A 57,671-nucleotide genomic window follows, 5' to 3' on the forward strand; every position below is an offset into this window, starting at 1 on the left:
TTTTCAAGCAGAAGACGGCATACGAGATCTAGTACGGTCTCGTGGGCTCGGAGATGTGTATAAGAGACAGACTCCAAGTAGTGAAAACGACCTGAGAACAGGTGGTAAATTCAAACATCGAATGGAAGCCAAAGACGGGAGTTTCGGTTTTGACTTTGAAGGCACTTATGACCAGGTGGAGCTGCATCGGGAAATTACATACACAATGAGTGACGGAAGAAAGGCTACGACTTTGTTTACAGAGCAAAACGGGGAAACCAAAATAGCGACCATATTTGATCCTGAAACAGAAAATGACCCTGAATTTCAGAAACAAGGATGGCAAGCGATCCTGGACAACTTTGTAAAATATGTTGAATCAAACCAATAAAATTTAATAAGATGAAAAAGTTTAAAATTATTTTTTGGGTGGCAACCGCCATCCTTATCCTTTGGGAAGGTGTCATGCCGCTTAGCACCGTGATCTTTGCGCCCGAGTATGTAAATGCGGGCACAAAACCTCTGGGCTATCCCGATTATTTCGCCTACACCCTTATTATTTGTAAAGTACTTGGAGTGTTGGCTATTTCTTATTCTAAAACTCCGGAGAAGCTAAAGGAATGGGCCTATGCAGGACTAACCTTTAATTTAATCTTTGCATTCATCAGTCACGCCTGTGTTGACCAAAATATGGGGTTTATGTTAATGCCACTTGTGGTTTTGGGCATTCTGGCAGTTTCCTATGTCTACAACCATAAAATTCAGAATTACAGCCAAAGCAGGCTATCCGTTAATTGATGAGTGTAGGCGTATGGATGAGCTTACTAATAAGGTAACCAGTGCGATTTTTATCACATTTTCCGGGAATTGTATAAAAGCACTCAGATTTTACCAATCCTGCTTTGGTGGTACCTTGCAATTTGAAACTTTTGGGAAAGAATTATTACAGGTTTACACAGAAACACCTGTCGTAAGTGGATCCCTGGTTTCCGACAGAATAATTATTCATGGCTCGGACCTGGTACACGAAGAAGGAAGAAAAATTGGGAATTATATGTCTATTTTTCTATACTGCAAAACCAGCAATGATAGGAAAGTGCTTATAGAAAAACTGGAAGCTAACAAAAAGAGTCCTTTTAATAGGAATGATGATGACCAAAAACTAATTGAGATAACGGATATGTTTGATGTAAGATGGTTATTAGGGGTTTAGCCGCAATGGATAGAATTATACAAAAAGAAAAAAGCATTCAGCGGTAGTTGGATGCTTTTTTGCTTTTGTCCCTTAATACTCTCCCAATAGCTATCGGGAGCGAAATCACAGTTCGAAGATCGAATTTCCCTGAAAATACGGTATCTCACATTTTTTTGGTAGTATTGGAGTACTAAAATGGCTATGCAGCAGATACTATTTGACTTTTTAACGAAATATGTTCCTCTGACAGAAGCGGAGAAGAACGCAATCGTTTCCCTGGATATCTTTCGTTCGGTAAAGAAAGGCACTGTTTTACTCCGGGAAGGACAAATTACGAAAGAAAGCTATTTTGTTCTGAAAGGATGTATCCGGAAATATTATGTCCTCGAGGGAGAAGAAAAAACAACTGCTTTTTACACCGAAATGGAAGGTTTGACGCCTCATTGCGTTGCAAGCCAAATGCCTTCTGAATATTATGTAAGCTGTACGGAAGACTGCATACTCATCGTTTCGAATGCGGATATGGAAAGTGAAGTCAACGGTAAGTTTCCAAAGTTCGACACCCTTTGCAAAATACTATCCGAAGAACGTTTGGGGAAACAACAAATCGATTTCGATGCGTTTAAAACCTCTTCTCCCGAACAGCGTTATTTGAATTTATTGCAGTCCCGGTCCGATCTTATTCAGCGTGTGCCGCAGCACCAATTGGCGAGCTATTTAGGAATCAAACCTCAATCATTAAGCCGTCTAAGAGCAAGAATTATCGAAAAAAGTAAGGAATAAGCTTCTTTCTTAACTTAAGTGAACGAGTTGCAGCGTTTCACCCGCCTACTTTTGTGGTATCCATTTGATAATTTATGAATACACAAAAAACAACACAGAAACCACTTGAAGAATTTAAAGTCAGTGTCAGACTGAAGCTTGCTGCATTATGGGTCAGTTTCATGTTTCTCTACATCTACGTCGATTATTTCCACTTATTCATGCCCGGAACTTTGGAAGACATGCTAGCCGGTAAAGTGTTTACGTTTAAGGTTAGTCAAACATTTCTTTTGATCGTGCTCGCTGCAGCTGCCATACCTGTATTAATGATTTTTCTTTCGCTTGCATTGCCGGCTAAAATAAATCGGCTTACAAACATCATCGTTGCGTTAATCCACATTCCTTATATGCTGTTTAACCTGGCGGGAGAAGCCTGGATTCACATGGTGCTTGGGGCTGTTTTAGAAGTTATTCTTCTTGGTCTGATTATCCGTTACGCCTGGAAATGGCCCCGGATGGATGAATGAAAAACGGCTTGAAGTTTTCGGAAACGATAGTTTTGGGAGGGTGTCTTTCTCCGGAAAAATTTTAATTCTTTGATCTTTTTCCTTAATATTGAAGTATCCGCGTAACAAAACCTAAGTCAGGCCAATTGGATTGCTGTCAGCGGTTTTATAAAACAAAGCAAAGATGAAAAAACTTTTAGTCATTTTTCTGATCTTTTCAACGGCTCAGTGCCTGAAAGCGCAGCAATATCAGCCTTTTGATCTTAATTCGGGAATATGGTACTGCTTTTATTCTACAAAAGGCGGGATGTTTGGAGGTGGAACTCCTGTAAATTACTATGCCTCAGATTCCGTTAAGTTTTACTGTGACGGAGATACGATCATTAATGCGGTTGCATTTAAAAAATTAATGTATGCAGGAAATACATCCTCTCAAGTTGTACCGTTAACTCCGATTTCAGGATACTATGGCGCTATCCGGAATGATGTGCCCAATAAGAAAGTATATTTCGTGTCTAAAGGGTATGATTCCAGTTACCAGGGAACGGGAGATTTACTTTATGATTTTGATTTGAATATTGGTGACAGTATTGCAACACATTTTATTTCCACGGATAAGGAACCCGTTTCCCAAATAGATTCGGTTCTGTATTGCGGCGCATACCACAAAAGATACAGCAGTCCGTCGGGATATTTTATTATTGAAGGAATTGGTTCGCAGCATGGATTGATCCCGGTAAAATTCGCGACCAATTTCGGCTATACGATGTGTTACGAGGAAACAGGAAATCAGTCCTGTACAAATTGCAATATAGCGTTATCGTTGGAAGACAACACTTTAAATCGTCTGGCTATTTTCCCGAATCCTACTACCGGAAGCATACAGATCCAATCGGATTTAGACATTCTATACCTGGAATTATATGATGCGGATGGAAGCCTGGTGGAACGGATCAATGATTCCAAAACGGGAATAGATTTGAAAAGGAGTGGGGTTTATCTGTTGAAAATACACACCGATTCAGGAGAGTTTGTAAGAAGACTGATCAGGGAATAATCAAGTACTGAATTTGCAAAAGATTGAGTTACCGGATTCCGGAGTCATTTAACAGATACTAAAATCAATAACTGTTCGTTAAGTATCAAAACACGCTTAAAATACTAACACATGTCACTGATTTCTAATCGTTTTTTTCTTTCGGGAACTTTCTTTATCCTGCTGTTTGTACCTGTTTCCTTCGGGCAAGCTTTCCAATGGGCTAAGCAAAACGGGGAATCCGGATGGGATAGGGTAAGTGCAGTCCAAACGAATACCATGAACGAGGTTTACCTCTTAGGTAGTTTTGAAGGAACTGTTGATCTTGATCCCGGAACCGGAGTTTTTCAAATGACTTCCGTGGGGGCTAGAGATGCCTTTATCTCTAAACTTGATTCCAACGGAAATTTTATCTGGGCCAAACAGTTCGGTGACAGTGCTTTTGTAGATGAAATAAGTAAGCTGGGAATAGATTCTCAGGGAAACTTGTATATCACCGGATCATTCCTGGGATCCATGGATTTTGATCCGGGACCGGGAAGTTTTTCTGTGACATCCCATGCAATGGACCGGGATATCTTTATTCTGAAACTGGACGATAGTGGTAGTTTTGTCTGGGCCAAACAAATTGGAGGACCATTCAATCACTTTTTTCCTACACCGGCCCACGCTTCAGCAATAGCGGTGGATGAGGTAGGAAATCAATACTTAACCGGTTATTTTGACGGGACCATCGACTTTGATCCGGATCCGAATGTGGAGTTCGAAATGATATCTCAGACAAATTCCTCTGACATCTTCGTATGCAAATTAAGTACGAACGGAGCCTTGGTATGGGCCAAACAATTCCATGGAAATCAGCCTCATTTCGGAGGAGTAGGGTATGATATAGCTGTCAATACACTCGGAGAAGTTTATTCTACGGGCACCATAGGCGGATCAATTGATTTCGATCCTGGTATGGCTAATTTTTCCCTGGAACCGTCAGTTTCCGGTCAGACGGAGGCTTACCTCAGTAAACTGGATGCACAGGGAAACTTTTTATGGGCCGAAATAATGGGCCCGGGTGAAGGAAATGCTTTAGCTGTCGACGATCAGGGAAATGTATATTCAAGTGGATCGGCGCCTCCGGGATATACACCACTGATCCATAAACTGGATGCATCCGGGCAATTGTTGTGGGAAAAAGAATTGGGAGGCACGGACGGCGTATCTATTGCAGTAGATAGCAACGATAATGTATATACGATCGGTTCGTGTTTCGGAACAAATGATTATGATCCGGGACCAGGTGTTTTTCAGCTTTCAGCTGGAAATTCAGATGCATATATTCGTAAACTCGATTCTTCAGGCAACTTTTTATGGGCAGGATTGCTAAGCGGGACTGACCAGGTTTGGGCTTGTGATGTGACAATTGATTCGGATAACGCCATTTTGGCCGCTGGTTATTTCAGTCAAACGGCTGATTTTGATCCTTCACTTTTAATTTTCAACCTTACGGGACCAGCTTCCGGTTACAACTTATTTGTAACCAAATTAAGCCAGGATTCGGAACTTGGAATAGCTGATAATGAACTTCGCGATGAAATAATCCTTTATCCGAATCCCACCGGAGGAAATATTACCCTGGTTTACGAAGGAAGTGATGATAACCTGTATTTCCATTTGAAGAATATCAACGGACAATTGTTGGGCTCACAGCAGCTTTATCCGGGAAGCAAAACGGAAATAGAGTTAAATCTGGCAAGCGGAATGTACCTGCTGGAAATAACCGATAAAGAACAAGTTCGTTCGGTGCACCGGATAGTGAAAAAGTAATCGTACTGAAAGGTTTCGTAAAGAAAAGCTGCGTTTTGGTGAAAACCCGGTAACTCTAAAACTTGAATACAAAAAAACGCCTGGCTAACCAGGCGTTTTTTTTAGGAGTTATTTTCTTTTATAATCTTCGTCTTCATCATCGTAATCCTCATCATCGTAATCTTCGTCGTCATACTCGTCTTCATCGTCGTAGTCTTCATCCGAATCATCGTCACTGTTTACCAGGTATTTACGGTAGTCTTCTTCAATTTCTTCTTCTTCGTTTCTGCCGAATAAATCCAATTCTTCGTCTGAAAGATCATCGTCATCCAAAAATTGATTGTCTTTACCACTTTTGCGGTAAGCTTCCATTTTTGGTTTCTTCGGAGCATCTTTACTAACACTTCCGCCTAAGCCTTTTGCATCTTTCTCCTTTTTGCGCTCAACTTTCGCCGGAATAATGTCATCCGGACTGGTAAAAGCAGGTTTACTTGTACGCTCTTCCGGTTTTTTGTAATCCGACTTGTATTCATTCGTATTACTGCGGTCTTCTCTTGGACGATCACTTTTGAAAGAAGGTCTGTCCCCGGAACGGTTGTCACCACCAGACGGTTTTCCTCCCGAAGCACGGTCATCCGCTTTCTTAACAGCGATATTTCGTCCGTTAATGACATAATTATCTAATGCCTGGATTGCCTGATCTGCTTCTGATTCATCCGCCATTTCAACAAAAGCAAAACCTCTTGGCTTGCCTGTTTCGCGGTCTTTTGCAATGGTAATACGGTTTACTCTTCCGTATTCTTCAAAAAGGGACTTCAACTGATCTTCTGTTGCGTTGAAATCAAGTTTTGCCACAAAAATACTTGTCATCGGTATTTAAATATTCTCTTTTGCGCCCCAAATGAGGCTTTTGTTTCGAACGAAGATATATAAATTTTCAAACCCACAAAACTTTGAACGATAATTCTGTGTCACCAATTATTCATTGGTTTCTGTCAAAGATTTTAAAGACTAATTATTGCTTGTTCTTTAACAGGTCGCGGATTTCCATTAATAGCTTTTCTTCATTGGAAGGTTCTGGTGCCGGAGCAGGTGTTTCTTCCTCTTTTTTCTTGCGGAAATTGGCAGCTTTATTCATCAATTTAATTATTAAGAATAAACAAAATGCAATTACAAGGAAATTGATAACTTTTGCCAGGAATGCACCATACAGAATACCTCCTTCTACTACTTCTTTTCCGTCTTTTACTACTGTAGTTCCGAAAGCTTTTAACTCCGCAATATTGTCTACATGTGCAGCTTTTAATGCCGGATTTAATAGAGCTGGAGTAATAATATCGGTAACCAGCGAGTTAATAATTGCTCCGAAAGCGGCTCCCAGGATGACGGCTACTGCCAGGTCAACCACATTTCCGCGCATGATAAATGCCTTGAATTCCTTTAACATAGTTCTTAGTTTGAAGTCTAATATACAAAACAGAGTGAGAAACAGAAACAGAATGAGGAAAAGATTTTCAGCGGAAAAGGAAGAATATGAACAGAAGAATTAGAATCTTTCTTCATGCTCATTCTTGGCTTTCATTCTGATTAAGATTGAAAAGGGATGCGCTGCTGTATCGACCGCGAAAGTGTAATCTCGTCTGCGTACTGGATCTCAGAACCAACTGCAATACCTCGTGAAAGGGCTGTTATCTGTACATTGGTGGCGTGCAGTTTTTTGTACAGGAAGAAATTCGTCGTGTCTCCTTCCATGGTCGGACTTAAAGCCAAAATGATTTCGTCCGCTTGTCCGGCAGTACACTTATCAACCAAGGGCTGAATAAACAGGTCATTCGGTCCGATTCCATCCATGGGAGAAATAATTCCGCCCAATACGTGATAAATCCCCTGGTAGGTCCCTGTGCTTTCAATAGCCATCACATCGCGGATATCTTCCACTACACAAATCAGGCGGTGATTGCGTTTTTCATTCGAACAAATGGAGCAAACCGGAGTATCTGAAATGTTACCGCAGGAAGAACAACTTTGTACATGGGATTTTAATTGCTGCAGAATATCTCCGAAACGCTCGAGTTCTTCCGGATCGCGTTTCAATAAATTCAATACCAGGCGCAAAGCAGTACGCTTACCAATTCCGGGTAAAGAGCTAAATTGCTCTACTGCTTCTTCAACATATTTCGATGGAATATTCATCGCTTCAAAAGTACGGATTTTAGCTTGTTTTCATGTTTACAGCCGATGAATATCGGTCAAATTAAGAACTCATTCGAACGAAGTACTTGTGTTTTCTGGCTTGAAGCAGTATTTTCGCGGGGTGGATAAGATAGCATTTGATTTTTTAGGATTACACCTTTTGGAACCGATGGCCCTGATATTGAATTGGATTATAGCAGGATTCTGCCTATTTGCGTTCAATAAACTGGGGAAGTATAAGAACGAAGCAAATTTTTACTGGCGCCTTTTTTACCTTACATTCGGACTTTCTACCTTTTTTGGCGGGTTGGGACACTTGTTCTTTAACTACTGGGGATTTTTCGGAAAGTACCCAAGCTGGATTTTCGGATGTTTGGCTAATGGTTTTGCTGCGGTCGGAATGTTGCGTTTTAAAGGAATTTCCACTCCGAAAGATTATGCTTTTGCTTTGATCTGGATAAAGAGTATTGCCCTGTGTGTGGTTTCTATTTTGACCCAAAAATTCATTTTCACAGCAATTGATGCCATTATTACTTACATCAGTTATACCGGTGTGTATGCTTATATTTTACAAAGAAGGCACCCGGAAGCCCAGTTTTTGAAAAAATTCATCATTGGTGTCTGTATCCTGACTCCTTCGGCATTTATCTTTATTTTGAAGATCAATGTGCACGAATGGCTGAATAAAGATGATCTGAGCCATATCCTGATGTTGGTAACGATTTATTATTTTTACCTTGGTATAAAAGAATGGGGGCAAAGTCAGTCTCCGGAATTAAAACATGTCTAAGAACGAAGTAAATATTAAGAACAAGCGCGCACGCTTTGAGTATCAGTTGGATGAATTCTTTACTGCAGGAATGGTGTTGTCCGGTACGGAGATCAAAAGTATCCGAAACGGAAAGGCAAGTATCCTGGAGGCGTATTGTATTGTAGATAACGGACAGGTCTTTATTCGTAATATGCACGTTTCTCCGTATGAGAATGCTTCATTCTACAACCATTCTGTTCGCTCCGACCGTAAATTACTTCTGAACAAAAAAGAGATCAAAAAGCTGGAAAAATGGGTGAAGACAAAGGGAAATACCATCGTTCCTCTGAAACTATTCCTTTCGGAAAAAGGCTGGCTGAAATTGGAATTAGCCACCGGTGTGGGTAAAAAACTCCACGATAAGCGTCACGATCTGAAAGAAAAAGACGATAAACGCGAAATGGACCGCCTGAAGAAAAATCGTTCTTAAGATAACAAGGTTTTATTTCACCGCAAAGATTCTGAGAACGCAAAGATTAGATGTTTCCATTTGTACATTCGCCTCTTTGCTTTAAAAGAATGGAAGATCTTACAAGAATCCCAAAGTCAATAAGTGCCAGATCCTGCCCTGTGTAAGCAAAATATAGGTTGCAATCGTACCTACACCCCAAAAGGAAAGGTGGTAGAGGAATACAAACGAAAGTGTTTTTCGGCGTATTAAATAGGGGTAAAGCGGAACAAGGAACAAAATGATCAGCCCGAAACGGATACTCCTGATATGGAAATCAAACGGTGTGCGGTAACGTGTAAAATCATCCGAAGTGATCATTTTTACAGGAGTGTGCAGGAACCAGGTTGTTTCAATGATAACCTCCGGATAGGCATATTTCCAGGCGTAAATGTTGTTCTGCACGTAGTATTTCCCCCTGTTTTGTAACTCGATACCGGTAATATTTCCTTTGATAATTCCATTGTTCAGTGATTTGGAAGAGCCCAGCAATACATCGTGCTCATAATGCATGGGCAGGAAAAACTCGGTCGACAATGCCAGCGAAAGTACCAGGGATATCCGCATGATATATTTGTAAATACTCCAGCGCATGCCGCTTGTAAGAGAGACGAAATAACGGTTATTGTCACGTGCCTGCTGCATTTTTTGTTGTTCATAGCGCATTTTGGCCATGCGCATACGTTCCAGGCGTTCTTCTTCAGATTCGTTTGCTGCTCTCCGGGAAGTTCTCTTTTCTTCTGCGACAGATTCTTTGTAATCCGGGTTCAGGAGAATTTCAACTGCTTTCCCTAATTTAATGAAGACCTCGTGTGCCAATGGGTCCGGGTTCACGTCCGGGTGTAAACGAAGTGCAAGCTTTTTATATTGTTTCCTGATCTGCGCATCCGTTGAATCGGCAGGAAGATTTAATAAACGAAAGCATTCCGCACGCGTCATTTGAGGAGCGAGTTTAGGGTTTCTTTTCGGCGGACCTTCCCGTTTTCGGTCTTGAGAATGGAGGAAATAACCTGTTCTTTGGGAGCTGCATATTTACCAAACTTCTCCCGTATAATTTCACGGATTTTCCTGAATTTTTCTTCGGTAAGTGCTTCTTCCAGGATTAAAACACATGCTTCTCCCAATGTTTCATGCGGCATTCCTCCAATCATGAACGGAACATGGATATATTCGGCTATCACCTGCTCAATGATTTCCGGGTGGATTTTAATTCCGCCGCTATTAATAACAAAGTCTGCTCTTCCGAGCCATCTGAAATGCTTCGGGTCAATCAGTTCAACCTGGTCGTTTGTCTGCATGCGGTCAATTCCCAATTTGGAATCGGTAATAACTAATGAGTCATTAGAAATAGTAAGTTCCACACCATCCAATGTTTCATAAACCGGGTTGTTCATTGTTCTCAAAGCAATGTGGGAAACAGTTTCGGTCATTCCGAATCCGATGTAAACCGCAGGCTTTAATTCGGCAAGTACCTGTTCAAGCTCACTTGAAAGGCCCATTCCGCCCAATAGAATGGTATCAAATCGATTCAATTTTTCAGGAGTTTCCTCCAAAATGACTTTCACCTGGTAAGGAACCAGGGAAATAAAAGAAAAACGGGATTTCGGATCGATTTCTTCCAGTGGATTAGCCCGTGGTTCAACTACCTGAATGGGGTAATTTCCTACAAGGGCACGAATAAGCATCATTTTCCCTCCGATTGTATGCGGAGATAAAGGCATCAGCACAAGTGAACTTTCATTCAGTCCGAAAAAGGCATTGCTGCGCCTGGCTGAAGCTTCCAATTGTTCTCTTTTAAGTGAGATGGATTTCGGCGCTCCGGTGGAACCACTCGTTTTCACTTTATATTCCGGAGATTTCTCTTTCCATAAGGCAATGATCTTTTGGATCTCTTGATAAGTCTCTGCAGAACAATCTGTATAGGTTACTTCAAAAGCCATTTTTGAATTCAAAATTATAAATGCAAAATGCAAAAATTAAATCCTGGTATGTTTCTGTTCAATCAAAAATACTTCTTTTGAATAGTTGGAACAATACTTGTTGTGAAAGTTCAAAAGTTTAAATGTTCAACAATTGAAAAAAATCATGATTTTAAACTGATTTTGCATTTGAACCATTTGAACAGTTTATTTGCTAAATTTAGACAAAGATAATGACTCAAAAAAACACCCATATGAAATTTATTGCTTTGTTCCTGCTGGGACTCTCATTCTTCGTTTTTTCCTTTAACTCCACGGAGAAATCTGTTGCAAGTCCTGAATGGTCGATACAGGCTGGCTCAGGGATCAAGTTTTCAAAACTTACTTTTCAGAAAGCGATCAAACAAGCCAAGGCTACCGGGAAATTGATATTTATCGATGTACATACCAGCTGGTGCGGACCGTGTAAAGAAATGGCCAAAACTACTTTTACGGATTCAGAAGTAGGGAATGTATTCAATCAGCGCTTTATCAATTTAAAGATCGATGCGGAAGAAGATGCGGACGGACCAATGATTTCCAAAGCATACACGGTTACTGCTTATCCGACTTTACTGTTTATCAATGGCGAAGGGAAGATGGTGAAGAAATTGGTTGGGAAACAGAGCAAAGAGAAGCTGTTGGCAGCTGTTTCAACGATTAAATAATTACGAATTACGAATTACGAATTGAACTTCCCAAAAATAGGTTGAACTTAAATTCCTTTATGAAAATTTTGAGTCCTCCCATGGTTATGATTTTCCTGTTTTCTGCTTGTAGCTATTCAACGGATAAACAAGAAGTTGAACCTGAAGTTGAACAGGAGCAGGTTGATGAAAATCCAGTCTTAGAGATTGATACAAACGACATTGAAAATCAAATTGCTCTTCATGAATATTTGATCAGAGAACATTACGGGCAATGGGGTATGGATGAAGAAAAACTCCAAAAACTGAAAGATTCTATTAATTATGATTCTATTCTCAGGAATAGGAAATATCCGGTTTACAAGTAAAGACTATTTCTTTTGAACGATTGTTGAACTCTTTGAACCTTTTGAACTGTTTTTAACCTTGAGTCTCAAACAATACCCTTTATTCGACGTTGCATAAAGTGTTTTCTTTTCCAGCAGAAGTGCACAAAAATTTCCTTTCATTAAAAAATACCAGGTTTCCCCCCCGTCTTTGGAATAATCAATTCCTGTTGTTCCACAGGAAAATAAGATCTTTTTGTTTCCGGTAACACAAGAGCGATACCCGTTGGGAAATACTTCCGAAGCTTTCCATGTTTTTCCTCCATCAGCAGTATAACATGCATTTTGAGTTGCTTCCGTACTTTTCCGGTAATCACCGCCAACTACCACACCATGCAGCAGATCCCAAAAGAATAGGGAGAAAGGACCTGCTCCTTCACCGGTTTTCATAGGAAGTTTAACGGACAATGTTCGTTTTGACCAAAGATCAACGTAATGGAATCTGGCAGAAGTATCGCCGCCCGAAACAAAAAAGTATGTTTCCGGACTCAGAAATTGCGCGCAGGTTCCGCTGGCTGCATAACACCCTTCGTTGGGTTCACTTGCAATCTTTTGTCCGACCTCATTGAAAATAAGTGATTCAGGACCTTTCTTGCGTAAAAAGAAATTTCCGTCTACCGGGTCTCCTAATATAACCAACTCATTTTCCCAAATCGATATATCGTCCAGGAAAATTCCGTTTTCCCGGAAAACCGGAGCAAAAGATTCTAAATTCCCTTTGTAAACAATTCCATTGTCGCCGGAAAGAATAGCGTATATAGTATCCTCATGAATAGCGATGTCTCTGAATTCGCCGCCTTTCACCGGTGTAACAAGCGTTCTTCTGCTCTTGTTTTTTTCATTGAAAGCAATGACTCCGGTTTTTGACGTTCCGAAAAGCAGCCAATCTTTTTTATAACGGACCACAATGCGTGAATAAGAAGTATCTGCCGCAAAACGAAGCGTGTCCGCAGCTCCGACTTTTTGAGAGATTCCGTTATGGCTTAGGAGAATGAGTCCTAAAAAGAGAATTGAATTTTTCACGCTGTTCTTCTTTTAGTTTCGGAATGTTGTCGGGAACCGTTCGTTTCCATCGTTTATGCGACCACAACCATGGTCCGGGTTCTTCCAAAATACGCTTTTCAAGTAATTTTGCGTGCCTTTCGGTAATTTCCCCCCAGGGCAGCGTTCTCGGTTCATCCGTCAGGAGTTGCAATTCCACTTCGTAATATCCGCGTTTGATCTTTTTGGGCAGGTAAAAAACAACCGCTTGATCATACGTATTTGCCAATTGTTCTGCCCCGAAAAGAATCCCGGTTGTTTGATGCAGGAAAGTCATCCAGTAGCATTTTGTAGAATCTGCCGGACTTTGATCACTCAATACCAGGGTTGCCGTCGGAACTCCTTTCTGAAGGTACGAATTAAATGTTTCTTTGACAATTTTTGCATGAATGACTTTCATTCCGAAACGCGAACGAAGTGTATTGATCTTCTTATCCCAATATCCGCTGGTTAAAGGCATGCCGATCCCGATTGCCTGGTGCGGGAAGAACAGATCCTGACCGGTAATCATCCATTCCCAATTCATGTAGTGAGCAGAAACCAACAGAACACTTTGATTTTGCTCGTAAAGCTGCTCCATGAGTTCGGGGTTTTTAATCCGGAAGCGCTTACTTAGTTCTTTTTCCGAGATTCCCAGGTTTTTAACTCCTTCCAGCAGCATATCCGCAAAATAACGATAGAATGAACGTTTGATCTTGCAGTGTTCTTTCTTTGTTAAGTTCGGAAAAGAACGGGCAATGTTTCCCTCTATAACCTTTTTTCGGTAAGGGAAAACAGTGATTAGCAAAAGGAAGAACAAATCGGAAAAGCGATAAGTAATCCAAAGCGGAAGTTTGGAAAGAGGAAGTACGAACAAATAGTAGGCGACTTTACTCATTTCTTGAATTTATTAGGCCAAAGTGTTTGTAACTGCTTGTGGATTTCCTGCTCACGTGCACTGCTTCCGGCGTGGAAGAATGTACGGTCTTTCAGTGAGTCGGGAAGGTATTGCTGTGAAACAAAGTTTCCCGGGAAATTATGCGCATATTGGTATTCGGCACCATAACCGAGGTCTTTCATCAATTTCGTCGGAGCATTTCTCAAATGAAGCGGTACAGGAGCGTTGGGATCTTGTTTTACAGCCGCAATGGCTTCATCAATAGCCAGGTAGGCAGCATTTCCTTTCGGTGAAGTTGCCAGGTAAATAGCACACTGGGAAAGAATGATCCGTGCTTCCGGCCATCCGATTACCTGGATTGCCTGGAAGGTGTTGTTTGCCATGATCAATGCGGTTGGATTCGCCAACCCGATGTCTTCCGAAGCAGAAATAAGCAGTCTTCGTGCAATGAATTTCGGATCTTCACCGCCTTCAATCATGCGTGCAAGCCAATAAACGGCAGCATCCGGATCACTTCCGCGAATGGATTTGATGAAGGCCGAAATAATATCGTAATGTTGTTCACCGTCTTTGTCATAGCGGACGCGCTGCTGTGCCAGCTGGTTTACCAGTTCATCAGTAATAACGGCTGTTTCATTGGGGGAAAAGGTGTTTAAGACCATTTCCAGCAGATTCAGCATTTTTCGTGCATCACCACCCGCAACTGCGATCAATGATTTGTATTCGCGGAGTTCTATTTTTCGTTTGGACAGGATAATATCCTGCTTGATTGCCCGGTTGATCAGTTCCAGTAAATCTTCCAGTGTATGGCCTTCCAGGGTATAAACCTGGCAGCGGGAAAGCAATGCCGAAATAACCTCGAAGGAAGGATTTTCAGTTGTAGCACCGATGAGCGTAATGGTTCCTTTTTCAACTGCTCCGAGCAGGGAATCCTGCTGTGATTTGGAAAAACGGTGAATCTCGTCGATGAATAAAACTGCACCGTTTGATTGGAACATTCCCTGGCTTTCCGCTTTTTGGATAATTTCACGCACATCTTTTACGCCTGAAGAAATAGCCGAAAGTGTATAGAAAGGCCTGTTCAACTGCTTTGCGAGTAAATTAGCCAAAGTTGTTTTTCCAACTCCCGGTGGTCCCCAAAAAATAATGGAAGGAAGGATTTTGGATTGAATGGCTTTCTTCAGGGCTCCGTTTTCCTCCAATAAATGCCTCTGTCCGATATATTCGGACAAATCATTGGGACGCATACGTTCTGCTAAGGGAGCACTCATCTTTAAATGTTCAAATGTTCAAGAGTTCAAAAGTTTAAAGGCTTAAATAGTTCAAATAGTTCCAACGGTTTCCACGAAGTGGATACAATCCTTTGAACCTTAAACTTTTTTGAACGTTTTGAACATCTTATCAAAGATAAGATATTTCCTCCTAGTTGTCTGCCGGATTTACAGGATAATCAGCCATTAATTTATATTTTCCGCCCAATCTGGCCAATAAGTCCCGCCAGAGATCATCATCGAATGCATTGAAAATATTGAGGTCTTCCGGAGCTTTCATAACAACCCAGCTTAGTTCATCAATCTCATTTTGAAGCTGTCCGGAACCCCAGCCGGTATATCCGATGAAGAAACGCAGGTTTTCGGGCGTCATTTCGTCATTGGAGATCAATTGTTTGATTTCGGGATAATCTCCGCCCAGGTATAAGTTCCTTCCGATTTGAACACATCCGCTGATAGTTTTGTTTTGGTGCATATAGAACAGTTGGTTCCGCTCCACAGGGCCACCGAAACCTACCGGTATTTTTGCTTCCGGAAAATCAGCCACCACAGAGGTAATCTCAATTTCCAATGTATTGTTTAGTATTAATCCGAAGCTCCCTTCGTCGTTGTGTTCACACAATAAAATTACTACACGTGAAAAGTTACTGTCCATCAGGAAAGGTTCCGAAAGCAATAAATCGCCTTTTGCAGGGTTTGGTTGTTTGTTAATTTGTAAGGGAATCAAAGTAGTTTGTTTTTGAGGTAAAGTACAAACTTTTTTTAGTTGAAAAAAGAAACCCGATCCAATTTTGAATAATTAGTTAAGAACAATAGGTGGTTTACGGATATTGATGTTTGCATTCTGCAAAATGGAAGCATTTCCTCTAATTCCTATTGTAAAGCTCTTGTTTGTTCCGATCGGAGTCCAGTTAAATACCACATTCCAGCAATGGATATTCCGGTATAAATTGACATTGAAGTTGCTAATTACGCGCTGTTCAATATCATACATCATTCGCGCCCCGATTTTCCAGTTTGGAGTCAGGTTTACATCTCCGCTCAATGTTACCGTATTGGTTGGCAAGTAGCGCTTGCTTCTGTAAGTGGAAGTGTCTGAGTTTAAATTGAGCGATAAAATATGGTCAACGGTCAGTTTCCAAGGAATTTCAAAATAGACCATTTGGTTCGGATTTAAGATCCACTGCTGGTATTCCGGGTTCCAAACGTTCGACATCTGGTTGGAGATATTTTGCAGACGGTCACGGCTTTTTTTAGTCGTCAGGATAAGCGTTGTAGCGAATTGAGCAGATTTTATACGTCCGATTCCTTGTTTGGTTTTGAAGGCGTAGTCTTTCCTGATCAGACCTGTGGTATCATTCCATCCGTACCAGCTGTGATTGGCTGTGATCGTCAAATTGATAAATTCGTTCGGGTTAATGACCATACGCATGTTCAAATCTCCCCAGTTCATGGAATCTTTGAAAATATCGTAATCAGTGCTTAGAAAGAAGTTGTCGATCAAACGCGTTTTCCTGAACCCGGTTACGGTGTCTTTTTCGCTTTTTTGTTTCAGTTCAAAAGTGTTGTTCAGGCCAAAGACCACTCTTCCGGAAGATTGTGTGATGTTTTCTGCATACAAACTTCGTTCGAATTTGCTGTAGCGTACTTCGGTTGCCGTACCATTGATTGTGTCCGTATAGCTTTGGATTCCCTGCTGGATGACCGGTGCATAGTTGAATGAAATAGTAGGAGTCATTACGTGGCGAAGCAACGTTTTTCGTTTTCCTACGAAGCGATAGTAGGAATACAGGTTGGTTGTCAGGGAAACACTTGAATTGAACGAGTGGCTGAATCCCCCGGTGCCAATCGTATCAATGTTCACCACGTCAGCATAATCGCTGGTGTCGCTAACGGTTTTTACGATCGACTGGAAGTTGTAAACTTGTTTATAAGTAGCTGAAGGAGTAATCCGAACGGTGTTTTTCAACATGCTGAACGTTGCCTGAACATTGAAGTTCTGGGTGATCCCGTTCCTGAAATTCTGCCCGATGCGATTGAAATCCCCGTTTTTCAGATAAGTATCCATGAAGGATGACCTGTTCTGTATTTCATTGGCGTAGCTGATCCCGACGACTTTATTGACTTTTTTGAACGGGAAGATCCGGTTGGTGGTTTGGAAGTTGAAAATAGGAGAGGTAAGGTCAATGATTTTCGTAGCAGAGTTTTGTCTCAGGCTCAATTTCAGGTCTGCAGAGATAGGAAGCGACCCGAAACGTTTTCCCAATCGGATATCCGAGTTCAGAGTATTGTTGAAATACTGCGGATTGTTCTGGGTATTTAAGGTCTGCTTATTGGTCGAATTGGAGTTGTAGTTTACGTTTGCCGTAAACGACCAGTTCGGATTTAGTTTCGGGTCCTGGTTGTGTGTCCAGCGGATAGTTGTGGTGCTGAATACTGTTGAATCCGGGTAGCCATATCTGAAACGGGTATAACCGAGATCAAAATTCCCGTTGTATTTATAGCGGGTAGCATATTCCGAGTAATTTCTGAAACCGAAACTTCCGCGGGTATAACCGGTAGCATAGGCAATGGTTTGGAAACGTTCGGAAATGGGAATGTAATAGCCCAAATCCAGGAATCCCATTCCATAAGCAGAAATAAGTGAGTACTGCGGCATGATGAAGCCGCTTTGGCGTTCTTTTTTCTTTTTCAAAGGGATCATCGCAAAAGGAAGTCCGAGCGGGGTAGGAACTCCCATGACCCATAAATTGATGGGCCCCGAAACGATGCGTTTATCCGGTACCATTACGGCCTTCGAAAGCGCAAAATGGTAATGCGGTTCTTCCAGGTTGCAGGTAGTGAATTTACCATGAACAAAATGTACATCCTCATTGGGCTGGCGTTTCGCCTTTTCCATCATCAGATAATATTCATCCTGTTTGATAGCTGCTTCCTGAATGTATCCTTTTTCGGTTTCAAAATTGTAGCGGATAGAAGCGGCTTTCAGCGTATCACCGTTGTCTATGAATAAAGGTTTCCCGACTTTTCTTCCCAGGGAATCCTCCACATACGTAGCAAGTACTTCGTTTTTATTCAGGTCAATTAATAAGTATTCTGCCGACATGTCGATTCCTTCGTAATTCAATTTGGCTTCACCGTACAAATGGACCTGTTTCTTTTTTAAGTCCGAATAAATAGAATCACGGGCAGAATAGGTGATGATGGATTTGAAATCTGTGTCGTTGATGTAGACTTTGCGGACTTTGTTAGTGTCAGAAGGTATCCTTTTAATGGTGTCTGCCGGTAAAGCCTGTTGACCGAAAGCGAAAGATACAGGCATGCAAAAAACACAAACCAGCAAGCAGAATCCGGTCCTGATTGCAGCAGAAAAAATAAGGAAAGCGCCTTTTTTTGTTTTCAATGCTTGTATTAACGGTTTGCAACGCTTGTGCCAAAGCTTTTACCTCTGAGCCAATCGGGCAAAATAAGGACAGCGACGGCACAAAGCTACGAAAATCCTTTGCGATCTCTTTTCTTTGCGGTTAATTAAAGTTATTCTTAAATCTGTCACCGCAGAGAAACAAAGAGCACGAAGGTTTTGTTCGATTCTAAATTCCAGTTTAAAAAGTCCGTGTCTTGCAAAAGCCGGGCCAGAATTGCGTTTTCCGGATTGTAACGGTTTTTTCAACATTTAATTATAGATAAGTTTCCGTTTGGTCTCAAAATTGCTTGCAAAAGGGCATTAACTTTATTCCGGAATCGATATAACGCAATATGAACCGATTAGAAAACAGTTTGAAAGCACTTAGATGGATCGCAATGGCGATTCCGTTTATTCTGCTTTTTGGCTTTCAAAAAAAGGAGCAGCGCATTCACCTGAAACAACCAGGGACGATCAAAACCATTGTGATTGATGCAGGTCATGGAGGAAAAGATCCCGGTTGTCATGGTTCTTCAGCTCATGAAAAAAATGTCTGCCTGGCTATGGCTTTGGAATTAGGGCGGAAGATCAAAGAAAGTTATCCTGAGATAAAAGTCATTTTTACCCGAGATAAAGATGTTTTTGTAGAATTGGATGATCGCGCTAAAATTGCCAACAAAGCAAATGCTGATCTCTTTATTTGTATCCACGCCAATTCTGCTTCGCCATCCGCTTATGGAACTGAAACCTATGTTTTGGGATTGCACAAAACGGATGCGCAGGCAAAAATTGCCGATCGTGAAAACAGTACGATCTACCTGGAGGCTGATAAGGGTGAAAAATACAAGGATTTCGACATGTCACCGGACGCAATCATTGCTCGTCAGTTGCAGCTGTCCGTTTTCCTGGACCAATCGATCATTTTTGCAGATAAATTACAGGATGAGTTTAAAGCCATTGGCCGTTATAACCGCGGAGTGAAACAGGCCGGATTCCTGGTGCTATACAAAACAACAATGCCAAGTGTATTGATTGAAACCGGTTTTCTGACCAATAAAGACGAGGAGAAGTTCCTGGCAGATGAAGATGGACAGAAGAAAATGGCTGGAGCTATGTTTACTGCATTTGAGAAATACAAAGCCGGACTGGAAGGAGTAGATTATAAAACAAGAGGGAACCAGGAAGAAGTTGTAGACAAAGCCCCTATTGAAAAAAAGGACCTGAATGATAAGGTTGTATTCCGGGTGCAGATTGAAACCTCGGAGACAAGAATTTCCGCTAATTCCAGTCGTTTTAAAAAACATGAGGTATTTGAATATCAGCAGGATAAATTATATAAGTATACGGTGGGGGAATTCGCAGGAGACTTCACCGCGGCAAATAACTACAAGAACGAATTGAGACAAAAAGAATTTCCAAATGCTTTTGTGGTAGCTTTTCAAAATGGAGAGCGCATTAGTTTGGAAAAAGCTATTAAATTAGCAGAAAAATAAAAGTTTTGAAGATCAAAAAAGAAGTTAAGGCAGGTTTGATTGCTATTGCTGCAATTGGTTTGCTTGTCACCGGTATTAATTTTTTGAAAGGCTATTCATTTTTTGGGGGCGACCAAAAGTATACGGCGTATTTTCCGAATGCAGGAGGTCTTAGTGCATCTACTTCAGTTTATGTAAACGGCGTTATCGTCGGAAAAGTCATTTCTGTTGATTACAATCCCCAGGGAGATTCCACCAAGAAAGTGAAAATGGTATTTACCATCCAGGATGATGATTTGAAAATTCCAAGATCATCTGTTATTGAAACAGGTTCCGTGGATTTATTGAATAAAGGCTTGCTCATTTTTATGGGAGATGATCTTTCGAAAGGATATTTCACCGAGAAAGACCATATCCAGGGAAGAGTGCAGTTGGATATGTTCGGGCAGTTGAAATCATATGCCAATCCGGTGCTTCAAAAAGTTTCTGCTTTGGTAGTGAATGTGGATAAGACCATCACCTCACTAAAAGGATTCTGGGATACCACGGCAACTTCCGAAATCAGAGAATCTTTGGAGGAGTTAAAATTTACTTTTAAAAAATTCGGGAATATTGCAAATGATGTAGAAGGGTTGGTAGCAACTGAAAAAGTGAAACTGAGCCGTATCATGAACAACGTGGAGTCCATTACAGCAAACCTGAAAGCTTCGAATGAGAAAGTAACAAAAATGCTGGGTAACTTTGAAAAGATTTCAGACGACCTGGTTTCTGCGGATTTCAAGAAAGTTATCACGAATGCGAATGCTACGATCGAAAAACTGAATGCTACTTTTGCTTCCATTGAAGCCGGTAACGGTACACTTGGTAAATTGCTGAAGGACGAAAAGCTGTACAATGAATTGGTGCAAACCAATAAGAGCCTTCAGAACCTGGTTCAGGACCTTGAAAAACATCCTGAAAGATACATTCATTTCTCTGTATTCGGGGCAAAAACCAAAGGAGTTCCGATTACCACGAATGATGAGAAAAAATTACGTAACTTGTTAGATTCTATCCCTGATTAAAAACAGTTTATGATTGCTGCGATTATTTTTAGTGTATTGCTGATTGTCGGATTCGGATGGTTCGGTTTGAACATCTTAAAAATCCGTTCGAATATTTTATTGGGGAGAGAGGTCAATCGAAAAGACAATCCGGGTGAGCGTTGGAAGGTAATGACGCTGGTTGCTTTGGGACAAAAGAAAATGTTCAAAAGACCGATTCCTGCAATTTTGCACCTTGGTATCTATGTAGCTTTTGTGATTACACAGGTTGAGCTGATCGAGATTATTTACGATGGAATTACCGGTTCTCACCGGGCTTTTATGGCTTCTCTAGGCGGATTTTACACCCTGGTCATTTCGGTTATCGAGGTACTTTCCGTTGCGGCTTTGATTGCTACGATTGCTTTCCTTTCACGCAGAAATATTTTAAAACTTGCTCGTTTCCAAAAACCGGAAATGAAAGGTTTCCCGACATTTGATGCGAACCTGATCCTGGTGATGGAGCTTATTTTGGTTTGCTGTATCTTCACCATGAACGGAGCGGATGAAGCTTTGTATTTGAGAGGTGCATCACACGCTTCGCATGAAGCAGGCTCTTTTGGTTTTGCTATTTCTTCCTGGGTCGGTCCGCATGTTTTTGGCGGAATGAGCACTGAAATATTACTTGTTTTGGAGAGAATCGGGTGGTGGGGACACTGGTTCATGGTTCTGGCATTCCTGAATTACCTTCCGTATTCCAAACATTTCCACATTTTATTAGCCTTCCCGAATACCTATTACTCCAACCTGGAGAAAAAAGGGAAATTCACCAATATGGAGGCTGTTACCAATGAGGTTAAGTTAATGCTTGATCCTACAGCAGATCCGTTTGCTGCCCCGGCTCCCGATGGCGCTCCTCAGCGCTTTGGTGCAAAAGATGTAAACGATCTGACCTGGAAGAACCTGATGGATTCGTACACATGTACGGAATGTGGGCGTTGTACGGCATCTTGTCCGGCAAATATTACCGGTAAAAAACTTTCACCGCGTAAGATCATGATGGACACACGCGACCGTATGGTAGAATATGCTGACGGAAAACGCAAGAACGGAAAAGATTACGAAGACGGAAAATCCTTATTGTTCGATTATATCTCCGAAGAAGAAGTTTGGGCTTGTACTTCCTGCAACGCCTGTGTGGAAGCTTGTCCGGTAAATATTGACCCACTGGCAATTATCGTGGATTTGAGAAGGTATTTGGTGATGGAAGAGTCTAAAATGCCGACTGAATTGACAGGAATGCTGACAAACATTGAGAACAATGGAGCTCCGTGGCAGTTTTCTCCGGCAGACAGGGGGAATTGGATTCACGAAGATTAATACTTTGTAAGTTAAATGTAAAAAGTCAATAGGTTAAAAGTACACTTTTGAGAAATCAAAGTTTGAACCTTTTGAACATTTCAACTTTTTGAACACTTTAGAGAATAAAATTATGAGCACGATACACGTACCAACAATGGCCGAAATGATGGCGCAGGGACAAACCCCGGACATTTTGTTTTGGGTTGGTTGTTCAGGTAGTTTTGACGACAGAGCTAAAAAGATCACTAAGGCATTGGTTCGTATTTTGAATGAATGCAAAGTGAATTTTGCAGTACTTGGAGCAGAAGAGTCATGTACCGGAGATCCTGCAAAACGTGCAGGGAATGAGTTTACATTCCAGATGCAGGCAATGATGAATATCCAGGTTCTGGATGGATACGAAGTCAAAAAAATTGTGACTGCGTGCCCGCATTGCTTCAATACCTTGAAAAATGAATACCCTGAATTGGGAGGGAAATACGAGGTTATTCACCACACGCAATTGATCCAGGAGTTGATTAATTCCGGAAAATTGTCTTTGAAAGACGGTGGTGTATTCAAAGGAAAGAAAATCACTTTTCACGATCCGTGCTATTTGGGAAGAGCGAACGACGTGTATGAAGCACCGCGTGTTCTGATCGAAAAACTGGATGCCGAATTAGTGGAGATGAAACGCTGCAAGACAAACGGCTTGTGTTGTGGTGCAGGTGGTGCCCAAATGTTCAAGGAAGCAGAAAAAGGAAACAAGGAAGTCAATGTAGAACGCACGGAAGATGCTTTGGAAACCCAGGCTTCGATCATTGCAACCGGCTGTCCTTTCTGTAATACAATGATGACGGATGGAGTGAAGAACTTCAACAAGGAAAATGAGATCCAGGTCCTGGACGTAGCAGAATTGATTGCAAACGCAGCTGAATTATGATTCCCTTTGATAAATTAGAAGATCAGGCTAAGGTTTGGTCTTATCAGTCAGATCGATTGTTAACAGATACTGAAGTACAGTGGATCAATGAGCAGTTAGACCCTTTTTTGGAGGAGTGGGCTGCTCACGGCACCAAATTGAAAGCTTACGGTGAAGTGGTAAATCACGCACATTTGATCCTGGCTGTCGATGAGAGTGCACACAATGCTTCCGGTTGTTCAATAGACAGTTCTGTAAGGTTCATCAAACAATTGGAGAAGGAGTTGGGAATTTCTTTTTTCAACCGTTTAAAAATGCTTACTCTGAACAATAATCAGTTCACTTACGTGAATTATGCCGATCTGAGCAGTTTGCCGGAAGAAACAATCGTTTTTAATAATACGATCAGTAATATGGGAGAATTTAAGTCTTCCTGGAAACTGCCGGTAAAAAACATCATTTCTCAACAATAACGTTAAAAAAAGTTCAGACTGATCTAAGTCAGTTTTCGTCTGTTCATTTTGTCCAAACTTTGTAAGAAAACAAAGTAATGGAGTGGAAACGAAAGTCAGAGGCGGAAAGCAAACAGCGTGTTTTTGATGCTCTAAAAAATAATGTGAACTACCGAAGCGGATCTGTTTTAGGAGTTCCGGGTACTTATCTTGATCCCAAAGTGTTTTCCGAAGAGATAAGTTTTGTAAGGGAAGCACCTTATCTTTCAACATTGGTCCACAACCCCAACCATATTGGCTGTCACACCCTGGGTGATTCCGAATCTTATTTCGAGGGAACGCAGGTACTGGAGCGCGAGGTCATTCGTATTTGTTCTGAAAATATTTTGAAAGCAGATCCCGATACGGTTGACGGGTATGTTGCAGCCGGAGGAACCGAAGCAAATTTGCAAGCCATCTGGATTTATCGAAACTATTTTTTGCAGGAACGCAAAGCTTCTCTCTCAGAAATTGCGGTGGTTTGCACTGAAGACAGCCATTACAGCATGCAGAAAGCCGGTAATATTTTTCAAATCCAATGTGTTTTATTACCGGTGGAGAAGGAAAAGCGCGTGATTGACCGTGCTGCAGCAGAAGCAAAGTTGGCTTTATTGAAAACAAGTGGTGTAAAATACATCATTGTGGTCAGTAATATGATGACGACGATGTTTGGTTCTATTGATAAGGTCGAGGAGTATGTCGAACTGATGACAGCTTTTGGTTTTCAGTTTAAAATACATGTTGATGCAGCTTACGGAGGATTTTACGCACCTATCGTAGATGAGAAAAACACGATCAATTTTACTCACCCGATGGTCAATTCATTCACGATGGATGCTCACAAATTATTACAGGCGCCTTATGGAACAGGGATTTTTCTAATCCGTAAAGATTGGATGAAATATGCACATACGGATGCTGCTTCCTACGTTGTTGGTGCGGACTGTACGCTTTCGGGAAGTAGATCAGGAGCGAATGCAATTGCAATCTGGCTGATTTTTGCTGCTTACGGAAGGCATGAATGGTATGAGAAGTGTATGACGTTGGAACGGCGAACTTCCTGGCTGACTAAGGAATTGGATACACGTGGAATTCGATATTTCCGGTCGCCACTTTCCAATATCGTGGCTATACATGCAAATCAGATTCCGGTTGGATTGGCTTCAGGATATGGTTTGGTTCCGGATGATCATCATCAGCCATCCTGGTTCAAGATCGTAGTGATGGATCATGTAAGTATCGAAAAATTGGAAGTTTTTTTGGAGGAATTGGATGCAAGTATGGTGCATAATGAGCGTCTGTGATTTTTTTGACTATAAATTGCTTTTTAATAAATATTTGATTATTAAATATTTGGGTGTATTCTTGTGAAGTCTTAATTGAATACGTTCGCAATTTAGCGAATTTGCGAAGCAGAGAATTTTAAAATTCAAAACTAAACGTTCAATCGGTGTTTGATTTATCTGAACATCGAATTCAAATAACTCATTTGAAATGTCGGGCAAATAAATGAAGGGTTATTTTCTGTCTTCTTTAGCTTTTTTCTCGGCAGCTTCCCGTGCTTCCTTCTTTTTGCTCACATTTAAGCGTATTCCTCCTACAAGCCTTAGGTTGTAATAAGTTTGCTTGTAACTGAAATCATTGAATGCAATCGATTTGTTGTCAAAATCACTCACAAACATGATGAAGTATTTAGGTTTGTTGATTCCTCCGATGATTTTGAAATCAACACGAGGAGCAAGCCCCAGGAAACTTCGGGTTGTGCCGTCAAATGTATAGATCTTGGATTGCAGTACTAAGCCCAGACCACCCATGATTCCAAACTGGAAAATCCGCCATCTGCGTACGTAAGCATAGCCTGGAACAACACCTACGTCAAAAGCCGCGATTAGATTGGAAGATGTCTTACTTTCTGTTGTATCCTGCAATTCACCTGGCAGTATAGGTTGGGTAGACGATATTCCGTGATAATTCGTAGTGTACTTCAGGTAAAAAGTCCTGACATCCCGATGGTAGGAAGCCGTTTTTCCTCTGAAAGCAGCCATTTTGAAGTCGTTCTTGAAAAACTGCCATGCATTGATGGAAAAACTGGCAGCATTGATGTCTTCCCGGATCAGGTTGGGTTCATCCGGATTGATCGTGTCGTTCCAGCGGTCGGCATTTTTCAGAGCATATCCCTGGTACAAATGCCAGTCCACATCAAAATACATGTTCTTGAAACTGAAATCAAATCCTAAATCGTAATATTTGGTTTTCCCGAATTTGTTTTTGGAACGTACGGAATTAGGAAGTGTAATCCCAAAGCGCAGAGACATCCATTTGTAGGAAAATCCGAATCCCAGCACCGGATTGAAGTTGTTCCGGAATTTTACGTTCTTCATTCCATTCGGAAATGGATAGGAAATGGACATGGGAGCAGTACTCCATCCGAAATCCGAATAGAGAACGAGCCTGTTCCTGTATTTCTGATAGGGTAATAAACTGTCTGCTTCCTGGCCGATAACCCCGGCGGCAAATACACATAAAAACGATATGAGAACTAAAAATCTACTCATTTATACCTTGCATGGAACATAAAAATGCGAATTCTTTTGCTACTTCCAGTCGTTCGGTAGATCTTCCCGAACCTCCGCCGTGCCCGGCGCTCATCGTACAATCGAACAAGATCGGAGCAGTACCTGTTTGGTTCTTTCTCAATTTAGCGACCCATTTCAAAGGTTCCCAGTACTGGACCTGTGAATCGTGATAGCCGGTTGTAATCAGCATGGCAGGATAATCCATCTTTCGTACATGATCATATGGAGAATAGCTCAGCATATACCAATAAGCATCTTCTTCATTCGGATTTCCCCATTCTTCGTATTCACCTACAGTTAAAGGAATACTTTCATCAAGCATGGTCGAAATCACATCAACGAAAGGAACCTGAGCTATAACACCTTTAAATAAATAAGGTGCCATATTTGTAACGGCTCCCATCAATAAACCTCCGGCACTTCCGCCTTGAGCATAAATGGAGTTCGGGTCGCAATATCCTTTTAGTGCCATCCATTCAGCCGCATTGATAAAATCTGTGAAGGTATTCCGCTTTTGGTTCAATTTACCGGTTTGATACCAGTTCTCACCCAGGAATTTACCTCCGCGAATATGTGCAATGGCATATACAAATCCCCTGTCAAGTAAACTTAAGCGCGTTGCGGAGAAAGCTGCAGGAATGGTGACACCATAACTTCCGTAACCGTAGAGCAGGAGAGGTGCTTTTTTCAGATCAATTCCTTTTTTGTAGACAATTGAGATCGGAATTTTCTGACCGTCGTTTGCAATTGCCCAGATCCGCTCCGAAACATAGTTTGCAGGATTGAATTTTTGGTCGATCAGTGTTTTTTGGAAAAACAATTCGGAAGTTTTGCTTTCAACGTTATACTTGTAGATCGAACCGGGAGTTGTCAATGAGGTATAATGATAATTCACCGTTTTGGATTCATAGTTCTCATTGAAGCTGAAATTCAACTCGTAAACTTCTTCCGGCATGGAGATCACATCGAAGTTTGTAGCATTTAAACTTCCGACCGAAATCTCGGTTCGTCCCATTTTTCGCGACTGAACAGCCAGGAAATTTTTGAAGACTTCCACTTCTTCCAGGTATACATCGTTGCTGTGTGCGATCAGAATCTCACAGCTTTCAATAGAAGCCGGAACAGATTTTGAGAAAACCAATTTCCGGTTCGGACTGTTTTGGTTCGTTAAAATATAAAAACCGTTTTCATGGTGATCGACCTCATACAAATGATCTTTTTCACGTTTCAGGAAACAGCTTGCCTTTTCGGCCGGTTTGTCGGCTTCAATCATCCGGGTTTCCGAACTGGTACTGCTTACGGCATGGATCAGGATGAACTTTTTATCCAGTGTTTTAGTAATATAAACGTAAAAACGTTCGTCCTTTTCTTCAAAGACCAATTCATCTTTCGAACTACTGGTTCCCAGAACGTGTCTGTAAACCTGGAATTCGCGCAGTGTGGTCGGATCTTTTTTGACGTAGAAAACAGTCTTATTATCGTTTGCCCAAACTATACTGCCGTCGGTTCCCGGAATTTGCTCTTTAAGAATTTTGCCGTTTTTGTTTTCTCGGAATGAAATGGTGTAATTGCGTCTTCCGATCTTATCCTGGGAAAAAGCAACCAGTTCATTGTTCGGAGAAATAGAGAAATCTCCAAGAGCGTAATACTCATGACCTTTGGCCAGTGCATTTTCGTCAAAGAAAACGGTTTCTTTTTTTCCTTCAATCAGGATGAGCTGCCGGTAATCTGCGTCTTTTATTTGGCGCCATTGAAAAGTCTGGCCCTGTATTTCGAAGGGAGCGCTGGTTTCTTCCGGATTTATACGCCTGTCGAATTCAGTAAGAAAAGTATTAACCAGGTTCTGTTTTTGATCAAAAAATGCTTTGGAATAATTGTTCTCTTCGGCAATGTAATCCAGTACGGGTTTTGAATCGCGTTCATTCATCCAGAAATAAGGATCAATCCGCACGTGATTGTGTTTTACGAGTTCTTTTGGGATTTCCTTAGCAACTGGAATGTGAGACTGGCTTTGTGAATTCACGATAAATGGAGTAAATGAAAATAATGAAAGTAATCGGAGAAAATTCTTCATACTTACAAATTTACGAGAACTCTTTTTAGAATTGTGGGTCGGTTGCGTGAGTTTATTAACTTTGTTTTATGAAAAAAGTATATAAGTTTCTTCTGAATAAATTACCAAGACCTCTTTTAATCCGTTTAAGCTACGTTTTTAAATTCTTTGCTCCTTTAATTTATAAGGGGAATAAGGTGGAGTGTCCGGTATGCGAACAAAAATTCAGAAAGTTCTTATCGTATGGTTCGAATGTCTCGCATCGCGAAAATGTACTTTGCCCGTACGACCTGACTTTGGAAAGACACCGCTTAATGTGGCTTTATTTGAAGAGAGAGAGCAATTTTTTTACAGCGGATAAATTAAAGGTGTTGCACATCGCACCGGAACAATGTTTTCACAAGAAATTTAAGCAACAAAAGAACCTGGATTACCTGACCGGTGATTTGCTTTCACCGATCGCAGATATGCATTTTGACCTGCACCAGATTCCATTGGAAGATAACCGATTCGATGTGGTTTTTTGTAATCACGTGATGGAGCACGTAGACGATGCTTTAAAATGTATGAAGGAACTGCACCGCGTAATGGCTCCGGGAGCATGGGGAATCATGCAGGTTCCACAGGATATCACACGTACTGAAACTTACGAAGATTGGAGTATTACTTCACCGGAAGAACGCGAGAAGCATTTCTGGCAGAAAGACCATGTGCGTTTGTTTGGAATGGATTACCCGCAATGGTTGGAAAAGGCCGGTTTTGAAGTGGAAATTGCCTTTGAAAACAATCCCATTTCGGATGAAGAAATCGAACGCTTCCGTTTGGCGAAGACTGAGATACTCTATATTGTGAGGAAAAAGTAAGCGTCATTTTCTTTTTTCATAGTAACTTAGAAGCTAAGGTGTTATGAAATTCAATAAGAACTTCTTTTTTTTAGGTCTTCTGATCTTATCTATCGGTTGGAAATGCTCCGGACCCGTGGAAAAACCGATTATTTCCGGAATTCCTTTCCCGAAAGATAATCCCATTACAGCTGAGAAAGCCGCTTTTGGAAAACGTTTGTTCTTTGATAAGCGCCTGTCGAAGAATAATGATTTGTCATGCGCAACATGCCACCGTCCTGATAAAGCTTTTACCGACGGACGGACTAAAAGCATCGGAACAAACGGATCAACAGCTATGCGGAATGCTCCGAGTCTGCTCAATGCTGCTTATGCTAAAAGTTACATGTATGACGGGGAAGTGAAAACGCTTGAACAACAGGTACTTGTTCCTATCCAGGACCACCTTGAAATGGGAAGCTCCATGAAGGAAGTACTTCAAAAACTTTCAAATGACCCGGAATACAAACGTCTGTCAAGAACAATCTTTGATCGTGAGTTGGATGCATACGTCATTACCCGTGCTATAAGTACTTATGAAAGAACACTTATTAGTCGGAACAGCAGGTTTGACAGGTACCGAAAAGGAGAGGAACATGCATTGAATTCCGATGAGATTGCCGGCTGGAAATTGTTTTCTGAAAAACTCTATTGCATCAAATGCCATTCTGGTCCGGATTTCACGAATTACAGCGTTGTGAGCAACGGGCTTTATGTAGATTACGGATCAGACCAGGGAAGGTACCGGATCAACGGTTTGGAGAAAGAAAAAGGAGCGTTTAAAGTACCAAGCCTTAGGAACGTATCTTTAACAGCTCCATACATGCATGACGGGAGCCTCAGGACCTTAAAAGAAGTTATTTTGCATTATTCGGGAGGAGGGGCTGAGCATTCTAATAAGTCTACTCTAATTAAACCATTTCATTTAAATGATTTGGAAATCAATCAGTTGGAGTCTTTTTTTAAAACATTAGTTGACACATCAGGAGTGAATTAACGAATAATTCTACTTAATTGATAGGATTAATTGTACTATTCGTCGAAAAACTGTTAAAAAAGCGGACGTAATTTTCTTATTTGATAATAAATTGAAAAATATCCCGTTATATTAGATATACCCAAGCAAAAAATTATGCAAACCCAAAATCCAAATATACCATGGCAATTAATGTCTATTTCCACCAGTCACCGGAACTTCTCCAGGAGGAGCAAGTATGGGTGATGCAGGCAAAGGAGGATCCGGCAAGATTCGAACCTTTGTACCGTAAGTATTATGATGCGATACTTCGTTATTTGAAACAACGCATGGAAGACCCGGAGCAAGCCCACGATGTTGCTTCTCAGGTCTTTATCAAGGCGATCAAGAATCTATCGAAGTATGAAGACCGAGGAGTGCCGTTCGGTTCCTGGCTTTACAGGATAGCCAAGAGCGAATTGTACCAGTCCTATCGAGAAATGCAATCGAACAGAACCGTTTCTGTGGAGCATGTTCAGATTCCAATTTTCGACACTTTGTTTTTTGATAATCAAGAATTTGAACACAATCAATCGTTGCTTTTGTCGGCAATGCAAAAATTAAAAGAAGAACAATTGAAGCTGATCGAAATGCGATTCTTTGAACAACTAAGTTTTAAAGAAATCGGGGAATCGATAGGTATCACCGAAAACAATGCGAAAGTGAAAACTTTCAGAGCATTGGAGAAGTTGAGAGAATACTTCCTGGGCAGGTACGCAGCTTAAAAAATGAGACCCTGACATTTATCGTCAGGGTTTTTTATTTATAGTTCCCGGGTGGAAATGCAGTAAGTTAAAAAAGCGTTGTTTTTTGGAAATTAGTTTTGAAAGCGCTAACTTATTATCATGAAAGCCATTAGTTCACTGAGATTTAAGATCCGGTATGCGTTTCTTTCCACCTTCATGGTGGTTTCGCCCATTTTTCGTGCGCAGCATTTGAATACGCAGCAAAATTGGGCTGTAAATAAACATGAGATTTCATTAGGTCTCGGCGCAACGGGTTTTTTAGGAGATTTGGGAGGTGCTGACCAAGCCGTTTCCGATTACAGTCTGAAAGACATCGATTTCAATTCCTCACAATTTGGAGGTTCGTTTTCCTACAGGTATCGTTTTCACCGATATTTCGCTACATCTACAATGATTCATGCAGGAATGCTGCAGGGAAGTGATGTTTTTACATCAGAGCCCGTCCGAAATATGCGTAATTTGAATTTTCGTTCGTTCTTTACTATGATAAGCCAGCGGTTTGAAGTTGTTTTATTAGCCAATGAACGGGCTGGTCGAAACCGCAGATCAGGAAGGTACATTGACCACAACGAACAGTTTTATGTTGTCGGAGGTATCGGTGGAATGTATTTCAATCCTAAAACCAGGTACCAGGGAAGCTGGGTTACACTGCACGATAAGCATACGGAGGGGCAGGGGTTGCCCGGAGGTCCTGCGCCATATAAGCGAATTACAGCAACCGTTCCGCTTGGTGTCGGTTTCAGAATGGGAATTGGTCAGTTGTGGAGAATCGGTCTGGAAGTAACTTACGTCAAAACATTTTCTGATTACATTGATGATGTGAGTGGTGAATATTATGATCCGGTAATGATTGGAGCTGCTTATGGTCCGGATGCCGCTTATTTGTCGAATCCTTCAGAAACTCCGGAAGCCTTTAATCCGGGTAGTCAGCGGGGAGGAAAGCACAAAGACGCGTTTTTTTATGCAAATATTATGCTTATCAGGAACATTACTTATAAATCCAGGTCAAACAGGTTTTAAAGTCCGAAACCGGTTTGCAATAACAAATTATGAATTAAACAGATGTAGTTTAAGAGGAAGTATTCTGTCTTTTATTTTCGTGGAAATTTTTTACATTTTTTTTGTATTTGTGAAAAAATCATTCAACAAAACCGGTGACTTGTTCATTAACAATTACCTTTTAAAAAAAAGCAACAAAATTTTTAGGTGGCTGTTGTTTAAAAAGCTAATTTAGCGTCGTGGAATCTACTACAACATAAATTTTTAGAATGAAATACATAACTCTAACTATTTTATCTATAGTTTCAACAATTTCACTTGCGCAGAGTTCAAATTTCAATACACAGCGGAATTGGGCAATGAACAAGAAAGAAATTTCTATTGGTCTTGGCGCAACCAGTTTCCTGGGAGATCTTGGTGGTGCGAATCAAATTGGTACTGATTACAGTTTGAAGGACATTGATTTCAATTCGACACATATCGGTGGTTCTTTATCTTTCAGATATCGCTTTCATCCTTATTACGCAACATCTACGATGGTTAATCTTGGTATGCTTCGTGGTAATGATGCATTGACTGCCGAACCGATCCGTAACATGCGTAATTTGAATTTCCGTTCGTTTTTCGCGATGTTAAGCCAAAGGTTTGAAATCATTGTTCTGGCGAATGAAAAGATTGGACGCAGATACAATATTCCCGGATTGAGAGGTTTTACAGACCATAATGAGCAGTTATATTTTATCGGGGGTATCGGTTTGATGTATTACAACCCGAAATCACTGTACCAGGGAAGCTGGGTGGCTTTACAAAAACTGCATACTGAAGGTCAGGGGCTTCCGGGAGGTCCTGAGGAATACAAACGAATTACAGCTACGGTTCCACTTGGGATCGGGTTTAGAATGGGAATCAATCGTATGTGGAGAATTGGTTTGGAAGCATGTTATGTAAAAACGTTCTCCGATTATATTGATGATGTTCATGGGACTTATTACGATCCTGCAATTATCGGAGCAACTTATGGACCTCAGGCAGCATATTTGTCAAATCCGTCCAATAATCCTTCGGCATTTGAACCGGGTAGTCAAAGAGGTGATAAGCAGAAGGATGCGTTCCTTTATGTGAACATCATGGTGACACGAAATATTACCTATAAGTCTGCATCCAGAGGCGGACCAATGAAATTTGGAAAACGCCACTACAGAGCGAAGTTCTAAATCGATTTTTAAAATTCTTTTAACAAAACGGGCTTGTCTATTGATAAGCTCGTTTTGTGTTTTTAACTTTGGTACAAATTAATCGAAATGTACCCTTTGTTGAGATGGTTTCTCTTTAAGTTTGACCCCGAAAAAGTTCACTATTTTACCTTCCGACTACTTGGCTTCTGGCTCAAAGTGCCCCTTGTAAAACCGATCTGGAAGTCCATTTATTGCATGAAAAATCCGCTGTTGGAAACGACCGTTGCCGGAATAACTTTTCCGAACCCGGTTGGACTGGCTGCCGGATTCGATAAGAATGCACTGCGAATAAATGAATTGGCAGCTTGTGGTTTCGGTTTTGTCGAGATCGGAACAGTAACACCTGTAGGCCAGGAAGGAAATCCCAAGCCGCGTTTGTTTCGTTTGCTGGAAGACCAGGCGATCATTAATCGCATGGGGTTCAATAACGATGGTGCGGAAGTAATCGTTGAGCGCCTGAAGAAGCTGAATCCTGAATGCATCATCGGCGGAAATATCGGGAAGAACAAAGTAACTCCGAATGAAGAAGCAACTTCAGATTATTTAAAGTGTTACCACGCTTTAGAGCAGTATGTGGACTACTTTGTAGTGAATGTTTCTTCACCGAATACTCCCAATTTACGAGAGCTTCAGGATAAGGAACCACTTACTGAACTTCTGCAAACTTTGATGGATGAACGGATGAAGATCAATTCTTCCAAACCGATCTTTTTAAAAATTGCTCCGGACCTTACTGATTCCCAGTTAGATGACATTGTGGATATTGTCCATGATACAAAAATTGCAGGAGTTATAGCAACAAATACGACTATTGAACGTGGAAATTTACTAACTTCAGACAGCAAAATCGAATCAATCGGTGCAGGCGGAGTTTCCGGTAAACCCCTGGCACAAAGATCTACTCAAGTAATTAGCTATTTGTTCCAAAAATCAAGTGGCTCTTTTCCGATCATTGGTGTTGGCGGGATTTATTCGGGAGAAGATGCAGTCGAAAAATTAATGGCAGGAGCAAGCCTGGTACAGGTTTATTCAGGATTTATCTATGAAGGACCGGCTCTGGTAAAGCGAATCAATAAAGCGGTTTTGAAAAAAAGAAAGGAAATTGCACATGGATAATAGTCGCGTTTTTATTACAGAGTGTCCCAGAGATGCCATGCAGGGAATCAAGGAGTGGATTGATACTGCAGATAAAATTTATTATTTGAATTACCTGCTGAAATGCGGTTTTGACACGCTTGATTTCGGAAGTTTTGTTTCCCCTAAAGCAACTCCTCAAATGCGCGATACTTCATCTGTCCTGGAAGGACTGGATGAAAGTGAAACCAAATTACTGGCAGTCATCCCTAACGAAAGAGGAGCTGAAGATGCAGCTAAATTTGAGCGGATCCATTTTTTAGCATATCCTTTTAGTATTTCGGAAACATTTCAATTAAGAAACACCAATGCCACCATTGAAGAATCTTTGAGAAGGGTAGAAGCAATTGCTAATATTTGTCACAAAGAAAACAAAGAGCTGATGTTATATCTTTCAATGGGATTTGGAAATCCATACGGAGATGCCTGGTCCCCGGATCTGATTGTAACGTGGGCAGAACGGCTGACACAATTGTTTGAAGTTTCTCGCCTTTCATTGGCAGATACCATCGGTATTGCAACTCCTGAGCTGGTGAAACAGGTGTTTTCAACGGTTTCTACCGAATTTTCAAATATTCAGATCTCTGCTCATCTCCATACTTTAAAGGAAAATGCTTCTAAATTAACACAGGCTGCTTATGAAGCTGGTTGCCGGTATTTCGAAGGTGCTGTTAAAGGTTATGGAGGATGTCCGATGGCCAAAGACGAATTGACGGGAAATATGCCTACTGAGCGTATGCTGGATTGGTTCAAGGAAAAAGGAATTGAGACAGGTGTTGATGCAGCTCGTTTTTCAGAAGCATTTGTAACTTCTTCTAAAATCTTTCATTAATTGGTTAAAGTTCTTATGAGATTCAGATTTATTTACTTTCTTCCGTTTTTTCTCCTGACATTATCTTGTGATGATGATGCGGACGATGAAATTACGATCGAAAAAAGACATGCTGCGGATAAAGAACCTGCCGACAATACAATTAGTACGGATTTTAATGCAAATGCATTCTCATCGAAAGTGGAAGCAGAGTTGTTGAAGGAACTGCACCTTTGTGATCCGAAAGCCACATCTGATGACGATCCGGAACATCCGACCTGCAGCCCGAAATACTTCCGTTTCTTCAAATTGAACAAACAAACACCATTAAAAGATGGATTTAAACTGCTGATCAAAGCCGGAGTAAATGGCTTTCCATTAAGAAGGCTGTTGATTTTCGAGCGTGAAGACGATGTACTGGTGAAACTGAACGGTTTTAACGGGAATTTGATCGAAGAACGTGAGTCGGCTTCAGGATATAATGATTTGGTAATCCGCTTCCCGGATAATGTTCAGGGAAATATTACCTATTATAACTGCTTGTTCCGATGGAAAGACGGAAAATACGATTATGTGAACTGTGAAGTAATCGATGAAGATGTTCCGAGAAAAGTGAGAGCTGAGTTCATTGATTCGATGGGGGTTGAGATTAAGAAAATCCTTGACCGGAATGATATGATCTTTTAATTGAAAATAAGAAGAAGCACTGCTTCTGATAACCGATCCACGGTAGTGGATTGAAAATAGATTGGAGTGAAAAGTTTCGTGTTTGTATTTCTGATTTTGATGCTGAGTGCTTGCGGAGATACGCACATTGAACCGATTGATCATTATATTTTAGTTCACGACAATTCTTCGAAAGTTTGGCTGGTAGACAAGCAGTTGGATGGTGATAAAGATTATACGCCGCTTCAGATCGAGTACAAAGAGATTATTGTTTTTCACGAATCTCGGAATGCCTATTTTCACACTTTGAAAACACTGGGAACAAAACCCGGCATTAAAAGATCTTACTGGCTGGATGAGTCCAAAAATGAATTCGGGTTTGTAGGTTCCAAAAAGAATATCGTTTTTGAGATCGTGAGTATGTCACGGACAAAGATAGTTCTGAAACCTAAAAATAATTCTTATAAATATACAATCGTACTGATCCCATTTCCTGAATATTAGATTTGGGCGTTTGATATGTCAATTTGAGTGAATGGATAAATCTTGTTCTTCAGGACATTCTTTCTATATTTGCCTGTAACTCAACCTTATGAAAAAACGAGTATATTTTCAATTCTTATTCCTTGGTTTGTTTGCTGTTTCCTGTGGTTCTAATGAGGCCTGCAAAGATTGCGAAACAGAAACAACTACTGATACAATTGTAGAAGCGGATAATTTAGAAGCGGCCTTAAAAGATACGATTACAGAGAAAAAGTCTGTTGCGATTGAGAACAAGGAAAATCACGAAAAGATTGTAAAAAAGTACGGAGAACAATGGGATTTTTGTACATGCGTTGTGGCAAACGATTCCATTAATGATGCTTTTGAAAAGGGGAATATGACTCCGAAACAAGAGGAAAAGCTCATGGCCCGCTGGGAACATGTGGATAATAAGTGCAAGGAATTACTGACAACCCCGAACACTACCCCGGAAGAGCGTGCCAAACACGATAAAAAAGTGATGAAGTGTTTGAAACAGAACGGATTGAAGAAATAGATCTTTAATCAGATAAAAACATTCAAAATGTGGGGACGCAAGGCATTGCGTCCCCACTGTATTTATAATTATCCTGATTTTTTAAAACTCTTATTGCAATTTAATTGCATTTAGTTTATTTTTGCCTCATGAGTAAATCAGTGATGCGGATTATTTCTTCCATTTTACTGATCGGTTTCCTGGGATTCCTGGTTCCGATAAACACTTGGCATGTCCTTTCTCATGATCACAAAGCCACACACCAGGCAGAACATTCCAAAACACTCACCTTCAAGCAGGGCCTTGAAAAATGTGGAATGTGTGATTTACAGCTTCCGCTTTTATTTCACGAAGCAGAAAGTGTTGAAATTCGTCTGGCTGATTCCTTTGATTTTCTTTTCATTGACTATACATGTTGTGAATTACCGGTAAAAGACACGCATTTATCCCTGCGCGGTCCGCCTGTTAATGAGTTAAGCTAAGAATCAGCATTTGGTGCTGATAACTCGTAGTTTCTTAACATCATTCAATTTTCATGAAATTTTATTTATTGGGAGTATTTATTTACTGCTCCTTTTTGACGTATTCACAAAATTGTACGGAAACCTATTCCATAACCGGACAGGTGAGGGATGTACATACCGGCCAGGCTATTCCGGATGCGCGTATTTCCATTGCTACGAAAACACTTCAAACGGATTCGCTGGGTTTTTTCCGATTCGATAAGCTTTGTCCCGGAAAGTTGGTCCTGCGCTGTGTTCCCCATTTTGGGTGCGAACCGGTAGATTTGGTTATAGCTATTCCTTACAATGATCTTGTCATCTTTCAAGTGGAAACGCATCAAATGGAATTAGATGAATTATTGATCGAAGCTTATCGTTTTCCACGGGAATCGCAGGAAACCATGACCTTGAAAACCAATGACATCTCTCAGATAAAAGGGAATACATTGGGAGAACAACTAATCCGTTTTCCGGGAGTAACAAGTTTGAGTACGGGGTCTTCCATTGTAAAGCCGGTCATTAACGGAATGCACAGCAATCGATTGGTGGTTGTGAACAACGGGATCCGGCAGGAAGGACAGCAATGGGGAAGTGAGCATGCTCCGGAAATCGATCCGAACCTCGCTGGAAACTTAACGGTAATCCAGGGAGCTTCCGGCTTACAATACGGAACGGATGCAATTGGCGGAGTAATTCTTGTTTCTCCGGATGAACTGCGTTATCATAAAAATACGGCCGGATGGGTGAAGCTGAACGGGAACAGTAACGGCCGGGGAGGAGGAATTTCCGGATTAGTTGCAGGTTCGTTAACCAAATCCGGGAAATGGGCGTATCGTGTTCATGGAACAGGAAGAATCTCGGGAACACAAAAAACACCGGATTACCGGATAAAAAACACAGCTTCCAACGAATACAGCTATAGCGCAGCTCTGGGATATAAAGGAGAAAAGTTTGAAATGGACGCATTTTATACGAAGTATTCCACAAACTTGGGAATTTTTACGGGCTCACACATCGGGAACTTATCGGATCTGAAAGCAGCATTCGAGGCTTCCATACCGAAAGATTCCGGGTATTTTACGTATCAGCTGGAAAACCCGAAACAATTAGTACAGCATGACTTGAGTAAGGTACATTTGGCATACAACTGGAACAAAAAGATTCGTACCAGTCTGGTATACGGTTACCAGTTCAATTTAAGACAAGAGTATGACCTGCACAAAGTTTATAACGATAGTCTTGCGGCATTGGACCTTCCGGCTTTCGAATTGAATCTTTGGACGAATTCACTGGAGGCGAAAACAGAGATTAAGCATACGGATCGCTTTAAAAGTGTTTTTGGTATTTCCGGACTGGAACAAAGCAATGCTTATTCGGGAAGGTTTTTCATTCCGAACTTTAAGAAGCTGCAGTTAGGTGGTTATTACTTAGGGATTTACGAAAATGAAAAATGGTTGTTTGACTTCGGTGTGAGGTATGACTATTCGAAATTGCAGGTCTTTGTATATGAGGAAGATGTGTTAACGAAACCGGTCAACCAATTCCAAAATCCGAGTGCTTCGGCCGGAGTATCTCGTTTGTTGGGACATCACTGGATCGTAAGATTGAATATGGGAACAGCCTGGCGCCCGCCGTCGATTAATGAATTGTACAGTAATGGGCTTCATCACGGAGCTGCGTCGATTGAAATTGGTGATGCACAACTGGATAAAGAGATTGTTTACAATTCTCAATTGGGAGTGCAGTACAAATCGCACCTTGCAAAGGTAGATCTATCTGTGTTTTACAATTATTTCGACGGGTATATCAACCTGCAGCCTTCGCTTCCTCCGATGTTAACGATTATAGGTGCTTTTCCGGTGTTTCATTACGTACAGTCTGATGTGCAGATCACAGGTTTGAACGGGAGGTTGGAAATTCCCATTGGAAAATATGTTTCCTACCAATTCCAGGGCAATTTCTTGTTGGGCACTGATTTAAGGACCAATCAGTATCTGTACGGAATGCCTTCCAATCGAATCACCCAGCGTTTGCGTTTTTCTACTGTAAGAACCGGAACAAAACTGAATTGCTTTGTAGAAGTAGAGTTGTTGGATGTGTTCAGGCAAAAGCGCTATGTCCCGAACTCCGATTATGTGAGTCCGCCAAAAGGGTATGATCTGTTGAGTGCACAAGCAGGGATTACCAAAAAAATGAATAATGGAGAGAATTTCCAGGTTGTTCTGGGATGCTCCAATATCACCAATTTAAGTTACCGTGATTACATGAACCGTTTCAGGTATTTCACAGATGAATTAGGACGGAACTGGACATTGAAAGTTATTGTTCCATTCGCATTAACCAAAAAAGAAAAAAGATGAAAAAAAGAGCAATTATTTTTGGATTACTATCCATTGTTATCGCACTGGCAGTTGCGTGTAAAAAAGAGAAGAAAAAAACAGTAACCACACCAACCAATCCGAATGAGCAGGAATTGATTACCACGTTTAAGATCGTATTTACGGATGCAAACGGCGTTTTACCCAATGTGGAAGCTCAATTTGTGGATATTGATGGTCCCGGGGGAAATAATCCGACTGTTTTTGATACGATCCGCCTGGCTGCAAATGCAACTTATAACGCCACAATTACTTTATTGAATGAAGCTGCAATACCGGCTCAAAATATTACTGAAGAAGTGGAAGAAGAAGGAGTCGACCATTTGTTTTGTTTTGATTTGACCGGCGGCTTGAATGCGGTGATCACTAAAACGGACCTGGATGCAAATAACCTTCCAATCGGAATTACGAGTCAATGGACTTTGGGGAATGCTTCAACCGGAACTTCAACCATTCGATTGCGACATCAGCCGGGAGTAAAGAACGGGCAGTGTGATGTAGGTGAAACGGATATCGAATTGAATTTCCATACAGTGATTCAATAATAAACCCTAAGGACGCGATGGTATCGCGTCTTTTTTATTAACCGCAGATAATGAAAGGCCGCGAAGGATTAAATCATTTCCCCTTTGCGCTCTTCCATTCTCCGCGGTGGGAAAGAAAAAGGCCTTCTCTTGCGAGAAAGCCTTTTTAATATTCAGTAGCTGAACTTGATTAATCCTGACGATCCTATGAATTGTCAGGATCAATGGCTAAAGCCATTAATAATAAATCAAACGCTGCACTTTTGTAATGTGTTTCGCTAAGCGGATAACTTGTTTTGTGTATCCGAACTCATTATCATACCAGGTATAAAGAACGACATTCTTTCCGTCAGGAGAAACGATTGTAGCATGAGAATCGTAGACCGAACAGCATGTGTTTCCGATGATATCGCTGGATACCAATTCCGGATCGTATGAATAGAAGATCTGGTTTACCAAATCACCTTCCAAAGAAGCTGTTCTTACCACGTTGTTTACATCATCAATCGTAGTTCCGTTTTTCAATTCCAGAGAAAGGATTGCCAATGAACCGTTTGGAGTTGGTACACGAACCGCGTTAGCAGTCAATTTGTCTTTCAAATCAGGAATTACTTTTGTTACAGCCGCACCGGCACCCGTTGAAGTAATTACCATATTGATAGCAGCAGAACGTCCGCGACGGGATGATTTGTGCATGTTATCGAGCAGGTTTTGGTCGTTCGTATAAGCGTGAACTGTTTCGATATGACCTTTCACAATTCCGAATGCATCGTTTACTACTTTCAAAATAGGGGAGATTGCATTCGTTGTACAGGAAGCCGCAGAGTAAATCGTTTCGTTCTCAACATCTAAAGTTCCCTGGTTAATACCATAAACAACGTTTGGAACTTCTTTACCAGGCGCAGTCAAAAGCACTTTGGAAACTCCTTTGGAAGCCATGTGTTTCGATAAAGCTTCACGGTTTGTATAAACACCTGTGTTATCGATAACCAAGGCATTGTTGATGCCGTATTTCGTGTAATCTACTTCTTCCGGATTGGAAGCGTCGATCATATGAACGATTTGTCCGTTGATGATCAATGTTTTGTTTTCCAAATCTTCTACAACACTTCCCTTGAAAGCACCGTGAACAGAATCAGAGCGCAGCAAAGCAGCACGTTTAACGATGTCTTTATCACTTGCACCACGTGTAACGATTGCACGCAGACGCAATTGCTGACCCTTACCTGCTTGTTTGATCAACTCACGGGCAGCCAAACGACCGATACGACCGAAACCGTACAAAACAACATCTCTTGGTTCAACAGAACCGGAAGCACTGGAGAATTTCCCCAATTTATCAGCAAGGAAAGATGCTTTTGAATCGTAAGCACTTCCTTCAGCAATCCATTCGCTGGATAATTTACCGATATCGATCTTAGCCGGGGCTAAATCCATTTTCAACAATTCTTCTGCCAAAGCAGCTGTTGTTTCAATGTCGATAGGTTTCTTTACAACGTTCTTTGCATACTCATGCAAGTTCAGGATTTCAGAAATAGTAATGTCTGTAAGGTGATTACGGAACAAAACCAATTCGATTCCTTTGTCATAAAGCAATTCACCAACGTGACTTGACAATTTAACAGCAGCGCGTTCTTTTTGAACGTGCATGTTTAACTCTTTTTCATAGCCTAATGCAGCTTCCATTCTTAACGGGTATATTTATTTGTATTTGTTTTCCATTTAATAGCATGTGTATAAAGCAAAAAAGGCCGCCCGCGTTAGCAGACAGCCTTTTTTCTTATCCTAAATATGCTTTCAATAACTTATTTCGAGACGTGTGTCGAAGACGTCTGATCGCCTTCTCTTTGATTTGCCTTACACGCTCACGCGTCAGGTTAAATTTAGCACCGATCTCTTCCAGGGTCAAACCGTGGTTCATACCGATTCCGAAGAACAAACGGATGATCTCACGCTCTTTATCTGTCAAAGTGCTCAATGAACGCTCAATCTCTCTTTGAAGGGACTCAGCCATCAATGCATGGTCAGCTTTCGGAGAATCCGTGTTTGCCATAACATCCATCAATGTACCGCCATCTTCAGAAGAAGAAAGAGGAGCATCCATGGATACGTGACGACCGGAAACGTTTAAGCTTTCTTTAATTTTATCTTCCGGAACTTCCAAAGCCTCTGCTAATTCTTCCGCTGAAGGAGGTCTTTCGAATTCTTGTTCCAGTCTTGAAAATGCTTTGTTGATCTTGTTTAAGGAACCAACCTGGTTTAAGGGTAGACGAACAATACGCGCTTGTTCTGCCAAGGCCTGCAGGATAGATTGACGAATCCACCATACAGCGTAAGAAATGAACTTAAATCCACGCGTTTCGTCAAACTTCTGTGCAGCTTTGATCAAACCTAAATTCCCTTCGTTAATTAAATCGGGTAATGTCAATCCTTGATTTTGATACTGTTTTGCTACAGACACGACGAAACGTAAATTTGCACGGGTTAATTTCTCTAGTGCTCGTTGATCGCCTTGTTTGATTTTTCGCGCCAATTCTACTTCTTCCTCAGCGGTGATTAGCTCTTCTTTACCAATGTCCTGAAGATACTTGTCTAATGACTGGCTCTCACGATTGGTAATCGATTTTGTAATCTTAAGTTGTCTCATGTAATGAACTTCGTTTTATAACGATTAATGAAAATCAGGGTGCAAAGTTACGACGAAATGGAAGTGATTTCCAAATAAAAAAGGCAGATTTTCAAGAGATTTTCACCTCTCAAAAACCATGCCTTAACAATTTTTTTATGTTTAGTCCACATTTCAGTGACTTTCCACAAGGATGTTTAATTGGTTCAAACAGTTAAAATGTTTAAAATGAAAATTTTTGGAACTTTTCGAACCTTTTGAACGCTTGAACAGTTTCAGGTTACAAACCAAAACCTACGTATTCTTTTTTACCGCTTTCGGAGACAATTTCTAAAAGAACTCCGCCTTTGCTGGTGTTCAAAAGTCGTGTAAGCTGTTCCACCGATTCAACCTGTGTCTGATTGATTTTTGTAACGATATCACCCTCCGTAAGTCCGCTGGATTTTAGTTTCCCGGGCTCCAGCGTTTTTAACTTTACCCCGTAATTAATATTCAGTTCCTTTTTTTCTTTGGCAGTAAGCTCTGCAAATGTACCTCCAAGAGCGGTTGTTTTGCTCATTTCTTCTTTTGATTTCAAAACAGTTTCACCATCTGCAGACCGCAGTAAAATCTCCTTGATGACTTCCGTTCCGTCTTCTGTGCGTAAAGTCAAATTAACCTTGTCACCAGGTCTTCTTTTTCCGATCTCTTCCTGCAGTGAAGCAACAGAGTTTACATCTCTGGATCCGACTTTCAGAATGACCCAGTTTTTCTTTACTCCGGCTTTGTCAGCACCGCCGTCTTCTGTAACAGATGAAACAAAAACACCTCTGGTAGAAGGTAATTTGTTCTTTTCTTTGATTTCCTGGCTAATATCTGAGATCTGAACTCCCAGGTAAGCGCGCTGTACGATCCCGAAATCGATAATATCGCGCATGACTTTGTTTACCAGGTTTACCGGAACCGCAAAGCTGTAACCTGTATAAGAACCTGTTTGCGAAGCAATAGCTGTGTTGATACCCATCAATTCCCCTCTTGTATTTACCAGTGCTCCTCCTGAATTTCCGGGATTTACCGCCGCATCAGTCTGGATGAATGATTCGATAGGAACATTGGAATTGCTGGTCCTGTCGGAAAGTAAATTGATATTTCTTGCTTTGGCACTCACGATTCCCGCTGTAACCGTTGAAGTAAGATTGAATGGATTTCCAACTGCCAGTACCCATTCTCCAACGCGCAGGTCGTCACTGTTCCCGATAGCAATCGGTTTTAATCCCGGAGCATCGATCTTTAATACTGCAATATCTGTTGAAGGGTCTGTTCCGATAACAGTTGCCGTGTATTTCGAATTGTCGTTCAGAATGACTTCTATCTCAGAAGCATCCTGGATTACGTGGTTGTTGGTTACAATATATCCTTCACTGGAGACGATTACTCCCGAACCGGACCCGCTTCCGTACTGCTTGTATTCTCGTCCGCCTGTTCCCGGCCCGTAAAAGAATTCATAAAACGGATCGCGCTGAACTTGTGTGCGAACTACTTTAGTAGTCACGTGAACTACTGAGTTGATCGTGTTTTCGGAAGCTTCGACGAAAGATGCGCCTTCTACCGGGGGCATTCCATTATAAGATACAGTTCTTGCTAAACGATTACCATCAATTACCTGTTCGGAAAGAGGAGCATCGTAGCTGCGAGATAACAGGAAACCGAAAGCAAATGGAACCATTCCACCAACAATTCCAAGTCCTAGGTATTTCAATGAGTTGTTCATGACATTAAATTAGTTTATGCTAAATTTCTACGCAATTATAACAGTAATCGGAGGATGATTGTTACTTTTGTGCTGTTAAAGATTGTTAAGCCCGAATGGCTTGTAACTCAATCACAGCAAAGGATATATGAATTTACGGTTTGTAAAATACCAGGGCACGGGGAATGATTTCATCATGATCGATAATCGTTCGGGTGAGTGGGACAATTTATCCGTTTCTACGATACAGAAATTATGTGATCGTCGATTTGGAATTGGTGCAGACGGCCTGATCAAAATAAATAGTGTCGAAGGATACGATTTTGAAGTGGATTATTACAATTCGGATGGTTCGAAAAGCTTTTGCGGAAATGGTGCGCGCTGCTCTGTGGCATTCGCCCACGAGTTGGGGTTTACATCGGATTCCGTTTCTTTTATGGCCATTGACGGAGCGCATGAGGCTCTTAAAAAAAATGGTTTGGTCCATTTGAAAATGAATGATGTGGCGGAAATTGACGATTCTCAAAAGGAATTTGTTTTAAATACAGGATCACCTCATTTTATTCATTTCACTGAAAATTTACGCGATTTTGATATCCTGGCATACGGAAAACAGATCCGATATTCAGATAAATACAAGCAGGAAGGCATCAATGTGAATGCCATTCACCAGCTGGATAATCATACTTTTGAGATCAGAACGTATGAGCGCGGGGTAGAAGACGAAACGCTGAGCTGCGGAACCGGAGTTACTGCTGCTGCACTGGCTTTGGGGAAGAAGAATGAAATAACCGGAGATTTTGAATACAAGGTAAAATCCCGGGGAGGAGACCTTTCCATTAAGTTTAGGAATACAGGTGCAGGTTTCACCGATATTTGGCTGATCGGTCCTGCGGAATCCGTTTTTAAAGGGGAAGTGGATGTCTAAATTTGACTTTAAGTTCATTCACAGGGACCTTCCGGACCAATTGCTTCAAAAAACATTTATCTGGATTTGGAATGCAGATAAAGTCCCGCCGCACATCGGGATTTCAGCCGGAAAAGATTATTACAGTTTAACTTACCGGAAATCGGAGCATCTGTTAACTGCTTCTGTGCTGAAAAAAGCAAAACGCTCTGCCGTGCCTGTGGTTTTGGTGGAAATTCCCGGGGAACTGATCCGAAACGAAATTGCTTCCGTTTTTTCGAAATTCGGGCGTGCAAGCGGGGAAATAACCTGTATCTATCCGATTCGGGAAGTGATGCAGTTGGAAGGGATAAACCAGTTGGCAAATTTGCTGACTTACTTGGATTCTGAAGGCCTGATGCTTCAGGTGAGTGGTTTGAATTTACCGGAAGATTATAAAGGAATTCCCGATTATTCGATGGAAGATATTCTAAAAAGGATTGAAAGTTTGAATGGAAAACATTGATAGTAATATCCTTAATTTGCCTTTTTACAATTTAAATAGCTATTTTAAGTAAATATGTTACTGAATATTGTATGGCGAAAAAAAGGATTTTAAACGTTAATGAATCATCAATAACAGTTATTCACCAAAAAGAATCTGATTATATTAGTTTGACTGATATGGCATCTTCATTTCGCGAAGGAAGCGGACTTATTGGAAAATGGATAACGAATAAAAATACATTGGAGTATTTAGGCGTTTGGGAAAAGATAAACAATCCCGATTTTAATTACCCTGAATTCGGGGTAATTGGACAAGAGGCCGGAACAAACAGGTTTATTATGTCTGTTGGCCAATGGATTAATCGCACAAAATCGATTGGAATGCTTGTTAAAGCGGGTCGGTATGGAGGTACTTTCGCCAATAAGGATATTGCTTTTCATTTTGCAATGTGGCTAAGTCCCGAGTTTCAAATTTACCTTGTCAATGAATTTCAACGGTTAAAAGAAGATGAAAATAATCGTTTGAAGGATGAGTGGAATTTACAACGAATTTTAGCTAAGGTAAATTATCAGATTCATACTGATGCGATCAAAGAAAATCTTATCCCCAGAGAAATTACAAAACAACAAATAAATATTGTATATGCCAATGAGGCTGACCTGCTGAATGTTGCTCTTTTTGGGATAACGGCAAAGGAATGGAGGGAAAAGAATCTCGATAAAAAGGGGAATGTTAGAGATTATGCCACTCTGGAGCAATTAGTAGTTTTAAGTAATATGGAAAGTATTAATGCTTTACTTATCGGGCAAGGTTTATCACAAGGAAATCGTCTAATTGAACTAAATAAAGTCGCTATAACACAAATGAAATCATTGTTAGAAAGTAAAGCGATTAAGAAATTGATCTAAGCATGATAGATTAAGGTTATTAAGGGAAAGGGAATTATTCATCTTAGTAACTTGTTAATATTATTGTTCTGCTGCATAATATGTAAATCTCTTTTTCAGTTACATTTGAAGGCTTTTATAAGCTGATAAAACAATCGTGATGAGTTTAACCGGTAAGTCTGTTTTCCTGCGTGCTGTTGAAAAAGAGGATGCAACTAAACTGATGCTTTGGGAGAATAATCCCAAACATTGGAAGATTACCGGCACCGAAGTCCCTTTTTCTTTTTCGTCTATTTTGGAATACATTGATCAGGCACAGCATATCCGCACCCACGGACAATTGCGTTTGATGATTTGCGTGAACGGGACCAAAGAGCCAGTCGGGGCTATCGATCTTTACCAGGTCGATTTTAAACACCTTCGTGCTGCAGTTGGGATTTTAATTGCTGATGAAGACAACAAGAATCACGGTTATGCTTTCGAAGCTTTAACACTTCTTGAACAATATGCCACTCAGATTTTGGCTTTGCATAACCTGCATTGTTCTATTCACAGTGATAACCTGGCGAGTGTAGGTCTGTTTGAAAAAGCAGGATTTGTAAGAGTGGGAGTAAGAAAAGAATGGTACCTGGAGAAAGGTATTTGGTTGGATGAAATTTTATATCAGAAATGTCTGGAAAGAAAAGAAACAAAAAATTTGTAGTTGCGGCAGTTGCTGTTGTAATAATCGGTGTAGGATTGGTTTTCGGGTGGACACCCTTGATGACCTATCTGAAAAAAACAGATAAGACGGCGCGCGTAATCATTGATAACCGCGGCTCACTGGAAGATATTGCGGCTGATTTGAAAAAAGCCGGAGTAATCAATGATACGGATGAGTTTCTTTCTATGGCAAAATCCAAAGAGCTGACTATTGATAAAGTTGAGCCGGGAATGTACGATTTTCCTGCCGGTACATCTTACCGTGATTTATTAAACTCACTGAGAAGCGGAAATTTTGAAGTGGAAGTGGTGGTTACATTCAATAACTGCAAAACCATTCATGATTTGTGTGTAAAAGTTTCGGAAGCCATTATGGTAGATAGCACAGAGCTGGAAAATTACATCACAGACCAGGAAACACTGAACAAATATGGATTTACATTGGAGCAGGTGCCGGCTTTATTTATGCCGAATTCCTACCGCATGTATTACGATACCAACAAGGAAGCGTTCCTGGAGCGTATGGCGAAAGAGTTTAAGAATTTCTGGACTCCGGAACGCATGGCGAAACTGAAAGAAGTGGGACTGAAATCTCCGTCTCAGGCTGTTACCCTGGCTTCTATTGTTTATGGTGAACAATCCAAAAATGAGTCCGAATGGCCGATTATTGCACGTCTGTACCTGAACCGACTGAATACAGGGATGAAATTGCAGTCAGATCCTACCTTTAAGTTCTGTTGGGGAGACCAGCTGGAAGGTGTTCAGCGTCTGACATACGAACACCGGAATAAAGATTGTCCTTACAATACCTATTTGTATGCGGGACTGCCTCCGGGACCAATTTCCATGCCTCCAACAGGAGTTGTGGAAGCGGTTTTGAATCCGGATAACAATGATTATTTATACATGTGTGCTCAACCCAATTATGACGGACTGCACAATTTTGCGAAAGATTATGCAGATCACGCAAAATATGCTGCTGAATTCCAAAAGTGGTTAGCATCCGAAATTGCCAATCAATAAATTATGGAACGCAGATCTTTTGTTAAACTGGGGGCTGTCGGATTAGCAGCTTCAGTTGTATCTCCCGTATTTTCAAGGGAAGAGAACTTTTTGAAAACAGAAACTTCCGAATACAACGGCGGAGCAAAAATGATTTCTACCTGGAGTCATGGTCAGCCGGCTAACCAGGCGGGCTGGAAGAAGCTTGAAGCGGGAGGAAGCTCGCTGGATGCAGTAGAAGAAGGTGCGAGGCAAACAGAGAGTGATGTAACGAATCGCAGTGTTGGGATCGGTGGAATGCCTGACCGTGAAGGTCACGTGACCCTCGATGCATGTATCATGGATTGGGAGTCGAATTGCGGATCTGTAGGCTGCCTGGAAGGAATTGCCCATCCGATCTCCGTTGCAAAGCACATTATGCAGAACACTCCGCACGTAATGCTGGTTGGAGCCGGAGCAAAACAATATGCGCTGAAGCATCAATTTGAAACCATTAAAACGCCGCTTCCCGAAGTGAAAAAAGAATGGGAGAAATGGAAGAAGGAACAAGCGGCAATTTCTAAAAAACCGGAAATCAATCACGAAAATCACGACACGATCGGTTTACTGGCAATTGATAAACAGGGAAGGATCAGCGGAGCTTGTACAACTTCTGGCTGGGCGTATAAACTTCCCGGGCGTTTGGGGGATTCCCCCATCATTGGTTCCGGATTATTCGTGGACCAGGAAGTAGGCGGAGCTGTAGCAACCGGTTTGGGAGAATCCATTATCCGTATAGCCGGAGCGCATACTGTTGTGGAGTTGATGCGCCAGGGGAAAAGCCCTGAACAGGCATGTAAAGAAACGGTTCAGCGTTTGATCCGTAAACACAAGGATATGACCGGTTTACAATGTGCATTTATTGCGATAAATACCAAGGGGGAAGTCGGAGGTTTTTCTGTTTACAACGGATTCAATTATGCCTTGAAAACAAATGACCGCGACGAATTAATTGATACTCCTTTTGATCGAAAATGGTAAGATCCGCTCTTTTAGCTGTCTTGATTTTTTGGACAAGCCACATGATAGGACAAACAAATTTATCCTGGAAAGTACAGCATCCGGTTTCCAAAGCATGGATCCGGCTTGGTGAAAAAGGATCTGTTCAGGAAGCCTTAATTGCAGCCAAGCAGCTTCCGGACCCTTTTGTGGGGATGAACGAAGATAAGTTTATGTGGATTGAGGACCATCAATGGACGCTTGAATCGGAGTTTTTTCTGACAGAATCAGACCTCAAACAATTTATTGAACTGGATTTCCCCAGCGTAGATACTTATGCTTCCATCTTTTTGAACGGGAAACCGGTCGCTGAAACCAATAATGCGTTTGTTCATTACCGCTTTGATGTGATGGACAAAGTTATTGCAGGCAAGAACCAGCTGAAAGTTGTTTTTACGCCGCCGATCATGTACCAAAAACCGCGAATGGCAAAGGTTGGGGTAACACTTCCTGCTCCGAATGATGTTGGCAGGACAAAAGTAGCCCCTCACTGTAGAAAACCGCAGTACCAGTTTGGTTGGGACTGGTCTTTGAGGATGCTGACGATGGGGTTCAATGAACCGGCCAAAGTGATTGTTTATTCCTCAAATCGCGTACTGGCAAATTATTCAAACACATTGGAAGTGAGCGATGAGCAGGCTGTTTCGGAATTTACACTGCTGTTGGCGAAAGAAACTTCGGAATCGTTTACCTGGAAAAGTAAGCTGTTCGGAGACCAAATTCTTAAGAGTGATAACAAGCATTTAAAGCGTACGGAAATCATTTCAAATCCGAAATTGTGGTGGCCCAGAGGCCAGGGAGATGCCCATTTATATGAGGATCATTGGATTTTGCAAAATGAAAAAGGGGATGTCATTTTGGAAAAAAACGTCCGTTTCGGATTGAAAAAGGTGGAATTGATACAGGAAAAAGACCAATGGGGAACATCTTTTCAGATCAAAGTAAACAACCGTCCGGTTTTCTGTAAAGGTGCGGATTACATCCCGGATGATATTTTCCCGGCACGCATTACGGATGAAAAACTGAGAAATGCGGTCAAGACCATGCTGGATTGCAATTTTAACATGGTGCGTATCTGGGGTGGTGGATTTTACCCGAGAGAATCGTTCCTGGAAGCCTGCGATGAAGGCGGATTAATGGTTTGGGAGGATTTTATGTTCGCTTGCGCCATGTATCCCGGAACAGAGGATTTCTTAGCGAATGTAAAAACGGAGTTGGACCAGCAGATTCCGAGATTGGCTTCTCACGCTTCTTTGACTTTGTTTAATGGGAACAATGAAGTGGATGTAGCCTGGAAAAACTGGGGATTCCAGAAAGATTACAAGTTGTCGAAGAAAGATGAAGCCGTCATTAATTCCTTTTACCGGAAATTATTCAAAGAACTGATCCCACAGACGATCAAAGCTTACTCCCAAATACCATACGAGCATACTTCGCCTTTGAGCAACTGGGGAAACGAACAGTTTTATAACGATGGAACCCAGCACTACTGGGGAGTTTGGCACGGAACGGATCCGATTGAGGATTTTGGACGAAAATCAGGACGTTTCAATGCAGAGTACGGGTTTCAGTCATTCCCGGAATTGGCAACTTTGTCTTCATTCAGCAAACCTGTAGATTGGAAACTGGACAGTCCGTTGATGAAAATGCGTCAGAAAAGCTATGTTGGAAACAACATGATTGCCAAACATTCGGACCTGCTTTACGGTAAAACGGCAGATTTCCAGCGTTTCGTGTATTTTTCACAGCTTACACAGGCGAAAGCAGTGGGCATTGCAGTGGTTGCCCATCGGACTACTTTTCCAAGATGCGCCGGAACACTTTACTGGCAATTCAACGACTGCTGGCCGGCACCGACCTGGAGTAGCATCGACTATTACGGAAGATGGAAAGCTCTTCAGTACCAGGTGAAGCAGGATTTTAAAGATGTAACGATTGCTGCCCGTATAGATACGCTCGGAAAGGAAAAGTACGTATTGATCTCAGATATCCCGACAGGATTTTTGTGTGAAATAGAAGCGGAGATCTATGATTTCCAGGGAAAGGTTCTGGATACATTAAAATGCCGTCAGGCCATCGCTTATCCGCATTCTGTGGAATTATTTCCGCAGGAGCTGAGTGCATTCCGGGGAAAGGATTTTGCAGTCAACTTTAAATGGAAGGATGAGACAGGGAAAACCTGCGAACGCTTGTTTATTCATGATTTACTGCCGGAGAAACAAGTTCCGGTTATGGAGCCTTTGGTAACGGTTGAATCACTTGACCCGGAGACGGGAACAGGAGTGGTGATTATTGAGAACCAAACGATCCTGAAAGATTTTTGGTTTACGTCCAGGGAAGGTAAAGTAGTGATGGACCAAAACTTTGTTCATTTACTGCCCGGTAAGCACCGATTTGAGTTTATTTTCGAAGGAAAACTGACAAAAGATTCTTTTTTTTGGTTTTATCGTTAACTCAAATTAATAAGTATTTTTAACGAGATAAATTTTGTAAATAATACCACGGTAATTAATTTTGTGTCATGGAAATAGGAAAAGTCATCCAATCAAAATTCAAGAACTCTAAGCATAAGGCTGTGGTAAATCTCCGTTATACCTCCAATTATTTGGGGAATATTCAGAACACTTACATGGCAAAATTTGATTTGTCCATGCCTCAATTCAATATTTTGAGAATCCTGCGCGGAGCAAATGATGCGATAAGCGTAAATTCCGTAAAGGAAAGAATGGTTGAAAAATCTCCGAATACTACGCGATTGATGGATAAATTGATCGATAAAGGTTTAATGGAGCGTGTTCGCTGTGAATCCGACCGTCGTGTTGTTTACGTTTCCATTACTGAAGCGGGTCTGAAAATCCTGAAGCAGATAGACGATGATAAGCAGTCTGACCTGGATTTCAGCGGAAATTTGACCGAAGAGGAAGCAGAAGTTCTGAGCAACTTACTGGATAAATTACGCGGGTAATCTTTCACTGCAAAAACACGCTTTAGAACGCAAAGTTTTGTTAAAAGTCTTTGCGCCCTTACATTCTTTGCAGTTAATGTCCCTTTGGATTAATTACTTTTGCCCAAATTTCTTCCCGTTTTATGCGCTTTACGCTTTTTACATTCTTTTTACTGACAAGTATTATTGCATTTTCACAAGCTCCTGAAGGTACAGGCTCTATTGATGGGAAAGTACTGGACTCCATTTCTAAAACTCCCCTGGAATACACGATGGTCCGCATATTTAGCGTGAAAGACTCATTGGTTGTAACAGGTATTTACACGGATGAGAACGGATATTTTGTATTGGAGGAGATTAAGTACGGAAAATACTACATCGTTATTTCCAATCCCGATTACAGGAATAAAACAATCCCGAATATTTCACTTTCCGCGGATAAAAACCTGCGTAAACTGGGGAGTATTGCATTGGTAAATTCAAGCAGGGAATTAGACGAAGTGGTTATTCAGCGTGAAAAAACACCATTGCAGCTTGGACTGGATAAGAAAGTCTATAACGTAGGTGATGATATTGCTACTTCCGGAGGAAATGTAACGGATGTTCTAAATAACGTTCCCTCGGTTGAGGTGGACCAGGACGGATCTATTTCCCTTCGCGGAGATGGCAATGTAACGATACTTATCGATGGGAAGCCAAGCAACATGTCGGGAGGAAATGGAAAAAGTGTTCTCGACGGAATCCCTGCAAGCAGTATTGAACGCATTGAAGTTGTAACGAATCCTTCTGCAAAATACGATCCCGACGGAACTTCCGGGATTATCAATATCGTTTTGAAGAAAAATGCCAAAAAAGGAATAAACGGAAATGTTTCATTAACTGCCGGAACCGGGAATTTATATACCGGATCTTTAGGACTGAACCTGCGAAATACACGCTTCAATCTTTATGGGAATTATGCGTTTTCCTACCGGGACGGCTACCGGAACAATTTTTCGGACCTGAACCAGTATTCGGGAGACACAACAGTGACTCTCAACCAGGTAAGATATGGTGCGGATCTGAACATAACGCATACGGCAAAAGTAGGGATGGATGTCTACCTGAAAGACCGGAATACCTTGTCCTGGAGTATTGCCGGAAATGCCGGAGACCGCACACGTTTGGGAAACCAGGTTAATACACGTTACACGAATTTCGGAGACACAAGTGATGTTTGGACCCGGAACTCCAGTGACCCCAGCACTTCTCAGAACATCGATTTTTCTTTGGGATACAAATGGGATTTCAAAGACGATAAAGGTTCCCTGGATGCCAATGCTTATCAATCACTCTCAAAAGGTACAGACGAAGGTTTCTACCAGCAGTCCTATGCTCTTCCCGATAGTCTTCCATCAACTGACCAGCATCTTTTCAGCCGGGAAGCAAATGACTTTACAACGCTTTCCCTGGATTTTATTCGGTTGTTGAAGAATAAGCTGCGAATAGAAAGCGGGTTGAAGATGATCCAGCGGAATATGACCCTGCGGTCTTCATCGGAAGCAAAAGACGCTTCCGGAGTATATATTCCGGATACCTTATCGAATTACAATTACAAGTATTTGGAAAGCATTTACTCGGCTTACGGGATTATCGGCGGTCAGTTGAAAAAATTCAGTTACCAGGCAGGTCTGCGCGCTGAATACAGCATCCAGAACCCAAATTTAATCTCAACGAACCAAAGTTTCAAGAACGAGTATTTCAATTTATTTCCTTCGGCAACAGTGCGTTATGAAGCAAAAAAGGGCTTGGAATTTTCCCTGGGATACAGCCGGCGTATTAATCGTCCCAGTTCCTGGAATTTGAATCCGTTTACTTCCTACGCGGATCCTTATAACCTGCGCAGCGGAAATCCTGCTTTACGGCCGGAATACATCCATTCTGTTGATTTGGGACTGGATTTCAATTCCAGGAAATTTACTTTGGCATTTGCTTTATACCAGCGTTACACCAGTTCCGTAATCCAGCGGGTGAAAGTGTTTTACGAGAATGGAACTTCAAACGGTACTTTTGCAAATATTGATAATTCGGTAAGCTCAGGCGGAGAAATCGTGATACAACTGAGGCCTTTCCCGATCTGGAAGAATATGTTGTCTTTCAATGGGAATTACATCACCTATACAGATGATAATCCGAGTGCGAACTGGAACAGGGAAGGTTTTGTGTTCGGAATGAAAGTCAGTTCAACAGTAGAACTGATGAAGAAAACGTTAACGCTTCAGGTAAATGGAAGGTACAATGCTCCGTCCATTACAGCTCAGGGGAAAATGAACCCGAGAGGATCAGTTGATTTTTCTGCTGATAAATCGTTGTGGAATGGTAAGTGGGGCATAGGTTTACGTGTCACAGATATCTTCAACACACAAGATTTTAGTTTTGAAGTAGATCAGCCAACAGTCTCCCAGACTTCAAGGTTTAAATGGGAAACCAGAAGGATTATTGTCAGTATTCGCTATAAATTCGGGAAAACTGACTTCAAAGAGGACAAACGCTCCAATGAAAACAATGGAGGCGGAGGTTTTGATTTCTAAGCTTTTTTGATCACAACCGGCTGTACCGGGTAATGGATTCCCAAGTGGATCAAAGCTTTATCAAAACTCTTTGAATAGCTCTGCTTTTTATCTTTTATCGTTTTCATGACGCTTGTTTTTCTTAAACTTAAGCAATTAATATGCCAGCATAGGGCTTCATTTATTAAAATGTCTTAATAAGTGATTTTATTGTGCAGCATAATAATTAAACAAAAAACGTGTTAGAGTAAAGAATGGATTTATCCAGGTACCGAAAATTGCACCATTTAAATAAAATTATGAGAATATTTAAGCAGGGCTGTTGTAAATCCTTAAAAGAACCGTACTTTTGTAAGCCCTTTTTTTAACAAATGATCGACGAAGAGCTGTTCCAAGCAAAGAAATTATACCCATTCCAGGAAAAGACTGTAAATGCAATTATAGATGAACTGGATAAAAATGGTGCTGATTACAATCTACTATTCCAGCTTCCCACAGGAGGAGGAAAGACTGTGATCTTTTCCGAAGTAGCTAAAAGTTACATCGAGCGTTATCAGAAAAAGGTATTGATCCTCACTCACCGCATTGAACTTTCCGTTCAAACTTCCAAGCAGTTGAATGCAATAGGGATTTCCAATAAAGTTATTTCCAGTGATGTAAAGAACCTGATTGATGAAGAACATCATCCGTGTTACATTGCCATGGTTGAAACCCTGAATAACCGCTTGCAGGAAAACGAGAATTTCGTTGACGGAGTAGGATTGGTAATTGTTGATGAGGCACATTACAATAGTTTCCGTAAAATATTCCAGTACTATTCGGGAGCGAATATTTTAGGAGTAACGGCTACACCATTGAGTTCCAATAAAGCTTTACCGCTAAATGACCATTACAACAAACTATTGGTTGGTGAAAGTATTGCTTCGCTGATCCAGGGAGGTTATTTGTCGGATGCGGAAACATTTACTTACGATGTAAACCTTCATGGTTTGAAAATCGGGACAAACGGAGATTTTACCGTAAGTTCTTCCGAAACGGTATATGGAAACTACTTCATGCAGGAGAAATTATTGTTTGCGTATGAAGAAGTTGCTGTGGGTGATAAAACCCTGATCTTCAATTCTGGAATTGAAACATCGCTGCGTGTAGAAGAAACGTTCAAGAAAAGAGGGTACAAGATCCGTCACCTGGATTCTACTTTCTCTGACAAAGACCGGAAGGATGTCCTTTCGTGGTTTAAAACCACGAAGGATGCCATTTTGACATCTGTAGGAATTTTGACAACCGGTTTTGATGAACCGACTGTGGAAACGATTATTTTGAATCGCGCAACACGTTCGCTTACTTTGTATCACCAGATGATTGGCCGCGGTTCACGCCGTCTGCCTAATAAATCCAACTTTAAACTGATCGACTTAGGAAACAACGTTCGTCGTTTTGGTTTGTGGCAGGATTATATCAACTGGCAGGATGCTTTCCGTTTCCCGGACAGGTTCCTGGAATCGCGTTTAAGTGAGGATGATGACCTGGAATTTGAGGTGGAATTCGAGTTTCCGCGTCACATGGAGCAATTGGTAGATACTAATTTCCTCGAAGAGTTCAGTATTCGTGATGTTTATTACGAATGCCTGGATAAGGGAGAGAAGGGAAAACTTGCCGTGGATCTTTCACTTTCAAACCATTGTGAAGGAATTGTCAGAAAGACAAAGGACCTGGATGATGCCATTGGAATTGTAGATGCGCTCCAGGATCATATTGAGCACCGTTTGAAAACATATACCAAGTGTATTGCCAAGAGTACACCGAATTACTTTAAATATTTGATGGAAACTTACAACCGTCAGCTTCGACAGGAAATCCGGATGAAGTTTGATGAGATTGAGGCGGAAGCGGAAAATAATTAAAATACTAGCAGGGGCGTCCCGTACTTACGGGAAGCCCCTGATTTTTTAGTAGCTGATCAGAATCTCCGTGGTATCGAACGGAACCGTAGTCACAGACAATGTTCCGTTGTTGGTAGTTCCCTGTACATCGTAAAATATCTGGTAAGAAGTATTCCCGTCATTAATACAATAAACACTATAATCTGTGATGTTGCTTAATTGTGTTTCACCACCCGGGCAGCATTCGGCACATCCGTTTTTTCCAGCCTGTTTGAAATATTTGATGGTTTTCGTTCCGTCACTTACAAAATGAAGCCTGGCCCATGACTTGGCGTAAATTCCAAAATTGATAGTGTTGTCGAACTCAAGGGATAGATTGTCCAGGGTAGTTGTTCTTGAATCGCTGAAATAATTGTCTTTTTCAACCGAAATGACCACATTCTGAAGTTTTTCCCGGTCCAATTCGTATGAATAACTCCCGCTTGCGTCCGTTGTAAGGGTTGTTTTTTGTACAAGTGCAGAACTGGAAGTGGTTGTAATAGAAATGATCACTTTTGCCCCTGCAAGCGGAGAACTGTAAGATTTATCCATAACCGTTCCTTTAATCACATATTTCAGATCTTTCTTTTTACAGGAAAAACTAAGGACCATTAAAAGAGCTCCGAAGTACAGGGCTAAATTTTTCATAACATTAAATTTTAACAAAAAAAGCGCTCAAATGCTTAAATTAAAACGCTTTTTCAGCCACTCGGATTGTTAACAACCTTTTCAGTGAATTTTTTAGTAAAATCTTTTTTAGTTCTATTTACAGCCTGAAACA

General features: G+C 41.2%; 55 protein-coding genes. 39 read left to right on the top strand and 16 right to left on the bottom strand.

All coding sequences use genetic code 11. The annotated features are described in order from the left end of the window. Positions 1-381 precede the first annotated feature (381 nt). From QZT69_RS01495 to QZT69_RS01520, 6 genes are all read left to right on the top strand, one after another. Positions 382-777 (top strand): DoxX family protein, encoded by a 396-nt coding sequence (locus QZT69_RS01495; RefSeq protein WP_294669849.1) that lies wholly within the window; start codon positions 382-384, stop codon positions 775-777. Continuing rightward, positions 722-1,192: a hypothetical protein gene (locus QZT69_RS01500; RefSeq protein ID WP_294669852.1), complete on the top strand. Its 471-nt coding sequence runs from the start codon at positions 722-724 to the stop codon at positions 1,190-1,192. Before QZT69_RS01495 ends, QZT69_RS01500 begins: the two co-directional genes overlap by 56 nt. 183 nt (positions 1,193-1,375) lie before the next feature. Then, positions 1,376-1,957, top strand: coding sequence for a cyclic nucleotide-binding domain-containing protein (locus QZT69_RS01505; RefSeq protein ID WP_294669854.1), 582 nt, complete (start codon positions 1,376-1,378; stop codon positions 1,955-1,957). A 74-nt stretch (positions 1,958-2,031) separates the two neighbouring features. Then, positions 2,032-2,463 carry a DUF6326 family protein gene (locus tag QZT69_RS01510; RefSeq protein ID WP_294669856.1) on the top strand — a complete coding sequence of 144 codons (432 nt, stop codon included), beginning with the start codon at positions 2,032-2,034 and terminating at the stop codon, positions 2,461-2,463. Between the two features lie 163 nt (positions 2,464-2,626). Continuing rightward, on the top strand, positions 2,627-3,499 hold the full coding sequence (locus tag QZT69_RS01515; RefSeq protein ID WP_294669858.1) for a T9SS type A sorting domain-containing protein: 873 nt from the start codon (positions 2,627-2,629) through the stop codon (positions 3,497-3,499). 111 nt (positions 3,500-3,610) lie between these two features. Then, positions 3,611-5,296, top strand: a complete 1,686-nt coding sequence (locus QZT69_RS01520; protein ID WP_294669860.1) for an SBBP repeat-containing protein — start codon at positions 3,611-3,613, stop codon at positions 5,294-5,296. Positions 5,297-5,404: 108 nt separating this feature from the next. Here the strand turns inward: QZT69_RS01520 and QZT69_RS01525 are convergent, their stop codons facing one another. The 3 genes from QZT69_RS01525 to recR all read right to left on the bottom strand — a co-directional run bounded on the left by QZT69_RS01525 (position 5,405) and on the right by recR (position 7,468). Next, positions 5,405-6,145 carry an RNA-binding protein gene (locus tag QZT69_RS01525; protein ID WP_294669862.1) on the bottom strand — a complete coding sequence of 247 codons (741 nt, stop codon included), beginning with the start codon at positions 6,143-6,145 and terminating at the stop codon, positions 5,405-5,407. A 145-nt stretch (positions 6,146-6,290) separates the two neighbouring features. Continuing rightward, the gene (mscL, locus tag QZT69_RS01530) at positions 6,291-6,722 is read right to left on the bottom strand and encodes a large conductance mechanosensitive channel protein MscL (RefSeq protein ID WP_294669864.1); all 432 of its coding nucleotides are present in this window, start codon (positions 6,720-6,722) and stop codon (positions 6,291-6,293) included. 140 nt (positions 6,723-6,862) lie between these two features. Further along, complete coding sequence (gene recR, locus QZT69_RS01535; RefSeq protein WP_294669866.1) at positions 6,863-7,468, bottom strand: recombination mediator RecR; 606 nt, start codon at positions 7,466-7,468, stop codon at positions 6,863-6,865. A gap of 121 nt (positions 7,469-7,589) precedes the next feature. On the opposite strand from recR, the gene QZT69_RS01540 reads away from it, so the two are divergent. Continuing rightward, complete coding sequence (locus tag QZT69_RS01540) at positions 7,590-8,258, top strand: hypothetical protein (RefSeq protein ID WP_294669868.1); 669 nt, start codon at positions 7,590-7,592, stop codon at positions 8,256-8,258. Next, the gene (gene smpB / locus QZT69_RS01545; RefSeq protein ID WP_294669870.1) at positions 8,251-8,709 is read left to right on the top strand and encodes an SsrA-binding protein SmpB; all 459 of its coding nucleotides are present in this window, start codon (positions 8,251-8,253) and stop codon (positions 8,707-8,709) included. Before QZT69_RS01540 ends, smpB begins: the two co-directional genes overlap by 8 nt. Positions 8,710-8,808: 99 nt before the next feature. Here smpB and QZT69_RS01550 read toward each other — a convergent pair whose 3' ends face one another. Then, on the bottom strand, positions 8,809-9,666 hold the full coding sequence (locus tag QZT69_RS01550; RefSeq protein ID WP_294669872.1) for a J domain-containing protein: 858 nt from the start codon (positions 9,664-9,666) through the stop codon (positions 8,809-8,811). After that, on the bottom strand, positions 9,663-10,667 hold the full coding sequence (locus QZT69_RS01555; RefSeq protein WP_294669874.1) for an AMP-binding protein: 1,005 nt from the start codon (positions 10,665-10,667) through the stop codon (positions 9,663-9,665). The genes QZT69_RS01550 and QZT69_RS01555 overlap by 4 nt, the downstream gene beginning before the upstream one ends. A 233-nt stretch (positions 10,668-10,900) precedes the next feature. Here QZT69_RS01555 and QZT69_RS01560 point away from each other — a divergent pair, with 233 nt between their 5' ends. Both QZT69_RS01560 and QZT69_RS01565 read left to right on the top strand, forming a co-directional pair. Continuing rightward, positions 10,901-11,353 carry a DUF255 domain-containing protein gene (locus tag QZT69_RS01560; protein ID WP_294669876.1) on the top strand — a complete coding sequence of 151 codons (453 nt, stop codon included), beginning with the start codon at positions 10,901-10,903 and terminating at the stop codon, positions 11,351-11,353. 59 nt (positions 11,354-11,412) lie between these two features. Next, entirely contained in the window at positions 11,413-11,700 is a 288-nt protein-coding gene (locus QZT69_RS01565; RefSeq protein WP_294669878.1) for a hypothetical protein, read from the top strand. A gap of 3 nt (positions 11,701-11,703) precedes the next feature. Here the strand turns inward: QZT69_RS01565 and QZT69_RS01570 are convergent, their stop codons facing one another. The 5 genes from QZT69_RS01570 to QZT69_RS01590 all read right to left on the bottom strand — a co-directional run bounded on the left by QZT69_RS01570 (position 11,704) and on the right by QZT69_RS01590 (position 18,310). Continuing rightward, positions 11,704-12,741 (bottom strand): sialidase family protein, encoded by a 1,038-nt coding sequence (locus tag QZT69_RS01570; protein ID WP_294669879.1) that lies wholly within the window; start codon positions 12,739-12,741, stop codon positions 11,704-11,706. Beyond that, a complete protein-coding gene (locus QZT69_RS01575) occupies positions 12,695-13,636 on the bottom strand; it encodes a lysophospholipid acyltransferase family protein (protein WP_294669881.1) in 942 nt (313 codons plus the stop codon). The genes QZT69_RS01570 and QZT69_RS01575 overlap by 47 nt, the downstream gene beginning before the upstream one ends. Next, positions 13,633-14,907 (bottom strand): replication-associated recombination protein A, encoded by a 1,275-nt coding sequence (locus QZT69_RS01580; RefSeq protein WP_294669883.1) that lies wholly within the window; start codon positions 14,905-14,907, stop codon positions 13,633-13,635. The genes QZT69_RS01575 and QZT69_RS01580 overlap by 4 nt, the downstream gene beginning before the upstream one ends. A 151-nt stretch (positions 14,908-15,058) precedes the next feature. Further along, positions 15,059-15,634, bottom strand: coding sequence for a YqgE/AlgH family protein (locus QZT69_RS01585; RefSeq protein WP_294669885.1), 576 nt, complete (start codon positions 15,632-15,634; stop codon positions 15,059-15,061). Positions 15,635-15,706: 72 nt separating this feature from the next. Further along, positions 15,707-18,310, bottom strand: coding sequence for a putative LPS assembly protein LptD (locus QZT69_RS01590; protein ID WP_294669887.1), 2,604 nt, complete (start codon positions 18,308-18,310; stop codon positions 15,707-15,709). A 353-nt stretch (positions 18,311-18,663) separates the two neighbouring features. Here QZT69_RS01590 and QZT69_RS01595 point away from each other — a divergent pair, with 353 nt between their 5' ends. The 6 genes from QZT69_RS01595 to QZT69_RS01620 all read left to right on the top strand — a co-directional run bounded on the left by QZT69_RS01595 (position 18,664) and on the right by QZT69_RS01620 (position 24,862). Next, positions 18,664-19,803 (top strand): N-acetylmuramoyl-L-alanine amidase, encoded by a 1,140-nt coding sequence (locus QZT69_RS01595; RefSeq protein ID WP_294669889.1) that lies wholly within the window; start codon positions 18,664-18,666, stop codon positions 19,801-19,803. Positions 19,804-19,808: 5 nt separating this feature from the next. Further along, a complete protein-coding gene (locus tag QZT69_RS01600; RefSeq protein WP_294669891.1) occupies positions 19,809-20,846 on the top strand; it encodes an MlaD family protein in 1,038 nt (345 codons plus the stop codon). 9 nt (positions 20,847-20,855) lie between these two features. Then, on the top strand, positions 20,856-22,184 hold the full coding sequence (locus QZT69_RS01605; RefSeq protein WP_294669893.1) for a (Fe-S)-binding protein: 1,329 nt from the start codon (positions 20,856-20,858) through the stop codon (positions 22,182-22,184). Positions 22,185-22,293: 109 nt separating this feature from the next. Continuing rightward, entirely contained in the window at positions 22,294-23,088 is a 795-nt protein-coding gene (locus QZT69_RS01610; RefSeq protein ID WP_294670075.1) for a (Fe-S)-binding protein, read from the top strand. After that, entirely contained in the window at positions 23,085-23,540 is a 456-nt protein-coding gene (locus QZT69_RS01615) for a hypothetical protein (RefSeq protein WP_294669895.1), read from the top strand. The genes QZT69_RS01610 and QZT69_RS01615 overlap by 4 nt, the downstream gene beginning before the upstream one ends. A 77-nt stretch (positions 23,541-23,617) precedes the next feature. Beyond that, positions 23,618-24,862 (top strand): pyridoxal-dependent decarboxylase, encoded by a 1,245-nt coding sequence (locus QZT69_RS01620; protein WP_294669897.1) that lies wholly within the window; start codon positions 23,618-23,620, stop codon positions 24,860-24,862. Between the two features lie 213 nt (positions 24,863-25,075). Here QZT69_RS01620 and QZT69_RS01625 read toward each other — a convergent pair whose 3' ends face one another. Both QZT69_RS01625 and QZT69_RS01630 read right to left on the bottom strand, forming a co-directional pair. Further along, a complete protein-coding gene (locus tag QZT69_RS01625) occupies positions 25,076-26,113 on the bottom strand; it encodes a DUF4421 family protein (RefSeq protein ID WP_294669899.1) in 1,038 nt (345 codons plus the stop codon). After that, complete coding sequence (locus QZT69_RS01630) at positions 26,106-28,208, bottom strand: S9 family peptidase (protein ID WP_294669901.1); 2,103 nt, start codon at positions 28,206-28,208, stop codon at positions 26,106-26,108. The genes QZT69_RS01625 and QZT69_RS01630 overlap by 8 nt, the downstream gene beginning before the upstream one ends. A 68-nt stretch (positions 28,209-28,276) precedes the next feature. Between QZT69_RS01630 and QZT69_RS01635 the strand changes: the two genes are divergently transcribed. The 13 genes from QZT69_RS01635 to QZT69_RS01695 all read left to right on the top strand — a co-directional run bounded on the left by QZT69_RS01635 (position 28,277) and on the right by QZT69_RS01695 (position 40,118). After that, entirely contained in the window at positions 28,277-29,050 is a 774-nt protein-coding gene (locus QZT69_RS01635) for a class I SAM-dependent methyltransferase (protein ID WP_294669903.1), read from the top strand. Between the two features lie 43 nt (positions 29,051-29,093). After that, the gene (locus QZT69_RS01640; RefSeq protein WP_294669905.1) at positions 29,094-30,065 is read left to right on the top strand and encodes a cytochrome c peroxidase; all 972 of its coding nucleotides are present in this window, start codon (positions 29,094-29,096) and stop codon (positions 30,063-30,065) included. 161 nt (positions 30,066-30,226) lie between these two features. Beyond that, entirely contained in the window at positions 30,227-30,808 is a 582-nt protein-coding gene (locus QZT69_RS01645) for a sigma-70 family RNA polymerase sigma factor (RefSeq protein ID WP_294669907.1), read from the top strand. A 120-nt stretch (positions 30,809-30,928) separates the two neighbouring features. Beyond that, positions 30,929-31,849, top strand: coding sequence for a hypothetical protein (locus QZT69_RS01650; RefSeq protein WP_294669909.1), 921 nt, complete (start codon positions 30,929-30,931; stop codon positions 31,847-31,849). A 248-nt stretch (positions 31,850-32,097) separates the two neighbouring features. Further along, positions 32,098-33,042 carry a hypothetical protein gene (locus tag QZT69_RS01655; RefSeq protein ID WP_294669911.1) on the top strand — a complete coding sequence of 315 codons (945 nt, stop codon included), beginning with the start codon at positions 32,098-32,100 and terminating at the stop codon, positions 33,040-33,042. Between the two features lie 87 nt (positions 33,043-33,129). Beyond that, the gene (locus QZT69_RS01660; RefSeq protein WP_294669913.1) at positions 33,130-34,179 is read left to right on the top strand and encodes a quinone-dependent dihydroorotate dehydrogenase; all 1,050 of its coding nucleotides are present in this window, start codon (positions 33,130-33,132) and stop codon (positions 34,177-34,179) included. Next, positions 34,172-35,029, top strand: a complete 858-nt coding sequence (locus QZT69_RS01665; protein WP_294669914.1) for a hydroxymethylglutaryl-CoA lyase — start codon at positions 34,172-34,174, stop codon at positions 35,027-35,029. The genes QZT69_RS01660 and QZT69_RS01665 overlap by 8 nt, the downstream gene beginning before the upstream one ends. A gap of 15 nt (positions 35,030-35,044) precedes the next feature. Further along, positions 35,045-35,695, top strand: a complete 651-nt coding sequence (locus QZT69_RS01670; RefSeq protein WP_294669915.1) for a hypothetical protein — start codon at positions 35,045-35,047, stop codon at positions 35,693-35,695. A 66-nt stretch (positions 35,696-35,761) separates the two neighbouring features. After that, a complete protein-coding gene (locus QZT69_RS01675; protein WP_294669916.1) occupies positions 35,762-36,178 on the top strand; it encodes a hypothetical protein in 417 nt (138 codons plus the stop codon). A gap of 88 nt (positions 36,179-36,266) precedes the next feature. Continuing rightward, on the top strand, positions 36,267-36,713 hold the full coding sequence (locus QZT69_RS01680; protein WP_294669917.1) for a hypothetical protein: 447 nt from the start codon (positions 36,267-36,269) through the stop codon (positions 36,711-36,713). Positions 36,714-36,841: 128 nt separating this feature from the next. Next, entirely contained in the window at positions 36,842-37,174 is a 333-nt protein-coding gene (locus tag QZT69_RS01685; RefSeq protein WP_294669919.1) for a hypothetical protein, read from the top strand. Between the two features lie 53 nt (positions 37,175-37,227). Further along, positions 37,228-39,555 carry a TonB-dependent receptor gene (locus QZT69_RS01690; protein WP_294669921.1) on the top strand — a complete coding sequence of 776 codons (2,328 nt, stop codon included), beginning with the start codon at positions 37,228-37,230 and terminating at the stop codon, positions 39,553-39,555. Next, on the top strand, positions 39,552-40,118 hold the full coding sequence (locus tag QZT69_RS01695) for a type 1 periplasmic binding fold superfamily protein (RefSeq protein ID WP_294669923.1): 567 nt from the start codon (positions 39,552-39,554) through the stop codon (positions 40,116-40,118). The genes QZT69_RS01690 and QZT69_RS01695 overlap by 4 nt, the downstream gene beginning before the upstream one ends. A gap of 216 nt (positions 40,119-40,334) precedes the next feature. Here QZT69_RS01695 and QZT69_RS01700 read toward each other — a convergent pair whose 3' ends face one another. From QZT69_RS01700 to QZT69_RS01710, 3 genes are all read right to left on the bottom strand, one after another. After that, positions 40,335-41,783, bottom strand: coding sequence for a glyceraldehyde-3-phosphate dehydrogenase (locus QZT69_RS01700; RefSeq protein WP_294669925.1), 1,449 nt, complete (start codon positions 41,781-41,783; stop codon positions 40,335-40,337). A gap of 94 nt (positions 41,784-41,877) precedes the next feature. Further along, the gene (locus QZT69_RS01705) at positions 41,878-42,744 is read right to left on the bottom strand and encodes an RNA polymerase sigma factor RpoD/SigA (RefSeq protein ID WP_124745751.1); all 867 of its coding nucleotides are present in this window, start codon (positions 42,742-42,744) and stop codon (positions 41,878-41,880) included. A gap of 259 nt (positions 42,745-43,003) precedes the next feature. Next, on the bottom strand, positions 43,004-44,473 hold the full coding sequence (locus tag QZT69_RS01710) for a trypsin-like peptidase domain-containing protein (RefSeq protein WP_294669927.1): 1,470 nt from the start codon (positions 44,471-44,473) through the stop codon (positions 43,004-43,006). A 127-nt stretch (positions 44,474-44,600) separates the two neighbouring features. Between QZT69_RS01710 and dapF the strand changes: the two genes are divergently transcribed. The 10 genes from dapF (at position 44,601) to QZT69_RS01760 (ending at position 56,872) form a co-directional block, all read left to right on the top strand. Beyond that, positions 44,601-45,380 carry a diaminopimelate epimerase gene (gene dapF / locus QZT69_RS01715; RefSeq protein WP_294669928.1) on the top strand — a complete coding sequence of 260 codons (780 nt, stop codon included), beginning with the start codon at positions 44,601-44,603 and terminating at the stop codon, positions 45,378-45,380. Continuing rightward, positions 45,373-45,864 (top strand): hypothetical protein, encoded by a 492-nt coding sequence (locus QZT69_RS01720; RefSeq protein ID WP_294669930.1) that lies wholly within the window; start codon positions 45,373-45,375, stop codon positions 45,862-45,864. The genes dapF and QZT69_RS01720 overlap by 8 nt, the downstream gene beginning before the upstream one ends. Positions 45,865-45,935: 71 nt before the next feature. Continuing rightward, on the top strand, positions 45,936-46,754 hold the full coding sequence (locus QZT69_RS01725) for a KilA-N domain-containing protein (protein WP_294669932.1): 819 nt from the start codon (positions 45,936-45,938) through the stop codon (positions 46,752-46,754). 139 nt (positions 46,755-46,893) lie between these two features. Continuing rightward, a complete protein-coding gene (locus tag QZT69_RS01730; protein WP_294669934.1) occupies positions 46,894-47,436 on the top strand; it encodes a GNAT family protein in 543 nt (180 codons plus the stop codon). Continuing rightward, a complete protein-coding gene (gene mltG / locus QZT69_RS01735) occupies positions 47,403-48,458 on the top strand; it encodes an endolytic transglycosylase MltG (protein ID WP_294669936.1) in 1,056 nt (351 codons plus the stop codon). The genes QZT69_RS01730 and mltG overlap by 34 nt, the downstream gene beginning before the upstream one ends. A 3-nt stretch (positions 48,459-48,461) precedes the next feature. After that, on the top strand, positions 48,462-49,457 hold the full coding sequence (locus tag QZT69_RS01740; protein ID WP_294669939.1) for an isoaspartyl peptidase/L-asparaginase family protein: 996 nt from the start codon (positions 48,462-48,464) through the stop codon (positions 49,455-49,457). Between the two features lie 41 nt (positions 49,458-49,498). Further along, positions 49,499-51,928, top strand: coding sequence for a hypothetical protein (locus QZT69_RS01745; protein ID WP_294669941.1), 2,430 nt, complete (start codon positions 49,499-49,501; stop codon positions 51,926-51,928). A gap of 68 nt (positions 51,929-51,996) precedes the next feature. Beyond that, entirely contained in the window at positions 51,997-52,440 is a 444-nt protein-coding gene (locus QZT69_RS01750) for a MarR family winged helix-turn-helix transcriptional regulator (protein WP_294669942.1), read from the top strand. A gap of 122 nt (positions 52,441-52,562) precedes the next feature. Further along, complete coding sequence (locus QZT69_RS01755; protein ID WP_294669943.1) at positions 52,563-54,989, top strand: TonB-dependent receptor family protein; 2,427 nt, start codon at positions 52,563-52,565, stop codon at positions 54,987-54,989. Between the two features lie 350 nt (positions 54,990-55,339). Beyond that, positions 55,340-56,872, top strand: coding sequence for a DEAD/DEAH box helicase family protein (locus tag QZT69_RS01760; protein WP_294669944.1), 1,533 nt, complete (start codon positions 55,340-55,342; stop codon positions 56,870-56,872). A gap of 45 nt (positions 56,873-56,917) precedes the next feature. On the opposite strand, the gene QZT69_RS01765 is transcribed toward QZT69_RS01760, so the two are convergent. Next, positions 56,918-57,538 (bottom strand): hypothetical protein, encoded by a 621-nt coding sequence (locus QZT69_RS01765; RefSeq protein ID WP_294669945.1) that lies wholly within the window; start codon positions 57,536-57,538, stop codon positions 56,918-56,920. Between the last annotated feature and the right edge of the window lie 133 nt (positions 57,539-57,671).

This window comes from uncultured Fluviicola sp., from assembly GCF_902168135.1.
In the GTDB taxonomy this organism is placed as follows: Bacteria; Bacteroidota; Bacteroidia; order Flavobacteriales_D; family Crocinitomicaceae; genus Fluviicola.

Excerpts from the sequence above, each read along its gene's own strand:
- QZT69_RS01705 (WP_124745751.1), bottom strand. The coding sequence starts at position 42,744 with ATGAGACAACTTAAGATTACAAAATCGATTACCAATCGTGAGAGCCAG.
- QZT69_RS01520 (WP_294669860.1), top strand. The coding sequence starts at position 3,611 with ATGTCACTGATTTCTAATCGTTTTTTTCTTTCGGGAACTTTCTTTATC.
- QZT69_RS01655 (WP_294669911.1), top strand. The coding sequence starts at position 32,098 with ATGAAATACATAACTCTAACTATTTTATCTATAGTTTCAACAATTTCA.
- QZT69_RS01710 (WP_294669927.1), bottom strand. The coding sequence starts at position 44,473 with ATGAACAACTCATTGAAATACCTAGGACTTGGAATTGTTGGTGGAATG.
- QZT69_RS01550 (WP_294669872.1), bottom strand. The coding sequence starts at position 9,666 with ATGACGCGTGCGGAATGCTTTCGTTTATTAAATCTTCCTGCCGATTCA.
- QZT69_RS01635 (WP_294669903.1), top strand. The coding sequence starts at position 28,277 with ATGAAAAAAGTATATAAGTTTCTTCTGAATAAATTACCAAGACCTCTT.
- QZT69_RS01620 (WP_294669897.1), top strand. The coding sequence starts at position 23,618 with ATGGAGTGGAAACGAAAGTCAGAGGCGGAAAGCAAACAGCGTGTTTTT.
- QZT69_RS01745 (WP_294669941.1), top strand. The coding sequence starts at position 49,499 with ATGATAGGACAAACAAATTTATCCTGGAAAGTACAGCATCCGGTTTCC.
- recR (WP_294669866.1), bottom strand. The coding sequence starts at position 7,468 with ATGAATATTCCATCGAAATATGTTGAAGAAGCAGTAGAGCAATTTAGC.
- QZT69_RS01750 (WP_294669942.1), top strand. The coding sequence starts at position 51,997 with ATGGAAATAGGAAAAGTCATCCAATCAAAATTCAAGAACTCTAAGCAT.
- QZT69_RS01555 (WP_294669874.1), bottom strand. The coding sequence starts at position 10,667 with ATGGCTTTTGAAGTAACCTATACAGATTGTTCTGCAGAGACTTATCAA.
- QZT69_RS01695 (WP_294669923.1), top strand. The coding sequence starts at position 39,552 with ATGAAAAAAAGAGCAATTATTTTTGGATTACTATCCATTGTTATCGCA.
- QZT69_RS01565 (WP_294669878.1), top strand. The coding sequence starts at position 11,413 with ATGAAAATTTTGAGTCCTCCCATGGTTATGATTTTCCTGTTTTCTGCT.
- QZT69_RS01575 (WP_294669881.1), bottom strand. The coding sequence starts at position 13,636 with ATGAGTAAAGTCGCCTACTATTTGTTCGTACTTCCTCTTTCCAAACTT.
- QZT69_RS01755 (WP_294669943.1), top strand. The coding sequence starts at position 52,563 with ATGCGCTTTACGCTTTTTACATTCTTTTTACTGACAAGTATTATTGCA.
- QZT69_RS01495 (WP_294669849.1), top strand. The coding sequence starts at position 382 with ATGAAAAAGTTTAAAATTATTTTTTGGGTGGCAACCGCCATCCTTATC.
- QZT69_RS01595 (WP_294669889.1), top strand. The coding sequence starts at position 18,664 with ATGAACCGATTAGAAAACAGTTTGAAAGCACTTAGATGGATCGCAATG.
- QZT69_RS01640 (WP_294669905.1), top strand. The coding sequence starts at position 29,094 with ATGAAATTCAATAAGAACTTCTTTTTTTTAGGTCTTCTGATCTTATCT.
- QZT69_RS01660 (WP_294669913.1), top strand. The coding sequence starts at position 33,130 with ATGTACCCTTTGTTGAGATGGTTTCTCTTTAAGTTTGACCCCGAAAAA.
- QZT69_RS01560 (WP_294669876.1), top strand. The coding sequence starts at position 10,901 with ATGAAATTTATTGCTTTGTTCCTGCTGGGACTCTCATTCTTCGTTTTT.
- QZT69_RS01580 (WP_294669883.1), bottom strand. The coding sequence starts at position 14,907 with ATGAGTGCTCCCTTAGCAGAACGTATGCGTCCCAATGATTTGTCCGAA.
- QZT69_RS01645 (WP_294669907.1), top strand. The coding sequence starts at position 30,227 with ATGGCAATTAATGTCTATTTCCACCAGTCACCGGAACTTCTCCAGGAG.
- QZT69_RS01605 (WP_294669893.1), top strand. The coding sequence starts at position 20,856 with ATGATTGCTGCGATTATTTTTAGTGTATTGCTGATTGTCGGATTCGGA.
- QZT69_RS01650 (WP_294669909.1), top strand. The coding sequence starts at position 30,929 with ATGAAAGCCATTAGTTCACTGAGATTTAAGATCCGGTATGCGTTTCTT.
- QZT69_RS01740 (WP_294669939.1), top strand. The coding sequence starts at position 48,462 with ATGGAACGCAGATCTTTTGTTAAACTGGGGGCTGTCGGATTAGCAGCT.
- QZT69_RS01615 (WP_294669895.1), top strand. The coding sequence starts at position 23,085 with ATGATTCCCTTTGATAAATTAGAAGATCAGGCTAAGGTTTGGTCTTAT.
- QZT69_RS01500 (WP_294669852.1), top strand. The coding sequence starts at position 722 with ATGTCTACAACCATAAAATTCAGAATTACAGCCAAAGCAGGCTATCCG.
- QZT69_RS01515 (WP_294669858.1), top strand. The coding sequence starts at position 2,627 with ATGAAAAAACTTTTAGTCATTTTTCTGATCTTTTCAACGGCTCAGTGC.
- QZT69_RS01525 (WP_294669862.1), bottom strand. The coding sequence starts at position 6,145 with ATGACAAGTATTTTTGTGGCAAAACTTGATTTCAACGCAACAGAAGAT.
- QZT69_RS01630 (WP_294669901.1), bottom strand. The coding sequence starts at position 28,208 with ATGAAGAATTTTCTCCGATTACTTTCATTATTTTCATTTACTCCATTT.
- QZT69_RS01760 (WP_294669944.1), top strand. The coding sequence starts at position 55,340 with ATGATCGACGAAGAGCTGTTCCAAGCAAAGAAATTATACCCATTCCAG.
- QZT69_RS01625 (WP_294669899.1), bottom strand. The coding sequence starts at position 26,113 with ATGAGTAGATTTTTAGTTCTCATATCGTTTTTATGTGTATTTGCCGCC.
- QZT69_RS01720 (WP_294669930.1), top strand. The coding sequence starts at position 45,373 with ATGTCTAAATTTGACTTTAAGTTCATTCACAGGGACCTTCCGGACCAA.
- QZT69_RS01510 (WP_294669856.1), top strand. The coding sequence starts at position 2,032 with ATGAATACACAAAAAACAACACAGAAACCACTTGAAGAATTTAAAGTC.
- mscL (WP_294669864.1), bottom strand. The coding sequence starts at position 6,722 with ATGTTAAAGGAATTCAAGGCATTTATCATGCGCGGAAATGTGGTTGAC.
- mltG (WP_294669936.1), top strand. The coding sequence starts at position 47,403 with ATGTCTGGAAAGAAAAGAAACAAAAAATTTGTAGTTGCGGCAGTTGCT.
- QZT69_RS01670 (WP_294669915.1), top strand. The coding sequence starts at position 35,045 with ATGAGATTCAGATTTATTTACTTTCTTCCGTTTTTTCTCCTGACATTA.
- smpB (WP_294669870.1), top strand. The coding sequence starts at position 8,251 with ATGTCTAAGAACGAAGTAAATATTAAGAACAAGCGCGCACGCTTTGAG.
- dapF (WP_294669928.1), top strand. The coding sequence starts at position 44,601 with ATGAATTTACGGTTTGTAAAATACCAGGGCACGGGGAATGATTTCATC.
- QZT69_RS01765 (WP_294669945.1), bottom strand. The coding sequence starts at position 57,538 with ATGAAAAATTTAGCCCTGTACTTCGGAGCTCTTTTAATGGTCCTTAGT.
- QZT69_RS01505 (WP_294669854.1), top strand. The coding sequence starts at position 1,376 with ATGCAGCAGATACTATTTGACTTTTTAACGAAATATGTTCCTCTGACA.
- QZT69_RS01725 (WP_294669932.1), top strand. The coding sequence starts at position 45,936 with ATGGCGAAAAAAAGGATTTTAAACGTTAATGAATCATCAATAACAGTT.
- QZT69_RS01690 (WP_294669921.1), top strand. The coding sequence starts at position 37,228 with ATGAAATTTTATTTATTGGGAGTATTTATTTACTGCTCCTTTTTGACG.
- QZT69_RS01685 (WP_294669919.1), top strand. The coding sequence starts at position 36,842 with ATGAGTAAATCAGTGATGCGGATTATTTCTTCCATTTTACTGATCGGT.
- QZT69_RS01680 (WP_294669917.1), top strand. The coding sequence starts at position 36,267 with ATGAAAAAACGAGTATATTTTCAATTCTTATTCCTTGGTTTGTTTGCT.
- QZT69_RS01665 (WP_294669914.1), top strand. The coding sequence starts at position 34,172 with ATGGATAATAGTCGCGTTTTTATTACAGAGTGTCCCAGAGATGCCATG.
- QZT69_RS01730 (WP_294669934.1), top strand. The coding sequence starts at position 46,894 with ATGAGTTTAACCGGTAAGTCTGTTTTCCTGCGTGCTGTTGAAAAAGAG.
- QZT69_RS01700 (WP_294669925.1), bottom strand. The coding sequence starts at position 41,783 with ATGGAAGCTGCATTAGGCTATGAAAAAGAGTTAAACATGCACGTTCAA.